This window comes from uncultured Psychroserpens sp., from assembly GCF_947492715.1.
GTDB lineage: Bacteria > Bacteroidota > Bacteroidia > Flavobacteriales > Flavobacteriaceae > Psychroserpens.
In genome coordinates, this window is sequence record NZ_CANLNS010000002.1 from 57,672 (window position 1) to 115,069 (window position 57,398).

Genomic DNA, 57,398 nt, shown 5'->3' on the forward strand with positions numbered 1-57,398 from the left:
CAAGAGCCTTATATGCTGCGCTTAATGGTGTCTATCGAATGAGTGCAGATATACCAGATCTTGTAGAAACTTCAAATAACATTGCACGTGTAATCGTGAAAGAAGGCGCTATAAAAATTGGTTGTTTAACCCGCAGTTCTGTTGAAAGTTCTAAATGGGATTTGGCAAACATGCTACGTGCCACTTTTGAATTAACAGGTTGTGAGGTTGAGTTTTCTGGAGATTACCCTGGATGGAAACCTAATATGGATTCTGATATTTTAAAAGTCATGGTACCACTTTATAAAGAACTTAATAATGGAGAAGAACCTCATGTTGCAGCTTGCCATGCTGGTTTAGAATGCGGTATTTTAGGAACAAATTACCCTGAAATGGATATGATAAGTTTTGGTCCGAATATTAAAGGAGCCCATTCGCCTGATGAGCGAGCTCAGATTTCTTCTACGCAAAAGTATTGGACTTATGTTCTTGAGATTTTAAAGAATATCCCAAAGCGTTAACAATATAAATTTTAATAGTAATAATCAAAAAAGCCTTTCAATATTGAAAGGCTTTTTTTTAGTTTTAGTTGGCAATAGTTAGCCTTATTTGGCTATTTCGGTCATTTCTAAAATAAAGGTCAAATCTGTATTTGGTTTAATACTTCCTCTACCGCGCTCACCATAGGCTAGGTGAGAAGGCAAGTAGAAAAATGCACGTTCGCCTACTTTCATAGATGCTATTGCTTCTTTAAAGCCTGCGATCATTTGCGCATCTGGACGAATTTGCATTCTTGAAGGACCATACATTCCTGCATCTTCACGTCTTTGATCATACATTCCAGATTTTTCTGCAATTGCTTTTTGATTGGAATCAAACAAACGACCATCTGTAAAGTAACCTTCATAATTAATCATTGCAAAATCACCTTCCTTAGGTTTTTCGCCAGTACCTTCGGTAATTACAAACTTCTTTAAGCCAGAAGCCAAAGTAGTAGATTTAGCATTGTAATCATCAATTAAAGGTTTTGTTTCTTTAGCTGCTTCGGCAATTTTTGCTTCGCGCTCTTTTCTCATTTCTTCGGCCTTTACTTTTGCTGCTTCTTTAAGAGCTTCCCATTTTTTAGGGGCGTTTTCAAGTTCGTCTTCAAATATTTTTGGTGCGTTAAACGCTTTTGCATCAGATCCTTTTCTAATGATATTTACTTTTGTCATGTACACCGTCTCCAGTGGTTTACTACTACCAGGTTCAACAGCAACATTAGAAATGGAATCCTGTACATCAATTCCTTTTACTAATTCACCAAAAACACTGTGACAACTTACTCTTGGGCGGTCGCACGGCTTTAAAAGTCCGTTTGCATCAAATGCATCTAAGCTAGGATAAGGTACTTCTGTTATAAAAAACTGACTACCATTGGTTCCAATACCTCCAGAATTAGCCATCGATAAAATACCACCTTTATCATGCTTTAAACTTTCGTCAAATTCTGAAGTGAATTTATAACCAGGACTTCCTGCACCAGTTGCCGTGTGATCACCACCTTGAATCATAAATTGATCCATAACGCGATGGAATGTTAAGCTATCATAATATTTTTTGCCTTTAAATTCTTCACTTACCATAGGGTGATTTCCTTCCGCTAAGGCTACAAAGTTAGCAACGGTTAAAGGTACCTTGTCGTAGAATAATTTTGCGATCATGGTGTCTTTAGACGTCACGATTTCGGCATATAATCCATCTTCTAATTCTGGATATTCTTCTTTACATGAAGTTAATGTTACACATAGACATAACATTAAAATTTGGAGTGTTTTGCTCATCAATTGCATTTGTATCTAAATTAAATTTATTGGTTTTGTTTTATGTTGTTCACGGTTACTTTGCACATCAACGGAATATTGGTGCCAATTTTGTCATTATCGCCATAATAGCCATACGCTTTTTGCGAAGGAAAAAGGAAGGTGGCAGACTCTGTAGGTTTTAATAGTTTTAAGCCTTCTCGCAGTCCTTTAAAGATTTCTTCTTGATCCATAGCATAGTTTTGTGTACCAAGTTCTTGTTGTGAGTAAATCACATTTCCGTTTAAATCTTTTATATCATAATCGAAGTTAATAATATCTCCAAAGCCAGGTGTTATAGTATCAATTTCAACTTTAGTGTGATAGTAATACCAAAATCCTGTTTTAGAAGCGATATAATCATACTCTGGATTTTGAGCCATTATCGCCTCAATACGTTTTTGTTCACGCTGATTTAGTTTTTTATTGCGCTCAGCAGATTCTTCTATAAAGGAACCCGACTGCACGCCTTTGGGTTCTCGGGCTTCAGGAGCTTTACAACTCAAGGCCAAGAGAATTAAAAATAATAAGGAATATATTGTTTTCATTATGCTTTGAGGTCTTGTTTATATTGAGGCAAGATACTAATAAATTTGTCAATGGTCTCGTTTAAATTTAAATCACTTTTGCCTCCTGCTGCATTGGTATGACCTCCACCACTAAAATGCGCTCTAGACAGTTTGTTTACTGAGAAATCACCTTTACTTCTCAATGATATTTTAATGATATTTTCTTGTTGATTTTCGATAAAAATCGCAGCGAAAATGATACCCTTAAGTGACAAGCCATAATTTACAAAACCTTCAGTGTCACCTTTTTTGAAATTGAAAGTATTAAGTTCATCTTGCGATAAGGTAATATAGGCTGTACGATATTCTGGAATGACTTTAAGGTTGCTTAGTGCGCGCCCTAGCAATTGAAGGCGTTCATAGCTATTGGTGTCATATATATTATTATGAATATCAGAGTTTCGAGCACCTTTTTCAATGAGATTACCTATAATATGATGTGTTGCGCTAGTTGTAGATGGAAATCGAAATGATCCAGTATCAGTCATAATTCCGGCGTATAAACACGTCGCAATATCACTGTTTATTTTATCTGAATCGCCAAGCATATCTATGAAATTGAAGACCATTTCACATGTTGAAGACATCGAAACATCGGAGTACATGTATTTGGCATATTGATCTGGTTGTTGATGATGATCAATCATAATTTTCATGCCTTGTGCGGCTGTTACAGCGGCCTCCATATCACCAATTCTACTTAGCGAATTAAAGTCTAATGTAAATAGAATGTCGGCGTTTTTTATATAGTCGTCACTTTCTTCTTGCTGCGACTCATACTTCAGAATGGTAGATTCATCAGGCATCCATTTTAGAAAATCTGGATAATCATTTGGAGCAATGACAATGACGTTGTGATTGTACATTTTTAGATAACGATATAAGCCTAATGTAGAGCCTATGGCATCTCCATCTGGATTTTTATGCGGAATGATAACAATGGCTTTAGGTGAACTTAGAAGCGCTTTGATGCTATTAATGTCGTCTTTATTCATAGAGGACGAATATACAATTTTTTAATAATGGATTCTATTGTTTTTATTAAGAAATGCATTACTTTTGCAGTCAAATTTAAAATAAAATAATGGCAACAAATAGAACATTTACAATGCTTAAACCAGATTCTGTTGAAAAAGGGAATATTGGTGCAATTTTAGAAAAAATAACAGCTTCAGGTTTTAGAATCGTAGCGATGAAATTAACGCAAATGACAACTGCGGATGCTCAAGCATTCTATGCTATTCATAAAGAGAGACCTTTCTTTGGTGAATTAGTAGAATACATGACAAGAGGGCCAATTGTTGCGGCAATCCTTGAAAAGGACAATGCTGTTGAAGATTTTAGAACATTAATTGGTGCTACTAATCCAGCAGAAGCTGCAGAAGGAACAATTAGAAAATTGTATGCGGCATCTATTGGAGAAAACGCAGTTCACGGAAGTGATAGTGATGAGAATGCTGCTATTGAAGGTGCATTTCATTTCTCAGGTAGAGAGATGTTTTAATTCAACACGCTGGAAATATATAGAAAGCGCAACCGTAGGTTGCGCTTTTTTATTGCTTTATATCAAACGATTAAACGTTTAACTTCGATAATTAATAGTTATACACGTTGCTGTAGCGCTTTTTTATGATGTACTTCTAAATAGACAATTGAAATGATTGCCAAACCCAATAACACTGAATAAATGATCAACCCTAGATCAAAATTAAGATTGCTCATCAATTCATTTCTTTGGACACTATCTAAATCCTCTTGATTTAAAATTAAGTCTTTATTGGAGTTATAAATATCAATTTGATTTAGGATATACCCAAACAATGCAAATGCTAGTCCAGTTAAAATGACTATCATTTTTCTTAATCTGGTCTTCGATTTTAAGAACCAAAATATTAGTGCAACGCTTAAAATGATAATAAAAATAATTGTTATTGGCATCTCTAATGTCATGACTTTTTGTGTTTTTATCAATTAAAACCTATCTATAGATCTTTCATTATGTTATTTGGTTTAAAGTTAACAAAAGAAAAAAAATTGGAGCTACTTTGGCAAAAAGTATAGTTGCTGATAGTAGAGTTATAGTTTTTCCCAGTCTTGGTTAAACCTTAAGTCGGATAATTTTCTGTATAAATAATACAAACCGTTGGTTCCTGATTTCCCATAGTCTTCTATGGTCTTTACTGTGCCATCTGTAAAATAAACTTTGAGTGTACATGAGGGCTGGCAAGTACCTCCGGCAAAATAAGAATCACTAAGATTTTTAATTTGTAAATAATTAATTATTTCACATAGTTCTGAGAACTTGTCTTTTGCAATTGTTGTTTCAAAATAGCCTTCTTCTTTATTAGGATCAATTTTCAATGTTTTACTGAAATTATGATATCTTGCAATAAATGAGGATTTAGCATTTTCGTTTAGAACTAATTCAAACACAGGACAAGTTCCAAAACAGCCTTCAGCACGATATTCAATTTGAGAGATTTGATAATCTTCACCTTCCTCATTAAAATCTATAAATCTTCCGTATTTATATACAAGTGTTGTTTTTGAAATACCATTTTCAAAATTTTCAGCATAGTTAGAAATGGAATACAATTCTACGGCAGGAATTTCATCTTTATAGACCAACTTTGGGTAAATAGGAAAATCATTAATTAATGATAGCGTTAAAGGAATAGGAGCATAGTGGTCATTTCCATAATTCATTATCGCCATGACTTTAAATGAATGCTGATAGAACGCTCCAGTTATAATTAAATCTGTAAATCCATTAGCATCGAAATCCTCTTTTATGAACGTAATATTGGGAAACATTGAATCTAATCTCCGTTTTATTTTCGCTACATGAAACCCTTCTTGGTTATAAGATTTGGGTGTTGCATATAAAAATTGGTTTAGCGTGGAATCTGTGGTTTTTATAAAGGTGCGTAACTCGTTTAGATTTGATATACTATCAACCTTAGTTCGTTTGATGGTTTCTTTTAAAGTACTTTTTTCTTTCGCACAAGAATGGAGTAGAATAATAGTTAGAATGATGGTTAGGCATCTCATAATATTGTCAACGTTTAAGTTGTAATATCATTGTGCTAACTAAGATTTTCGTTGTTTTTTGACTTTAAATGCTTAATATAATTGTTTAAAAGACCTTTAATTTGTTCGGTAGCTACTGGATTTGCAGAGTGCACTTTAAACTCTAAATGTCTTAAATCAAGTCCAGATTCGTAGACTAACCATTTTGCAGCAGCCAATCCATCTGGTGCCACCTTACCGTCTGATCCAAGACCAAGATCGTTATCAAAACTTATATAATTTGGAAGTCCGTTTGTTTTAATATAATCGACAAATGCAGTATAGGTACGAACGATATCAAACTCGGGTGTCATAGATTTGTCATAAATCATTTCAATAGTTCTGACATCGTCTAAAAATAGTTTTTTCATTTTCGTTTTAGTTCAATTTTTTTTTATCCATTTCTATATAAGGTCTTTCCGAGTCCTCGCATAAGAACCCACTATACGCTATTCTTTTTTCATTAAACATAACATACGATTCATCAATATGTGCATAGCTTGCGCTATATCCCATATGTTTTCCCCTAACAATAATACCGCCTTCTCCACCACAATCTACCGATAAAATTAATATAACCTTAATATTACTACTGTCAGAATTAAGACTCTCATAGGCTTTTTGAATTAAAGGAAAATTGAAGCTATTGCTTCTGTAATCGTAATCATTTACAGCAAAAAGAATTTCCTCAATAATAAACTCTTCAGTGTCCTCTGCAATAGGTTTATCGTCTATACTTCTATAGAGAGTGTTGTTCTTCAAATAAATTTTAGTGTGTATGCCATTAAAAGGATGATTCTTGATACTTTCAAATAGAATTTCCATTCTATTGGTATCAGGAATGGCATAAATTAACTTTAAAATCTCTAGTGCAAAGTTCTCAGATATTAATAGTGATATATAAGGATATTCACCTTTTTTGCTAGAACCATACAGGTCTCTAAATAAACGAATGAATTCAAAATCTATGTTTTTGTCTTCATGCAATTCATAAAAATCAACGATTTCTTTTGGAATGTCAATACCTGTTGTACTAGCAAATATACTTGCCATATCTCGTATTCTAATCTTTAATTTTCTATTTATCATTTGAAGTATAACGTGTCAATTGAAATGGCTTTTTCAGCGCTTTGTTCATACGAAGTTAGTAAAAGGAAACGAACTAAATAAAAAGAAAACGGTTCTAAAACTTATGTAAGAATAACAAATTGCTAGCTCCTGTGATTAGTCATTAGGTTTTTAATTCGTTACTTTAGAAAAGAAAATTAAGTCATATAAAATGGATGTTAAAAAATTCGGAACGCTTTACATGAAATGGATACGATTAATTTTAATTAAAAGCCTGTCATTATTAATATTAGTTTTATGCTTAACATGCTGCCGACATGTAGATAATTCTAAACAAAACGCATCATCAGATACTTTGAGCTGCCAATTAGATACATTATCTACTTCTATAGTTGCTCAAGACGATGGTCATTTTAAAGCCTATATGACGCCATCTCCTTTGATTATGGATGGTTGCAGTAAAGACGATATATGGTCTCGCGTAGATTGGTATGATATGAATTATGTATGGATGGGTGAACCAGTAGACTCTGCAGATTACCATGGGAAGTTTAAACTCGCTTGGGATAAGCACTATCTATATGTTTTGGTTGAAGTTTTTGATGATCATTTAAATCCGACGTTAGATAATGGTATAGATAACTATTGGAAAGGTGATTATGTAGAGGTGTTCATTGATGAAGATAGATCTGGAGGTGACCATAAATTTAATCATCAAGCCTTTGCTTATCATGTGTCTTCAGAAGGTCATGCAATAGATAAAAGTACATCTGAACAAACTATTTTTTTGGATGATCATGTTACTGTTGCGCGTTCGCAAGAAGGTAACAAATACCTTTGGGAAATGGCAATTCAACTTTATAACAAGGATTTTGATGAAAAAGCTACGGATAATGTTCCCGTTGAAATTTTAAAAAACAAACACATCGGTTTTTCAATTGCCTATGGTGATAATGATGGTAACAACAGCCGCGAAAACTTCATGGGCTCAAAACAATCACACGGACAAAATAATGACGAAGGTTATACAAACTCGAGTGTTTTTGGAAGCATCCTATTTTTAGAGTAGGAGGTCCAAATAGAACAGTTTGTCTTGAGACGGTATTTTTGCAAATTATTCTTCTTATTTAGTTTATGCTTCACGTTTAGTTTATGCTTCACGTGGCCATTTCCAAGCATAGTAAACAATCAAAATAGTAATGATACTTTCTGCAAATGCGAGAAAGACGTAAAAGCTATACCATTCGGTTAAAGAATTGACACCAATTAATAACATCATCAATGTAAATAGTAATCCAAAAATGATATTTAGGATTCGGTTGGGTTTCGGTTTCAGAATTACTGATAAGGCTACCATAACAGAAGGAATCACTAGAATTATTGATGCTATCAACAGTTTGGTTGGGCTGTCTAAAACGTTGTCTCCTGTAATTAGACTGTCTATTTTACCAGGCGTGTAGAGTTCGAAATAATCGCCATATAAATAGCAAAATGTTACCGATGCCCATAATGCTGCAAGTTTAATTTTGATGTTTACTTTTTGATTTTCTAACATAATGGTTGGTCTTTAGTGTTTAAATAAAAGTATTTCTATTTATATAGACGCAAAATTCACCCAAATGGTTGCCTCAGTTTCAATGTGTCATACTATTAGTTTTTCGTCAGAGCATCTAAGATCGCAATCTCGTTGGCCTTTAAACATTTTATAGGCAAGTAAATACCTTGATTCGATTTGGTTTTTAGCGCAAAATAGTTTTTCCTTTTTAGGATCGCTTTTAAGTTGGAGTAATCTAATTCCGATTTACTTTTGTCTGACCTAATAATTATTTTTTCTGGTTCAATATCATAGTCGAGGTCAAAGTTTTTGAACCAAGATTTTCGAGTTAAAATAAGTATTAAGGGTTTGAGTGTGTAGTAAACTCCGAAAATGATCATAAACCCAGCATAGCCAATACCCGTTTTGGTGTTCCCATTAAAATATTGAAAAAGTCCCATGATTAAAATAAGTGGTCCACCAATTAGCCTTAAAATGGAAAAGAAAATACCATAGCCAAAGAAGTATTCATTCAAAAATATTTTTATTTTTTCAAATTGAGATAAATTTTGATGCATGGTTATGGTCGTTTTATACTGCTTTATTATTTAGGACTAAGATTATAATGGTTTTAGTTTTTCCAAACGTATATCTACGTATTTTTTAACGCCCTGCCAATAAACTTAACTGTTTCCCCAGTAAAGCAGATATACCAGCCGCCAAACCTCCAATAATACCAGTTACTAGTATGAGAAGGTAGGGATTGCCACCAAGAGAAAGCAATACAGATATCTTTTTGGCAAGCGTAAAATCATTACCGCTACTTGCTATAAACGCATAGACAGACCAAAATAGGAGAATGGCCAAAAAAGGTACAACAAACACGGCTAGTTTCTTTAGACTAAAAAAGAGCGCAGAAACAAAACCTGCTACCATAATGGACCACCAAGGTAAAAACTGAGAAAGAATAAACGCTAATAGGATGGTCACAATGAAATTAATAATATGTTCTTTACGCATTAGTTTGATGGTGTTAGGGTTTGTGTTGAAATGATATCACTAGTAGCTGTATCATTCTGCATAAAATTTAAATCGTAATAGGTCCCGGCGGCCCAGTCATCAATCATATTATCATAATAGAGACTTCCAGGGTTTCCTGATTGGCCTCCTGGATAGATACCTAGAGCCTTTGGAGGAGAACTCATTTCTACAATCATACGCCACGACGGCCCATGATTTTCAGATGTTGCATTAACAATATTAGCATCGCCACCAATAGGAATATCAAAGCGTGAAAAGGCAGGTAAGGCTTGTAATAAATGCCCAGCATAGGTTGCTTTATAATCTTTCCAATTGTAATCACCATGTTTGGCTTTCCAATCATTTAAGTCTTTTACCGCATCTTTAAACGCTTTTAAGAATAAATCGTGAGCGGTTTCTATCTCGGGAGTTTCTAAAATATCCATGAACTTATCTTTTGGGCGATTGATAAGGAGGTAGATTGTTTGGTATGTAAAAGGTGTTGTTAACGCTTCATCTTCTGTATCAAATTCATCCCAAACCATTGGGTATAATTTATACCACCAGGCTCTCCAAATACTTGGTCCAACTTGATCAATATCATTGTTAAAATCCCATGACTTAATTTGCTTATAAATAGCACGCTCTTCTTCGGTTAATGCCGAAACATCTATGGATTTAAACATTTCCGTTAGAAGTTCAGCGGCCTTAAGATTGTAGTTGTTATTATGCAAGGCTTTAAAATCATCTACACTAAATTTATCCTTTGATCTAAAGAAATCATTAATAACACGATTCCTGTACGTTTCATAACCATCGTTAAAGACATAGAAGGGATAGCTTTCGTCTACAGGATGTTGATTAGCCGAACTTACAAATCCGCGTTCTGGATTTTTCACATGAGCATTAAAGGCCTGTGGAATATAACCTTGCCAGTCGTGATCTGGATTAGAGCCATCCATTAAGAATTTGCCCTGACCTTCCCATTTATTAGGAAACAAACCTTGAATCCATAAGGCAATGTCACCACTAGTTGAAGCAAAGACAAAATTTTGGGCTGGTGCCGTATAGCCTTTTAAGGCATTTACATAGTCGTCGTAATTTTTAGCTTTATTAAGATCTAAAAACGGACGTTGGTTATTACCACCTGTATGACCAACCCATTTCATAGCATAGCCAGCACGTTTGTTATCACTTTTAAAATTATGATCGTAAGTGACAGGACCATGATGTGTGTATAGCACCGAGTCTATTACTGGTAATGCGCCTCTAACATTAATCGTTTCAACACGAATGCTGGTATCTTTCCACGAGTCGCCATATTTGTACTGGGATCTTGAATCGTCTTTAAATTCAATTTTATACCAATCGAGTACATCACGTGTTGCATTGGTTTCTCCCCAAGCGATATGATTATTAAATCCAGAAATAATACCTAAAGCACCTGGTAATGTTGCTCCCATAGCACTGTGTTGTGGTGTGCTTAATTGCATGACAAACCAAATAGAAGGAAGGTTTAAACCCAAATGAGGATCGTTAGCAAGAATGGCATTTCCCGTAACTGATTTTTCACTAGATACAGCCCAATTATTACTTCCATTATCTGGATGAGGCTTTGCAATCGTTTCTCTAATAGTATCTAGAGGGATATCACCTTGCGGTGCCTTTGTCATTTCAGTATCTATAAAACTCCAATCGGTGTCTTTCGGAATTACAGGGTCGTTCACATCGAAAAAATCAGGAAAGAGCAAATCAAATCGTTCTTGGCCAAACTTGCGTAAACTGTTTGTGTACTCTAAATCGTCATCGCCGCCTGCTAGCATTTTTGTCATATACATCAGCAGTAGTGCTGTCTTTTTTATAGTCCAAGGTTCTGGTTTATAATCGAGAAGTTTAAACTCCACAGGAATATTTTTATCATCGAGTGATTCAATATAACTATTTACTCCATCACGATAGGCTTTTAAAAGTGCAATTGCTTCAGGGTCATCTTTCATTTTTTCTAAGGCCATTTCTGCACCATAAGCCATACCACGTCTGCGTTCACGACGATCATAATCTAGTGCATTTTTTCCTATAATTTCAGAAAGACGTCCAGCGGCTGCATGAGTTTGAAATTCCATTTGCCACAAACGATGTTTGGCGGTAACATAGCCCTGAGCTTTATATAAATCGGCATCATTCTGTGCAAAGATGTGCGGAATTAAATGCGCATCATAATGAATCGTTACAGGAGCCGATAAGCCAGCAATGGTTACATTTCCTTCGATAATCTCGTTGGTTTCATTTTGCCATACACCATTTACGGGGTCAAGAAACTTTCCGACGGGAGGAATTGCGCCCAGCTTCGTATTTAAACAATAAAAAACAACTAAGGTGAGTACCAAAGTTGCAATGAGTTTCATGTATTTCATGTGGTTGGAACTTTTAAAGTTTGAATTTACTGAAATATTTTGAGAGTTTAAAGTTATAATTCAAATGCTTTGAATAGCGGTTTTGGAACAATCCAGAACCGTTTGTATGGCGATAGTTCAGTCTTGTTTTTTAGTTCTGTAAGTTCCAATTGTTTTGATGTTTTATGGATGGTATAAATTATTTCGGCGGCTTTTGTATCATTCGCTTTTTTTATAAGAATGGTATCAGAATTTAGTCGTTTCCATTCAATAGGAACGGTTACCTCGCCGTTATCACCATTGGTCCAACACCATGTTTGATAATATCCTTTTCCATGTTCTGAAAAAGATAAGTAATAGACGATGTCTATTTTAAAAAAAAGGTCATCTTCTGTTTTCCAAGTACCAATAAGCTCATCTAAAGGTATCTTCTTTTTGAACATATCCCAAGGCCATTTCATGAACAATACTCTACAACTTGCGATATCATCTAAGCACTAATTTTTTAATAACTTCTTTTCCCACAGACTCATTGAGCATATCTATTATTTTTTGTTTTCCATAGCTTAGCTCTTCACGAAGTACACTCGAACTTAATGAAACGTATAAGGTGTCCCTATCGAGTTTGATATCTGTGGTATAGTTGTTAACACCATTTCCCATCATTTTGGCCCAAGCTTCTCGCACATCTACCTTATCTAAACCTGCCTGAAGTTTATTGGTATCCACAAATTCTTTAAGGATATCGCTTATTGGTAAGTGATCATTTTGTCGTTTTGCCATTAGTCTAAATCTAGAGGTTGATAGCGTTTATAAAGATACACATCTTTATTGGTATTATTTATAATTAACAACTGACTCTCATTAGCATTTAAAACCGTTTCTTTCCAATTAGAATATGGTGTTTTGTAATAAATATTCAAACTATCATTTTCAATAATCATTTTAAAAAATTCAGCACTTTTTGACGTTTCGTACTTTCCAGCGAGATTTGGTAACATCTTTTTTCTAAATCCTGTTAAACTATCAGAAACTTCAATATAGTCTATAGTATTATTAAACGTGTATGTTCTTTTAGAACCATCTTTTAAGGTAACTTCATCAATTTCCCAATAACCCCCAATATGTTCTACAAAAGATGCTGGGTCTTTAGAGCAGCTAAATAGACCAACTAAAAAGAGTAGGAGTGCTATCTTTTTCATAGTTTGAAAATTTTATATGATTGGTGAATTTGTTTCACAATATGTTCGGTGCGTTCGGCGTGCGTATCACTTATGAATAATTGCCCAAAATCATCATTGTCGACCAAACTGATAATTTGAGCAACGCGATTTTCATCCAACTTATCAAAAATATCATCGAGTAGCAACAATGGTGTAACACCACTTTGTTCCTTTACAAAATCAAACTGCGCCAATTTAAGAGCAATTAAAAATGATTTTTGCTGACCTTGACTTCCAAATTTTTTAATAGGGTAGGTATCGATCTGAAAATTAAGATCATCCTTATGAATCCCTACACTTGTGTATTGTAAAGCTTTGTCTTTATTGATGTTTTGAGTTAGAAGAGTTTGTAGGTCATTATCAAACAAATCACTTTTATAATGAATATTAATGGCCTCGTTATTATTACTAATGACTTGATAACGCGCTTTAAATATTGGTATAAAGGTTTTTAGAAACGCATCGCGTGTTTCAAAAATGGCACTTCCATAAGTGTGTAACTGTTCGTTATATACCTCTAAAGTTTGTGCGTTAAATGTATTGTTGAGTGCAAAGTATTTGAGTAAAGCATTACGCTGTGATAGTACTTTGTTATAGTTAATTAACGTATTGAGGTATGGCTTGTCGCTTTGAGATATGACGCTATCAATAAATTTGCGGCGTGTATCACTGCCTTCAATAATTAAATCGTGATCGGCAGGTGAAATGATTACAGATGGAATAAACCCAATATGATCACTAAATCGTTCATAGGCTTTACCATTACGTTTTATCATTTTTTTTTGTCCGCGTTTTAAGGACACTACGATTTTTTCAGTTTTGTCGTTTTTGTTAAAAATGCCATCCACAACAAAAAAGTCTGCCTTATGCTTAATGTTTTGCGTAGCCACTGGGTTGAAATAGCTCTTTCCGAAGGACAAATGGTAGATAGCGTCTAAGGCATTGGTTTTCCCGACACCATTAGAACCAACAAAACAGTTAATTTTAGAATCAAATTCAAAATCTTGGCTTTCAAAATTTTTATAATTAACTAAACTTAACGTGTTTAAAATCATAAAACTAATAGGAATATTCTTATTAAGGTTGTGTTTATTGTAAGAGGATGTAAAAATAACAAATAATTTACCTTTTAAATCCCAATAAAAATTTTATTTTTGCGGGCACAAATACAGAATTATGGCAACATATAAGAAAAGAGGATATAAACCGAAACCTATTAAGGAAAAAGGTGAGAAGATAGAAGTTTTAGAACAAGAGTCTACAACAGCTGAAGTATTTAATACTTTAGATGAAGGAGCTAATAAAGCGGAAGACTTTGTTGCTAGAAACCAAAAAGGTATTTTCATTATTATTGGTTTGGCTGCGGCTATCATGTTAGGTTACTTAGGATACAAGAAGTTTATTGCAGAGCCAAAGGCAGAAGAAGCTATGAATGAAATGTATACAGCTAAAAAGCATTTTGATGATGCCTTTGTTGCTGGAGCTAATAAAGATTCTCTATTAACTATAGCGCTTGATGGTGCCGAAGGAAAATTAGGTTTAACCGATATCGCAGATCAATACAGTGGTACTCCTGCTGGAAATATAGCTAGTTATGATGCTGGTATGGCGTATTTAAACTTAAAAGATTACTCAAATGCTGTGAAGTATTTAGGTGAGTTTAAAACCGATGATGCTGTTTTAGGACCTCTTGCAAAAGGAGGAATGGGAGATGCTTTTGTTCAGTTAAATCAATTACCTGATGCTTTAGAATATTATGAAAAAGCAATTGCGGCGTCAACAAATGACTATACAACACCAATGTATTTATTAAAGGCGGCTAATGTAGCTCAAACCTTAAGTGAGTATAATAAGGCATTACAATACTATAAGAGAATTAAATCTGATTTTTCAGATTCTGATCAAGCTAAAAATATTGAAACATTTATAGGTAGAGCAGAAGCAAACAACTAATATGGCAACTGCAAATCATAATTTATCAAACTACGATAAAAACACAATCCCAAACGCGAAGAACTTTCGGTTTGGGATTGTTGTTTCAGAATGGAATGACACCATAACTAATGGCTTATATGAAGGCGCTTATGATGCCTTGATAGATTGTGGTGCATTGGCTGATAACATTATCAAATGGGATGTACCTGGTAGTTTTGAGTTGATCTATGGCAGCAAAAAAATGATTGAACAAGATGTAGATGTCGTTATTGCTATAGGTTGCGTAATTCAAGGCGAAACAAAGCATTTCGATTTTGTTTGTGAAGGTGTTACTCATGGTATCAAAGAACTGAACTTATCTTCTGATACTCCAGTTATTTTCTGTGTACTTACAGACAATACTATGCAACAATCTATAGACCGCTCTGGTGGAAAGCATGGTAATAAAGGTACAGAAGCTGCTATTGCTGCTATTAAAATGGCAGATCTGCGACGTCAATAGATGTTTTATCCCTTATACTAACTTAAGAGAGTTGTTTTATCAAGTAGTCTTGAAACGATAACAACTAAGAGTTTCATATTTCTGAAGAAAGCACTGTTTGTTAACAATTTTTAGGACTTCAACAGCAAGTTTTCCTTGTAAATTCTTTACTTTTGAAACAATAGACTAGATTAATTAGTGAGTTTGTTCCAACAGCGAAAAAATAAACGTTTTAATTATATTCCGAGACATCTTCGCGATGAGAAGGAAGAGGACGATTTAAAGTCGCAATGGGATACTGTAAGAAGCCAAGGTAAGCATAGTGGCAAACGACGTATATCTATTATTAGACTTATAGTGATTTTAGGTATGATAATTGCACTATGGTTTATTTTAACTCACTACGAAAAATCATAGCATTATGGGAATTTTAAGTACAAGAAAAAATAAGAAATACAGCTATCAACCTCGTTACTACAAAGGTGATGGGAATCCTTATGAATTAAAGCATAAATTTGACGAATATCGTGTTACTGCTGGTGATAATAAGGGGTTGAAAACAAAGTTTAATAATGCCATTGATGACTATCGACATAATGGTGATAGAAGTGGAGCTAACCGTCGCGTACTTATTATTATTGGTGTTTTGATTTTAGTCTTTCTTTATATCATAGATTTCGATTTATCCATTTTCTCTCTTAAACGCTAATGGCAGACATTATTCAATTGTTACCAGATCATGTTGCGAATCAAATTGCGGCAGGTGAAGTTGTACAACGACCAGCTTCGGTTGTTAAAGAATTATTAGAAAACGCTATAGATGCTGGATCCAGCACAATCAAACTTATCATAAAAGATGCGGGTAAAACCTTAATTCAAGTTATTGACGATGGAAAAGGTATGAGTGCTACCGATGCTAGACTTAGCTTTGAGCGTCATGCTACATCTAAAATACGTTCTGCAGAAGATCTTTTTAGCTTAAATACAAAAGGCTTTAGAGGGGAAGCACTTGCCAGTATTGCTGCCATTGCACATGTAGAGCTAAAAACGAAACTAGAGCAAGACGAACTGGGAACATTAATTGAGATTGAAGGTAGCACGATTAAAAATCAAGATATGGTGGTGACACCAAAAGGAACGTCACTATCGGTGAAGAATTTGTTTTTTAATATTCCAGCTAGACGTAATTTTTTGAAATCTAATAATGTTGAACTCCGACATATAATTGACGAGTTTCATCGTGTAGCATTGGCACATCCTGACATAACATTTTCAATGTATCATAACGGGAGTGAGAGTTTTAATCTTCCAGAAAGTAATTATCGACAACGCGTTGTAAATATTTTTGGAGGAAAAACAAACGAAAAACTGGTGCCTGTTGAAGAAGAAACTGAAGTCTTGAAAATTTCAGGATTTGTTGGGAAACCTGAATTTGCAAAACGAACAAAAAGTGAGCAATTCTTTTTCGTTAACAATAGATTTATCAAAAGTGCTTATCTCAATCACGCTATAAATTCGGCATTTGAGGGCTTAGTAAAAGAAGGAAGTCATCCTAGTTATTTTCTCAACTTAACGGTTGATCCAAAGAGCATTGATATTAATATTCATCCAACAAAAACTGAAATTAAGTTTGATGATGAACATACGCTTTATGCTATTTTGCGCTCTTCTGTAAAACACAGTTTAGGACAATTTAATATTGCACCTGTGTTAGATTTTGAACGAGATAACAACTTAGACACACCTTACAGTTATAGAGATAAAAATGCAACTACACCAAAGGTTGAAGTTGATCGTTCTTTTAATCCATTTCAAGAAGAAAAAAGTCAGGTATCGTCTCGTGGATTGACCCAAACTTATAGGAAAGAACCTGCAGCACAGTGGGAAAGTTTGTATGTCGGTCTGGAATCTAAAGGCACAAAAACGGATAGTGATTTTAGTGAAGTGGAGTTTGAAAGTGATCCTGAAAAAACATCGTTGTTTTCTGATGATGTAACTACTGAAACTGTTCAAACTACTTACCAACTTCATAATAAATATATTATAAGTACTATAAAATCAGGAATGATGATACTCGATCAGCATCGCGCACATCAGCGTATTTTATATGAAGGATTTTTAAAACACCTCACTGTCAAGGAAGCTGTGAGTCAGCAATTATTATTCCCACTTACTTTAGAATTTTCTTCTACGGAAATGACAGTGTTACAACAACTAAAAGAAGACCTGGAACATACAGGCTTTGTGTTTTCTTCATTTAAAGACAGCACTATAGAAATTACTGGTGTACCTGTAAATGTTCCTGAAAGTGAAGTTTCTATTATTTTGGAACAACTTATAAGTGATATAGAGCAAGAAGTCCCTGATAGTAATTTTAGTGCAACAGATTTATTGGCAAAATCAATGTCTAAAAGTCTTGCGATAAAAACGGGGCAATCTTTAACAACGATAGAACAAGAGCATTTGGTAAATAGCTTATTTGCTTGTAAAGAACCATCGGTTTCACCAACTAATAGAGTCACGTTTATTACCATGAGCGTCGACGATTTTGATAAAAAATTTATGTAATTAATATATGATAAGAGGTATAACAGATACAGTTAAACATTTACTCATTATAAACGTTATCATGTTTATTGGAACAGTGAGTTTAGGTGATGGTAAATTATTTTATCAATGGTTCGCCTTATATTTTCCTGAAAATGAATTGTTTCAACCATGGCAAATTTTCACCCACATGTTTATGCATGGAGGACCAGGCCATCTCTTTTTTAACATGTTTGCCCTTTGGATGTTTGGAACTGCGGTAGAAACACAATTGGGATCTAAGAAGTTTTTGTTTTTATATATCTCCGCTGGCTTAGGTGCAATGCTATTTCAATTAGGGTATTACTATTTTAACTATTTACCAGCTTATTCAGAGTTAATTGCTTCTGGTTTAACTGAGACTCAATTACTAGAGATGTTTACAACAAATGAACAAGTTGTTGGTATGTCTAGCTCTCAATTGAGTTTGGCCAAGACTGCCTTTAGTGCTTATAATGCATCTATGGTAGGAGCATCTGGCTGTATTATGGGGGTTTTGGCTGCTTTTGGAATGATGAACCCTGAAGCAAAATTAATGTTGATCTTTTTACCAGTACCTATTAAAGCGAAATATTTTATTCCTGGAATTATTATTCTAGATATCATTTCTGCATTTACAGGAGCATCATTTTTTAGTCCGAGCAATACAGCATATATGGCGCACGTTGGTGGCGCATTTACAGGTTTTATTATTATGTGGTATTGGAAAAAAACGCAGTTTAACAAAAATCGTTGGGATCGATGACATCGCTAGCGCATGACTTCAAAGAGAAACTTAAAAATTTAAACGTTTTTGAGAAAATTATAGCAGTAAATGTTACTGTTTTTTTCCTTAGTTGGATACTTAAGGTGGTTAGAGCTGTTCCTAGAGAGATGACCTTAACTTGGCTTGAATTGCCAAGAGATGTTTCCGATTTCATAGTGAAACCTTGGTCTATTGTTACCTACGGATTTACACATTATGATCTATTTCATCTGTTGTTTAACATGGTCGTACTGTACTTTATATCACGAACCATGGTGAATCTTTTTCCAAGAAAACAGTCATTAAATATTTACTTTTTAGGGATTATTATTGGAGGATTGGCCTATTTAGCAGCTTATAATATATTACCTAATAACATGTTATTAGCCAATGCTGGCCCTTTGGTTGGTGCATCGGCAGGTGTGAGGGCTTTACTCATATTTATTTGTGCTTATATGCCATATCGTGAAGCCCAATTTTTTGCAGTAAAAATTAAACTATGGTATATTGGAGTGGCATTAGTAGCATTTGATGTTATTGGCTTATTTGGAAACAATCAGGGAGGAAATATTGCCCATTTAGGGGGAAATTTATTGGGCTATATTTATGCGACCCAATTACTAAAAGGTAAGGATATAGGTAAGGGCTTTGGGAAATTGATGGACAAAATTGCTAACTTGTTTAAGCCCAAACCAACACTTAGAACAGTTCATAGAAATAAAAAGAAACCCTTTGCTGGCCATAATAAAGCCGAGTTTAGTGAGTTTAATAATCAGAAAAAAGTTGATCTTATTTTGGATAAGATTAATAAAAGTGGTTATGAAAGTTTAACCAAGGAAGAAAAGGCATTTTTATTTAAAGCAGGTAAGGATTGAAACCCCATGCGTAAACTAAGACGTTTAGAGAAACTCATATTTATTATCAATTCATTGATGGCATTTGTGTTGCTTTTATCTTATGTTTTACCCTATATAGAACCAAAGAAATTTGCGTTCTTATCAGTGCTTAGTTTGGCCGTTCCTTTTCTCATTATAATTAATATACTCTTTGTAATATACTGGCTACTAAAAGTTAAAAAACAGCTTTTAGTTTCTCTGGTCGTTCTTGTTTTAGGCTATAGCTATGTATTTTCATTGTATAAGTTCTCATCGTCAAAAAACGTTGATGACAGAGATAACCTTTCTGTAATGAACTATAATGTAAGATTGTTTAATCTCTTTGATTGGATTGACGATCCTGATTTAAAGCAGAATCTTTCAGGATTTATTTCTGAAAAGCAGCCAGATGTACTATGTATGCAAGAATACAGACCTGATGCTGCTGTTGAATTAAATGGTTATTTTAAGTATGAAAAACTCTCTGGACAAAAAGTAAAAAGCGGACAAGCGATATTCACGAAATACCCTATTATCAATTCTGGTTCTATAGAATTTCCGAATACATCGAACAATGCCATTTTTGCTGATATCGTTAGATTTGGTGACACTATAAGAATATATAATGTGCATTTGCAATCGTCTGGTATTGATCCAAACGTTGAAGAATTAACAAAAGAAAAATCTGAAAACTTAGTTAAACGAGTAAGTTCTACGTTTAAAATGCAGCAATCTCAAACGGAGTTGTTTTTAAGGCATAAAGCAAAATGTCATTATCAAATGATTATTTGTGGCGATTTTAACAATACGGCATATTCTTATGTGTATAAAGAGATTAAAGGTGATTTAAAAGATGCTTTTGAACAAGCAGGTAACGGATTTGGAAGAACGTTTGATTTTAAGTTTTTCCCAGTTCGAATAGATTTTGTTTTAGTTGACAAAGATTTTGAGATTAATGCCTTCAAAACTTATGAAGTCAATTATTCTGACCACTTTCCTATTATGGCCAAGGTAAAACTTAAATAGCGACTACATCATCCAGCAATCTACCTGATCTGCTATAATATGAATAATTAACCCAATACCAATTAGTCTTGTGATTTTAAACAAGGACAATAGCACATATATACCAATAGCATAATAGGAGTGTAGAGGATGAAAATTGATACTACATCTATTAGGGTCAAATATTGGATTTGCGAGCAGATGATCGAGATCAATTACAAAGGCACATAACATGATAAAGTATGCAAATTTCCATTGCGCTCTAAAATATACTAGGGCAACAACTAAAGGCAACAAAAAATGAATACCGTAATGAACAACAGATTGTAATGTCACAGTTGCAAGGTTTGTGCGTTCAGATACAATTCGGTATTTGGGCCTTCATTAAACAACAAATCTAAAATGCTTAAGTTATTTAAAAAACCATGTTTTGTATCAAAAACTTGCGCATAAGGTTTAAAATTTTGTAGAATTTCTTTACGACTATTAACTAATCCTCTAGCATCGATATTAGGCTTAAGGTCCATCTCATACTGCTCGGTTTTCCCATAAGAAAGGGGTAGTTGTAAACAATTAAAAATGGCTTCGATACATTTGAAGTTAAAGTCCGTTATAGTTGTTACCTCCATTTGAAAAAGAGGAAGTAAGTCGTCAATATAGAATTCGTAAAAGGGAGAGGTTCTATAAGCTGATTCCAGAGATTTTAAATGCTGAGTTTGCCAATCTTCTGAATTAAAAACAGCAACATTTTTAGACAATTGACGATTCTTTTGAGAGTAAACCACAGGAACATTTAGGTCGAGTTTACCATTAGCACCATAAATAGACGTTCGATTTCTATAGGTTTGCTTTTGGTAATTATCACAGACTTCAAAAATAATATGATTGGCCTGTGCCATGGCTACAAAATGTGCTATGCTCGGAAAATATGTTGGATGTAATACAACCTCCATCGTAATGTCATTAAGTCTTATTTAGCTTTTTTCTTTTGTCTCCATTTATTGAAGCCAAACCAGCCTGCCAGTAAAATTAAAAACGGAATTAAATAAGAGACTGGTTTTCCAGAACCGCCAACCGTTGTAAACCAGCGCTCCCAACGTGGGTTTTTAATGCCGTCCCAACTCATCCAAATAAATACGGGTTTACCAACCACATGATTAAAAGGAACATAACCCCATGCACGAGCGTCTACCGAGTTGTTTCTATTATCTCCCATCATCCAGTAATAATCATTATCAAAGGTGTAAGAGTTTACGGGTTCACCTTCAATGAGCACTTGATTTCCTCGCGTCGTCACTTTTTTGCCTTCATATTCTGAAATCAATCGTTTATAGAGCGGTAAGACTTCTAAATTTAATTCAACCGTTGCTCCTTTTTCAGGAATGTAAATTGGTCCAAAATTGTCATAATTCCAGTTATATTGTGGGTTATGAGGAAATACAGTTGGATCTTCATGCTGGTAGGAAAACTGTTGTAAAGATTTGGTCATAGGCAAACTCTTGATGAGTGCCGCATTTTCCGCAGTTAGATTTAAGTTGTATTTTAAAGGGAGCGGTTCCATTTTCAGTTTTCTCATTTCATCGCTACTAATTGCACCAACAACTTCAACCATTAGAGAGTCTCTTGACGATTCCTTTAAATAGGCTTTTCTTTGCTTTTTTAAGTCTTCAAAGTAGGCTTTAATTCTAGGGTTGTCCCATAGTTTCTTGTCAATTTTATAAAATGACGAAACCGTTTCAATTTCATATTGATTAATGAGATTATCCATATAACTTTGAGTTAAATTATCTTTTGCTTCCCAAGTATAATGGTGTTGAAGTTTAGCTCTGTCTGGTAGTTCATTTTTCTTACCGTTAATGTAAACATAGCCATCAATAATTTGCAAGGAATCTCCAGGGATACCAACACAACGTTTTACAAGGTTTGTTTTCTTATCGATAGGCTTATAATAATTTCGATCTGGAGTGAAATCATTCATGTCTAACAAGGTATCGGCTGGTTGATTGAAAACAACAATATCGTTACGTTCGATAGTTTCAAATCCAGGAATCCTCATATAAGGTAACTGTAATTTGTTTTTTAATGATGTTTTATTTTCTTCAATCTTATCATTGTATAAATATGATTTTACGTTGACAACTGGAATGGTATCATGAACCATTGGAGTTGCTACTGTAGACATAGGTACGCGTGCACCATAGTGTATTTTACTAACAAATAAGAAATCACCAACCAATAGTGACTTTTCGAGCGAAGAACTCGGAATTGTAAAAGGCTGGATGAAATATGTATGAACAATTGTAGCTGCAACGATTGCAAATAAAATAGAACTCACCCAATCACCAGAGCTCGATTTTGGGTTGATGTTTCTGTTTTCTACATAAGATACATCAGCTGCATAATTGAGGTAGTAGTTATAGAATCCTAAAGTTATTACCGCCAAAAAGGTATCTATGTATTGGTTTTTACCAAAACTCCTAGCAGTTTCCACCCAAACAACAGGTAACATAATAAGGTTCACAATAGGTACAAATAATAAAAAGGTCCACCATCTTGGACGATTAATAATTTTCATTAGAACCACAGCATTATACACAGGAACGAAAGCCTCCCAGGCTTTTCTCCCAGCTTTAACGTATAGTTTCCATGTACCAAGACCATGAATGAATTGTATGATGAGAATAAAAATTAACCACTGCGTACTTGTCATGTCTATATTTTAATTTCTTTGTGAGTTGTTAAGTATTAATAAACGTTACATTAGATATTAAGATTAACTAATATTTAAGACGTCTTTCATTGTAAATAGTCCTTGTTTATCGTGAACGTATTCTGCAGCAATAACGGCTCCTAAGGCAAAGCCTTGTCTACTATGAGCGGTATGCTTTATTTGAATACTATCCACCTCAGAATCATAATTAACTTCATGAGTTCCAGGTACATTTTCAATTCGTTTTGCTAAAATACCAATCTCATTTTGTTTTGATGCATCTAAATTCCAGTTTTTATAGTTAGAATGTTCGATAATAGCTTCGGCTAAGGTGATTGCAGTACCACTTGGTGCATCTAACTTTTGTGTATGATGAATTTCTTCGATGCTTGTTTTATATTGTGGTAACCCAGTCATTAACTTGGCTAGGGTTTTATTAATTTCAAAAAAGATATTGACACCTAAACTAAAATTTGAAGCATATAGAAATGTACCACGTTTTAAACGGCATAGTTGAACCATATCGTCGTAGGCATCTAGCCAACCTGTTGTTCCCGAAATTACGGGAACACCAGCATTTAAACATGCAGAAATGTTAGTAACAGCGGTAGAGGGTAAACTAAAATCTATAGCAACGTCAATATTGTTTAGCACGAAATTTTGAGTAGAACTAGAGACTTTTAATTGAATGTGATGCCCACGATCTAATGCAATTTTCTCTATTGCCTTGCCCATTTTTCCGTAGCCTAATAATGCTATATTCATGCCTTAGAATTTAAAATTTAGTGTCAACCCTAAATCTGTATTGTTTTCTCTTTGGTTGTACTTAAAATGAGGCCTTACAGTTAAATCTTCATCAACATTAAATTGCAGTAAATGTGCATCAACATTTGCATCGACGATGTTCAATGCATACATCCCAATTGTAATTAATAATGCCAATTCCTTATTACGTCTTAATTGCTGTTGAGCTCTAATTAATCCATCGTCTGAAACATTAGGAAACGGATCTCCTGGAGATCCTTGCCCAAAACCAGCCAAACGTCGTTTATAAGCATCACGATAAATATTATAATCCTTATCGTTTTTAATATAAAAATATAAAGGTGTTCCTATTAAGGCATAAACAACGGGTATTTTCCAATATTTTTTATTGTATGCTTGTCCTAAACCCGGAAGTATAGCAGAATAAAAAGCGGCTTTAGAAGGCGCTAAAACATTAATAGGTTCTCTTTTAGTTTTTGTAGAATCTCTAACAACAATGAGATCAGTGTCTACTTCTTCAGTTTTATTATTTTCTTGAGCGAAAATACTAGCACTGAAAACGAGTGTAAAGAGTAAACTGTAGACTAATTTATTTAGCACGTTGCACTAGTTTTTTTATACGATTGAAATCTTCTTCGGAATGAAATGGAATTGTAATTTGTCCCTTTCCATTCTTAGATACTTTAACGCCAATTTTATGACCAAAGTATTCTGAAAATTCTTTTATGCCTTTTTTAACAAATTTAGGTATTTCCTGAGATTCGACGGCTTTTTTGACTTTAGGATTATGATAATTTTTTACTAAAGCCTCTGTAGCTCTAACAGATAATTTATCTGTTATAATCTTTTCATAAATATCTAACTGATCATTTTGATCTTCTATGTTAATAATAGCTCGTCCATGACCCATAGAAATAAATCCATCACGCATTCCGGTTTGAATAATAGGATCTAATTTTAGTAAGCGCAAATAATTAGCAATTGTAGATCGTTTCTTGCCAACGCGCTCACTCATTTGTTCTTGAGTTAATGCAATTTCATCAATAAGACGTTGATAGGAGAGTGCAATTTCAATGGGATCTAAATCTTGACGTTGGATATTTTCGACCAAAGCCATTTCTAGCGATTCTTGATCGTTAGCGATTCTTATATAAGCTGGAATCGTTTTTAAACCAATAAGTTTTGATGCTCTAAAACGACGTTCACCCGATACCAGTTGAAATTTATTAAACTCTAATTTTCTAACTGTTATGGGTTGTATAACACCTAATTCTTTAATTGAAGATGCGAGCTCCCTAAGTGTTTCTTCGTTGAAATTGGTACGAGGTTGAAACGGATTAATTTCAATTGTTTCTATGTCTAATTCTACGATATTTCCAATAATCGTATCTGCATTTTTATCATTTGCAGATTTTATATCGTTTGATGGGTCTTTCAACAATGCCGATAAACCTCTACCCAGTGCTTGCTTTTTTGTTGCCTTCGCCATTATGAGTTTTTGTTTATAATTTCTTTTGCTAAACTTAAATAGTTGGAAGCGCCTTTACTACTCACATCATATTTTATAATGCTTTCTCCATAGCTAGGTGCTTCACCTAATCTTACATTTCGTTGAATAATTGTTTCAAAAACCATATCACTAAAATGTTTTTGTACTTCTTCAACGACTTGATTTGATAAGCGTAAACGTTGATCAAACATAGTGAGTAACATACCTTCAATATCTAAATCGGTATTGTGAATTTTCTGTACGCTCTTAACCGTATTCAATAACTTTCCTAGACCTTCTAGTGCAAAGTATTCACATTGTATAGGAATAATAACGGCATCAGAAGCAGTTAAGGCATTTAACGTGAGTAGACCTAAAGAAGGCGCACAATCTATTAAAATATAGTCATAAGACGATTTTAAATGTGCTATGGCCTTTTTAAGCATATATTCACGTTGGTCTTTGTCTACGAGTTCAATTTCAATAGCCACAAGATCTATATGTGCAGGAATAATATCTACATTAGGAGAGTCTGTTTCAACAATACATTCTTCGGCAGATGCCGTATGTTCCAATAATTGGTAGGTCCCAACTTCCACTTGTTCTACAACGATGCCAAGTCCTGACGTCGCATTTGCTTGTGGATCAGCGTCAATAAGCAGTACTTTCTTCTCAAGAACTCCTAGCGATGCTGCTAAATTTACAGAAGTTGTTGTTTTTCCAACACCTCCCTTTTGATTGGCGATTGCAATGATTTTACCCATTAAATGATTTGGTTTTATTTATAGAAGTTTTACTGACTTCTTCAACTGTAAAAATACGATTATTTACGAGTTTTGGAAACGTAAGTTGTTAACAGTATTTAAACGTATTTTATCACTTATGTTAAGATATTGATAGTGATAGGGTAATATAAAAAAAGCAGCCTATAACGGCTGCTTTTTAATATATTTAAATAGGTTTATTCTTCTGGCAATAGTATTGCTTTTAAATAGCCATCTTGTAAATACTTTTTAGCAACATTATGCAAATCTTTCGTTGTAAGTGCATTCACGTTAGCTTCGTAGTTAACAACATTATCTAAATCTGATTTACTATAATCTGCATTTTTAATTGCTGATAACCAGAAACGATTTTGTTCTAATTGCTCTTTTCTTGTTAATAATAAGGCTTTCTTTACTTTGTCTAAATCTGAGCCTTCAGGACCATTGTCTATAATTTTCTGAAGTTCTGCAATAGATGCAGCTGCCAATTTTTCAGCATTTTCAGGAGCACAAGGAAAAGAAATACTAAAATTAAAACGTCCGTAAGGTAGCTTGCTTATAGAACCTCTTGCACCAGCACCATAAACACCACCTTCTTCTTCACGCAATTTTTCTATGAGTTTAATACTTAATAATTCACCTAAAGCACTCATTGCTCTAGCTTCCTTAACGTCGTACTTAGTTTCACCTCTGAAGACTAAATTTACTTGACTCTTAGGCTCAGTACCTTTTTTGTAAACAAATTCTTGTGCGCCAGATTTAGGTCTAAAAGATGAAACTTTATAAGTTTCTCTGTTAGAGTTTCCTGGTAAAGAAGCAATATAGGTCTCAGCTAGTTCCTTAATTTTATTTTCGTCAATATTTCCAACAAAATAGAAATTAAAATCTCCAGCGTTAGCAAAACGTTCTTTATACTTTTCGTATGCTAAATCATAGTTTGCTTTGTCTAATCTTTCAGGAGTAGGGAAGCCAGTGTATCTTGGGTTTCCTTCATTTAAAAACTCTCCTAAAGCAATTGAAAACGACACATTAGGGTTTGATATGATATTTCCTAGAAATGCTTTTTGCTTACTAATAAAAGATGCAAAGGCCTCTGGGTCTTTATCTAACTTTGTGAAATACAAATGAATAAGTTGAAACATCGACTCTAAATCTTTAGGCGTCGTCGATCCTCGCATACCTTCGTCTAATCCTCCAATGTATGGTCTAACATTTGCAATTTTACCAGACATCACTTTCGTCATATCATTTTTAGATAAACCATCAATACCAGCTTCAGTTAATCCACCATTAGCACTTGCCGTTTGCTTTAATTCTTCTGTAGTGTATAAAGAAGTACCTCCATAGCTAAATGCTTCAAAAAGAATTTCATCATTTTTAAAATCGGTTTTCTTATAAGTAACCTTTGCGCCATTACTTAATGTAATTGTTGTTGTCTCATTAATCTGTCCTTTATGGTTCACATCTACGCTAGCAGTGCTACCTTTAGCTGGTTTGTTTGTCATTAACTCTGAGCGTACAGCTTCATCCTCATAACCTTTGATATCACTGTTTTTAACACTATCCAATAAGTCGATAACTTCTTTTTCGGTCACTTTAGTTAATCCGTCCTTTTTAGGGCCAGTAAGCACGACTAAGCGATTGTCATCATGTAAAAAGTCTTTTATTAGGCCATTAACTTCATCTAGTTTAATTGTTGGGAGTTGTGATTTTACATAATCATAAGTCCATTCGGTACTAGGCATTGGGCTTTCTTGTAGGAAGTTTTGAATATAACGACCAACGATACGACCAGATTCTTGCTTATCTCTATCTTTATATGAACGCTCTGTTCTAGCGAAGTAATCTTTTTTAGCACGCTCTAATTCCGAAGCGTTAAATCCGAAACGTTTTACACGTTCGTTTTCTTCTAAAAGTGTCTTCAATGCCTCTAACTGTCCAGTTTCGTTAGTTTGAGCTATAGATTGGTAAGCCTCCTTGTTTCCTATAATTCCACCATGAAACGAAAATCCAAAAATAAATGGTGGATTTGGTTTGTTGCTATACTCTCTAAGTCTATTGTTAATCATTTGAGTAAATAGACCTTCAACCATATTGTCTCTATAGTCTTTTACAGTTCTGGTCTTTTTTACATCACCTTTATCCTTGTAATAAATTTGAACTTGACTACCTGTTGCTTCTTCATCCCATTCAATAGCTACAAATGTACCTTCATGGTTTTCTGATCCAAATTCTTGTCTTGGCTTAGGGTTTTCTGGGTTTTTTAAACCACTAAAGTTGTCTTTTATTTTCTTCTCAAGTGTCTCAACATCTAAATCTCCAACAGCAATAACTGCCATTAAATTAGGACGATACCAATCTTTTTGAAAGTTTCTTAAACTTTCATATTTGAAATTCTCTAGATTTTCTTTAGTTCCAATAGGTAAACGATCTGCGTATTGCGACTTATATGCGATTTTATCTAAGTATTTAGATTGCATTCTTGTTGCAGCACCTAGACGTGTTCTGTATTCTTCAATTACAACACCACGCTCTTCGTCAATATCTTTAGCAGTAAGTAAAGCTCCACCAGCCCAATCTTGTAGGATTTGAAACCCTTTGTCTAGTTTTGCTGGATCATCACTAGGAATAGGAAGAATGTATACTGTTTGATCAAAACCTGTATAAGCATTAAGATCTGCTCCAAATTCTACACCAATACTTTGTAAGTAATCAACAAGTTCGTTTTTCTTAAAATTTGTGGTTCCGTTAAAGTTCATATGCTCCATAAAATGAGCCAAACCTCTTTGATCTTCAGTTTCTAATATAGAACCTGCTTTGATTGCTAAACGCAATTCAACTTTGTCTTCAGGTTTTCCATTATTCTGAATGTAATAAGTGAGACCATTACTAAGAACACCTGTTTTTACATTGGGATTAGATGGAATTGGTTCTGAAGGTGAAATTTCTTTTTTCTCCATAGTGGTTTCCTGTGCAAAGGATCCCATTGAAATAAAGAATACCATGAGCATGCAAAGCATGACTCTTGTTGATGGATTTTGATTCATGTGTTTGAGTTTAATTGATTTTAAGTTTGAATGTATAAATATAAAACTAAGTTTTTAGTTGAAAAAGTTAATTTGTACTAAAATTCCTAATTTTTTTCCGAAGATAGGAAAGAAGGTATTGATTTAAAGAAGTTTAACAGGTTTTAACGCAGACTAAATACTAGAGGAAGTGAAAATAATAATCTCACATGGCTTTTAAATACCGTTTTACAGATTTTCTAAAGTAGCGTCTTAATTTGCGTTTCATTCTAGCATTGGAAATGGTATCGCGGTAATCAAAGCCATTAAAATACACCTTAGTTTTGCCTTTTTTAGTTTTTATCATTGATAGCTGCACATTATCTAAGGTGTCATTTTCAATGATAAACTTTTCAATTTTGTAATAATTGAGACTATCACCTTTAGAGGCGTAGTAACTTGCCATTGGCGTTAATGTTGTGTCTTTTTTGATGTCAAATTCATGAAGTTTTTCTAAGATCCGCTTTTGTGACATGTTTAAGGTAACATCACAATTATGACATATAAAACGACTATTATTAGCTGTTAAATAAAAGTATCTAGGAGGCGTTTCTGCCATGAGTATAAACACTGTTGGCAGAAGTATAAAGGTAGCATTTAATTTGATGGGAATAACAAATGCAGATTCATTGCGTATTTTTTTAATTAGAATATAGGCTAATGGTAGCATGGCAATAGCTATATAATCGGTGTAGTCTACAACTCTTGAGGTTTTTATGAATGCGTATTGATTATAGAAATCAATTGCGCTCGTAGATAATGACGATTTCCAAAACATAAACAATACAGCCGAAAGAAAAAGGTTAAATTTTACGTGTTTAGGATTAAAAAATGTAATTAAAATCGGAAGAATAATCATCCCAACGATATCAGATAATTTTCCAGTAAACCAGTTAGAGAATTCCCATTTAAATACATGATCGTTAAGTACTAAAATAACAAGGCATATGATGAAAATATAGTTTAAAAGTAAATGTCGTCTTTCAAATTTCATATAGGTGTAACGCAAAATTAGTTGAATTATTGGCTATAAATAATGTGCTATTATTTGTTTCATATTTGGCCTCAAGTCTTCAAAGACAATAGCCTTTTCGGGCTGATTTACTTTGTAGATGATAACATTTGATTGTAGGTGCTTGTTTTTGCTTTTGAAACCAATTTCATAGGTTTTACCTAGAACCTGATATTCTAAAAGATGCACGTTAAATGACGATGTCTTATTAGGTTTTATGACATCACTATACTTGAGCTGTCCTTCAATGATGATTCCATTTGAGAGTACATCTATAACCTTTTTTTTCTTTAAATGCCATTGTATTAAACTGAAAAGTAACACGACAAGACTGGCAAGAGCAATACCTTTCCAAAAGAATCCTGTTGTGATTAAAAAGCGTGGCTGCGAACTAAAGAGGTCTATATTAATAAAAACACATAAGAGAATAATCACATATAAGATGTAATCCCGTTTACCAAATGCTTTATAGAGTTTTGACGTATTGTTTATTTTAATCACTCCTGTTCTCAAAATGTTTCATTTAAATTTTTAATAAGTGTTTCAATTTCAGAAATTGGCATTTTAACAACACTTTCAATGGACGATTCATCGGCTTCAATAACTAAACACGCTTGTTGATCTTCGACGTAGCCAACAGGATTCCATAAAAATGTTGGCTTCACAGCAGTTGCAGATTTTAATGCGCCTTTAAACCAACGATAATCGGCATAGTAAGTTATGACTTCACTATCTAGGCTTATAATCTCTTTTCCATAAGTATTCCAAAGTGATAGACGTAATAAATAGAATCCAAGAAGTCCAAATATGAACATACCAAAGAAGAGCCCAAACTTTAGTCCACTACCAAAAGAAACAGAAGCAACTATACCTGCAAGCGGTAAAATAAAACATAAGATAGAAAAAGCAAACATGGTAATACGAACAAAAAGAGGTGCTTTTTTGACATGTAGTGTAAGTGTGTTATGCTCTATTTGGTAGAATTTCATTTCTTTTTCTTGAGTACTGTATTTGAAAATAAGTCGTGCATGCCAATGTCATTTCCAAACATGTAAGACAACCAGTCTACAGGGATAAGTCTGCTGATAGATCGGATTAAAATTTTAATGAAACTAGCTTTTGAACCATCTTTACGAACAACTTCGGTTTTAGTAATTATTTTACCAATAGTTTGACTGGTTGTGACTTCGAACAAAAAGTAATAAGAAAACATGATACCATTGAACACAAAATAATAGAGACCGTAGTCATTTTCAAACAATGTAAATATGATAAACAACATATAAACAATTAGCATATCGATGATGTAGTTTGCAAATCGGGTAGCTTTGTCTATGTGTTTCATAAATAGTATTTGACTTAGGTCATATTACTCAATAAGGATGTCTAAAATTTTAATTGCCGCAGCGCTAATTTTCGTTCCTGGCCCGAATACAGCAACAGCTCCAGCGTCAAATAAATACTGATAATCTTGTTTTGGAATCACACCTCCAACGATGACCATTATATCTTCGCGACCATAATTTTTTAATTCGTCTATAACTTGAGGTACAAGCGTCTTATGTCCTGCAGCTAAGGAAGATACACCTAAAATATGAACATCATTTTCTACAGCTTGTTTAGCCGCTTCTTTTGGTGTTTGAAACAACGGACCAATGTCTACGTCGAAGCCAACATCTGCATAACCTGTAGCAACAACTTTTGCTCCACGATCATGTCCGTCTTGTCCCATTTTTGCAATCATTATACGCGGTCTTCGACCATCTTGTTCTGCAAATTTATCAGCCAATTCTCTAGCTTTTTTAAAGCTCTCGTCATCTTTAATTTCTTTACTATACACGCCTGAAAATGATTTTATTTGTGCTTTATATCGTCCAAATTCTGCTTCTAATGCATCGCTAATTTCACCTAGAGTAGCACGTTCTCTTGCTGCATTTACTGCTAAAGCTAATAAATTCTCCTTTCCTGAGCGTGCAGCTTCCGTTAATTTTGATAAGGCTTTGTGAACGGCTTCTGTATGTCTTGTCGTTTTTATTTGCTCCAATCGTTTTATTTGTCCGTTTCTAACCGTTTGGTTATCAACTTCTAAAGTAGCGATAGGGTCTTCTTCTTCTAGGCGATATTTATTCACGCCAACAATAATGTCTTGCCCAGAATCTATACGAGCTTGCTTACGCGCAGCAGCAGCTTCAATTCTAAGTTTTGGAATCCCAGCTTCAATAGCTTTGGTCATTCCTCCTAAATCTTCAACTTCTTGTATTAATGTCCAGGCTTTTTGGGCAATATCGTCGGTGAGTTTTTCAACATAGTAGCTTCCAGCCCATGGATCGACAGTTTTTGTGATTCCTGTTTCCTCTTGCAAAAAGATTTGTGTATTTCGAGCAATACGTGCCGAAAAGTCTGTTGGTAATGCAATGGCTTCATCCAAGGCATTGGTATGCAAACTTTGTGTGCCTCCAAATGCCGCAGCTGCAGCTTCTATTGTGGTTCGTGCTACATTGTTAAAAGGGTCTTGTTCGGTTAAACTCCATCCCGAAGTTTGACAATGTGTTCGAAGTGCTAAAGACTTTGGGTTCTTAGGGTTAAATTGGCTTACTAATTTTGCCCATAGCATACGCGCTGCACGCATTTTAGCAATCTCCATAAAGTGGTTCATGCCAATCGCCCAAAAGAAAGAAAGGCGAGGTGCAAAAGTGTCAATATCCATACCAGCCTCAAGTCCTTTCTTTATGTACTCTAAACCATCGGCCAAAGTATAAGCCAATTCGATATCACAAGTAGCACCAGCTTCCTGCATATGATATCCTGAAATACTAATGCTATTAAATTTAGGCATGTTTTTACTCGTGTACTCAAAAATATCTGAAATGATTTTCATGGATGGCGTAGGAGGGTAGATGTAGGTGTTACGCACCATAAACTCCTTTAGAATATCATTTTGTATAGTTCCAGCTAAACGTTCAGGAGCAACACCTTGCTCTTCGGCGGCAACAATATAAAACGCCATAATTGGAAGAACAGCGCCGTTCATAGTCATTGATACCGACATTTTATCAAGTGGAATTTGATCAAATAAGATTTTCATGTCTTCCACCGAATCAATGGCTACACCAGCTTTTCCAACATCGCCTACAACACGTTCATGATCAGAATCATACCCTCTATGTGTTGCTAAATCGAATGCTACTGAGAGCCCTTTTTGACCAGCAGCAAGATTCCTACGATAGAATGCATTACTATCTTCAGCGGTAGAAAATCCAGCATATTGACGAATAGTCCAAGGTCTTCGAACATACATGGTTGAATAAGGACCACGTAAGTTTGGTGCAATACCAGCTACAAAATTTAAATGCTCAAGATTAGAAATGTCTTCTTTTGAGTATGATGCTTTGACATTAATATCCTCAGCGGTTTTGAAACTATCAACTTTATTGACTTTACTTGAAGTTGTAGTTGTTTCTAATTGTATATGCTGGAGGTTTTTTCTCATAATATAATATTAATGGTTGTGACCATCATGAGATGAATGTTCTTTATTAACTTCGATTGTTTTTTCTGGAGCCTTACTAAAATCGATATCAAATATTTTTCCGTAGAAATACTCAAGAGCTATGTAAGTTGCCAAATACTTGTCGTCTTTCATACCAAAAGTTTTACGTTTAAGTTCTTCTCCAACCATACGTAAACTGAGGCTGTTAGTTTGTACTAGAGCATTAAATGTTTTTTGCAGTGGCTCATCTTTAATGTTTTCTGCCACACATTTTATAAAAGGATGGTTATAATTTAAGCGACTACCAAAGGCGTCAACAGCAGGACGCCATAATGTCTCATCTTGTTTTAACGCCTCTAACACTTTTTTAGAATGTTCAGAGACCATTTTATGATAATCAACTCTATTATTTGATGCTTGGCTTACAAATAAACTATACGCGCGAGAATATACTGGGTTGCCTGGTGTATAGAACTTTATTAAATCATCTTCAAAAGCGTAAAAGGCCTCTCTTAATAAATCGGTATCCATCCCTTCGCAATCCAATATATTTTCTACACTTGGATATTTATACTCAAAATCTATTTTTTTTGGTGTATCATCTTTACAGTTTAATAGGCATATACATAATGCTAAAAGTGTTAATCGTAACTTCATATTTTTAGAGTTTATTCGGTTTTAAGTCGTTCTTGTTCAATAGTTTCTGCAAGTCGCTTTTCAATTATTGGTTCAATTAAGGTTTTTATTGGATTTGTTTTCACAAATGGATATAACTCCAAGTCTTCCTTCATTTTGTCTTGCGGATTAGGGTGTTTGTTCGTTCCTAATAATACAAAATCACCAGTATCAAATTGTGACTGCTCCTTTATAGCGCTTTCTTTTATTTTCTTTTGAATTGTTCCTTCTTTGAGTTGAGATAGAAATCCGCCATTCGCTTCTATATCCTTAAATAGCGTCAAGGATTTGCTCGCCATTTGAGATGTAAGACTTTCTATATAATAAGCCCCATCTGAGGGATTGCCAACCTTATCAAAATAGCTTTCATGCTTTAGTATTAGCAATTGATTACGAGAAATACGATCTGCAAATTCGTTGCTTTTGTGATAGATAGCATCATATGGTAAATTGATAATAGTATTTGCGCCACCTAAAACAGCACTCATGCACTCAGTTGTTGTACGAAGCATATTGGTGTTGTAGTCATAAATGGTCTTATTGCGTTTTGTAGGAGACACATTTATGATGCAATCAGTGTTTATCTGGTATGCATTAGCAATCGTTTTAAATAATAATCTTAATGCCCTAAGTTTGGCAATTTCAAAAAAATAGTTGGTTCCAACAGCAACATTGAAAATGACCTTTAACGATTGTTTTTGAATTGTGTTTGGTTGATCGTCAAAATGATTTAGGTACTCGTTGATATGCGCCAAAGCATAAGCAAGTTGTTGTATCATGTTGGCACCTGCATTTTGATATAAACCGACATCGACAGACAGTGTATTGGTATGTTTAACAGTGGCTTCAAAAAGCGAATGATCATCTGTAAGATTGTGATACCAATTACCTGTTCTTGCAAGGTGACCAATAATGTCAACCTCCAGGTTAACATGATCATATGAAGCGACCTGTTTGACAAACTTAGGAGATAAAAATTCCGGTTTAATGATAATTGGAGTAGAGGCAGTGTCTATGTTCTTTAACAGGTTTTCTATTGAAATATCTTCTGAAGGAATAACAAAGATTATAGTTTCGGCGCCTCTAGATATAGCATCTATAGCATTAGCATTAGACTTTTCAGTGTTAGCAACAAAGATGGTTTGACCAATATTAAACGTACTTGCAGTAGAATGTAATTCAGATTCTAGTTGTTCGAAGTCATCGGCATGATAAAAAGGTTTTACATCAATTCCTTCATTGGTATGCCAAATAAGCGTATCATTATAATCAGCTCCTTTTAAGTCGGCCTGAATCTTTTGCTTCCATTGTTTAGAGGAGATTTCGGGAAAATCGCTAAATAAAGTTTTACTCATCCTTTTTCTCTAGTTTTAGACTGTCTTCATATTCAATGATGTAGATGTCTTCATTCTCTTTTTTCATATAGTACTTTTCACGTGCTAGCTTTTCTATACCATCGTCGGTACTTAATTCTTTAATAGCCTTGTTATCTTTTTCTATTTCATCATTATAATATTGCTTCTCGTTTTCTAAATCATCTATATCTTGGTTGAGTTCTCTATGAATGAGAAGTGAGTTAGAATCAATAAAAAGCATCCATATCGCAAAAACGATAAAGACAATGACAAATATGTTTTTTAGATAATTCAATATTAATGTAATTTTTCGTTGATAATAGTTTTCACTATATCAACTGCAACAGTGTTATATTTGTTGTTTGGTATAATAATATCTGCATATTCTTTCATAGGTTCTATGAACTGCTGATGCATAGGTTTTAATGTCGTTTGGTATCTGCTTAATACTTCATCTATATCTCGGCCACGTTCTGAAATATCACGTTTCAAACGTCGTATTAAACGTTCGTCACTATCGGCATGCACGAAGATTTTAATATCAAACATCTCTCTTAATTCAGGGTTTGTTAAGATTAAAATACCTTCCACTATCATCACTTTTCGCGGATTGGTTTTGATGGTATCTCCTGTGCGATTGTGCTTTACAAAGGAATACACAGGTTGATTAACAGGTGCTCCACTTTTTAATTCCTTTAAATGTTCTTCTAATAACTCAAAATCTATAGAGCGCGGATGATCAAAATTAATTTTCACGCGTTCTTCATAGCTTAAATGCGAGGTGTCTTTATAATAGGAGTCTTGTGAAATAACACCGACTTCACCTTCTGGTAATTCGTTAAGTATTTGATTTACAACGGTTGTTTTTCCACAACCTGTTCCTCCTGCTATTCCTATAATGAGCATAAATAAAAACTGATTTTTAGTTGGACAAATTTAACAATAATGATAGAAAATCATTGCTCTATTTCTGAAACTTCTTTTTCAGTTATTAACTTATTATTTGTGTTTCCCCAACTGTTTGTAATATAATTCATGACATCGGCAACTTCCTTGTCTTCTAGGCCTAATGGTGTCATGACTCCATTGTATTTTACCCCGTTCACAGTAATTTCACCAGATTGACCATATTTAATAGATTTTATACTCTCCTCACGATTGGTCATTAAATAATCTGATTTTGCCAAAGGAGGAAAGGCTTTTAATACTCCTTTTCCGTTTGGTAAATGACAAGAGATACAAAAGTCAGAATATATTTCTTTTCCGCGTTTCATACTTTGTATAAGCTCAGGGCTCTGTTCTTCTTTAATAACCTTTGAGACTTTGGCTTCAGATATTGCTTTATCCTTGTTTTCCTTTTTCTCTGAAGAGTTACATGCTAATATTAAACATCCCAGCACTAGTGCCATTAGTAAGTTTTTATTCATTTGTTTTTTATAAGTTTTACGATTCCTAAATTTTCTATTCCAACATATATATATCCATCTGGACCTTGATTAATTGAGCGAACTCGTCCCAAACCATCTAATAGTCGCTCTTGTTTTACCACTTTACCATTTTCAATGTAGCAATTGTCTAAGTACTGAAATTTTAATGAACCCACCAATAAATTACCTTTCCAATCTTCGTACTTATCACTTGAAATAAATGCCATTCCACTTGGGGCTATTGATGGTGTCCAATAATGTAAAGGTTGTTCCATACCTTTATGGGATGTTTCTTTGGTGATTTTTGTTCCAGAATAATTAACCCCATATGTAATTACAGGCCAGCCATAATTTTTTCCAGATTTAATAATATTAATTTCATCACCACCTTTAGGTCCATGTTCATGTGTCCATATTTCTCTTGTTTCAGGATGAATTACCATGCCTTGCGGATTACGATGTCCATAAGAATATATAGCCGTCTTCGCATCTTTAGTTGAGTTAAAGGGATTATCCTTTGGTATCGATCCATCATCATGTAAGCGATATACCTTACCGCCATCTCTTGTGAGATCTTGCGGATTTACATCTCGATCTCCGCGTTCTCCAATTGTAAAAAAGAGATAACCATCATCGTCGAAAATTATGCGAGAACCAAAATGCTGACCTCTTGTAGTATTTGGAGTCGCTTTATATAAAACTTCTTTATTTACAAGTGTATTATTTTTTAATTGTGCACGCATGAGTGCTGTATTGCCGCCACGCTGTGGACCTTCAGATGAGGCATACGTGAGATAAATCCAACCGTTACTTTTATACTTAGGATGCAACTTAATGTCTAACAAACCTCCTTGACCTCGATTGTATACGTCGGGCACACCTTTAATAAATGTTTTTTGTCCGTCTTTAAAGTGGATAACTTGCCCAGCTTTTTCATTAATAAGCATTGAGCCATCAGGCAAAAACACGAAGCCCCAAGGGTTATTTAGTTCTGGTACAGCAAGTTCATAAGAATGCTCGGTATTGATTGGGTTTTTGTCTTGAGCACAAGTATTGAGGCTTAGAAAACCAATTATAAATAGAGATTGCCTTATAAATTTCATAAAATTAAATTTTATGTTTAAATTTAATAATAAAAGTTGTCAATTTTTAAAGAAAAGATATATATTTGCACCTCGAAATTTTAGAGAAATTATTAATTTAATAACTCAAAAACTAGATAACCGTTTTCGGGGTGTAGCGTAGCCCGGTTATCGCGCCGCGTTTGGGACGCGGAGGTCGCAGGTTCGAATCCTGCCACCCCGACTTTTATTAGGGCTCTTAGCTCAGCTGGATAGAGCACCTCCCTTCTAAGGAGGCGGTCGAAGGTTCGAATCCTTCAGGGCTCACTTAAAGCCGCATCAGTAATGATGCGGCTTTTTTGTTTGATTTTATTTAAATCTATGACGTGTCTCAACTATTTTCTAAAAAAAATAAGCTCCCAAACAATATGAGAGCTTATAGTATATACTAATAATTAACCGCTTAAAAACTAGTAGTATACATGGTCTTAAGACACGATTTTTAAAATTAGTCACATGATCCTAGAATAGATAATTAATCTTGATGAAAAAGGGAGGTGTAGATGATCGTTTCTAACAATTTATTATATAGATTATATCGAGTTTAGTTTTATTGAAAAGTTCGTTTTTGATATAAAATTGTCATGCATGGAAATACCGTTTTAAGTTAAATTAAGCGTGTCGTTCGTCGATATTTCATCTTAAAAAACACACTTAATCGAGTATTTTGAACATTTAAACGATAAAATAGTTTGTTTTATTCGATTTTAAAATTACCTTTGTCTTATATTTCATTAAACCCCAAATCGATGAAAAACCTACTAAAAAATGCAATTGCATGTGCAATTGTTATGACTACATGTTTTAATTGTTCAGTTGAATCTATTGAGAATGAGCAATTTGAAAACGTTATTCCAGAGAATCAAAACACCCAAGATGTTTGCGAAAATCAGGATCCTCAAGCTAGGATCACTAACAATGGAACAATTTCTATAACATTGGAAATTGCTACTACAGATGGTGTTGTTTTACAAACAGCACAAGATTTAGCTCCAGGAACATCATCAAGCTACTTAACTTTTGAAGCTAATGACATTATTTTTAATGTTGTAAAAAATGCTACAGGATTTAATGATGAGAAAGTAGTGCATACAATGAATCAATGTATGAGCTTTGATATGGAAGTTGGTATAGACAACTATTTAATATCGAGTTCTCCAGAAGATCTTTAATTAATTTTAGAACTTACGACTACAATTTTTTCGTTTAAGTTATTAGTTGTAAAAAAGATATAGGTGTTACCTCCATCTTTTATGCGGTGTTTTTTGCGAAGTTGTTGTACTGTTTCTGGAAAGTTCCTAGTAGTGATATTGCCTTTAGATATTCCTAAGGATTTCAATGCCTTTTTATTGTAATTGATTACAGTTTCGATTTTAAAAGAACGCCCTGGGAATTCAATTAACATGTCACTTGTATATAAATGGGAGTGCTGATGTAGTTTTGAGAGTTTTAAACTTTCAGCAAGACTATTGAAGCCACCAGATTTTAAAATTGACGAATTAGGCTCGAAAAGATATCTTAAAGGTTTACTATAGACGACATTTCGTTGTGACTCGTCACTTAATCTAAATGAAAAGATATCTTTTTTTCCTTTAATTATATTAACGGTTTTGATGGTTGTAGGACCTTCAAAACCGTTTTCTAATATCCATAATAATTCTTTCACCTCGTTCTTAATTGCCAAAACATGTATGTGTTTAACATGTTTTAATTCATTTAAACCTACAGAGAGATCTAAAAGAGGAGATGTTTTTATTGCAATGTTTGGAGCGTGTTTAAATAATGTTTCTAAATGTTCGGGTACATTAGGTAAACAATCATTTAGAAAAAACACTTTTCCTTTGCTATCATGTCGTCTGGACGGATCTACATATATCCAATCAAATTGTTGATCGCCAGATTTTAAAAATTCTATACCGTCTTCAGCAATCGTTGCAATATTTGCAATTTCAAATTGCTCATTGTTGTGTGATACGATTTGAGACAATGTCTCATTTATTTCACAGTGAATAACGCTTTTAAAGACCTTAGAAAAATAATAGCTATCTACGCCTAAACCTCCAGTAATATCAACTATAGTAGTGCCTGTAAATAATTCGGATTTATACTTAGCGGCTATTTCAGATGATGTTTGCTCTATATTAAGTTTATTAGGAAAATAAATATTTGGTGTAGAAAACCACGAAGGTAGTTTGTGCTCGCTCTTTAGTTTAGATTCAATTTGTTCAACAACTGTTCTTGTGCTAACGTTTTTAAAAGGAGTACCTCTTAATAGAATTTTTGAAACATCAGCCCTTAGATTTTTGTTAATAAAATCTTGAATGTCTTTATTTAAAATTTCAGTATTCAAACGATTTCTACAATCCTTGAGTTAATTTTTTTACTGTTTTATTATCTGATAAAAACTCTTTTAATATAACCTTTATAGCAGTATAAGAAGGTACAGCCACAATCATTCCAACAACGCCAAATAACAAGCCAGCGATTATAATAATCAAGAATATTTCTAACGGATGTGATTTTACACTTTTAGAGAATATATAAGGCTGGCTAAAGAAATTGTCAACGAGTTGAGCAATTGTAATAACAATTAGCGTGTAAATAATCTTTGGCAGCACAATGTCGTTAAAACTATCACCCAAATTATTTGTCATTACTAAAAACAGCATTAAAAAGGCGCCAATTAATGGTCCTAAGTATGGGATTAGATTGATTAAAGCACATAAGAAAGCGATAACAACGGCATTTTTAACACCAATAATTAGAAGTCCGATTGTATAAATAACGAACAATATTAATATTTGAAAAAAGAGGCCAACAAAATAACGCGAAAGTAAATCTGAAATTTTAGTAAATGATCGTTTTGTCTTAGATTCCTTTTCATTAGGAATAAAAGTTAAGATGCCTTTTTCAAATAAATTACTGTCTTTTAAAAAGAAAAATGCAATAAAAAGCACAGACATTAAACCTATACTAAAACTTCCCAAGCCAGATACTAGGCTATTCAAGAAGTTTGGAATTACACTATAATCTAAATTGGATAAAATTTTAGATTCTTTTATTGCCTTTTCTGCATCAATATGGTTTAGTTCTAAATAGGCGATGCCAGATCTATAAAGCTCTTCAATGTTCTCTTGCAGTGCTGTTATATCTAGTAAAGATAGATTGTGTCCTTGTTCAACTAATAATGGAATCAGGAGCCCTATAATGCCAACAAAAACACCAACGAGTAGAAGCATGGTTGCAACAACAGCTATAGTGTTTCTAAATTTTAGACGTCGTCTTAAAAAGATAACAATAGGTCTGCCTATTAAAGAAATGACGGCAGCTATGAGAATATATACAATTACCGATTGAATTTTATAAAAGAAATATAGGATAAGTGCGATGGCTACTATAATCCCCACGGCACGTAGTATGCCATTTGCAATGGTTCTAGAATTCATTAGATTGATTTTACTCTATAAATATAAAAAGACTTTAGCTAAGTTGCTTTGTAATTTCGTATAAACTAATACTTGTTGCTTGAACAACGTTCATACTGCTATTTTGACCATACATATCAATGTGAATGATTGCATCACAAACTTTTAAAATATGTTCTGAAACTCCAAAATTTTCATCCCCAATAATCAGAGCAATAGGTTTATTTCTAGGAAAATTGAATTCCGTTAAAGATTTGCTTTCAGAAGTAATTTCTAGAGCAACGATAAAATAACCTTCATGTTTCACTTCTGAAATAACCTTTTGTATATCTAATTGAGTCCTGTGTTTGACAGATTTTTCTGTGGCCCTTGATGTTTTCATCATTTTTCTACCTAACGTAATCTGAGATCCGCAAAAAACTAATTCTTCAACACCAAAAGCATCTGCTGTTCTGAATAGGCTGCCAATATTTGGAGCATTAGTTACATTTTCGGCAATGACTTTAATTGAAAAGGTACGTTTATTAAACTGATTAGAGTAGTGATCAAGTTGCATGGTGTTTGTGTTTCAAGAATGTAAATATGTAAAAAAGCAGTATCAATGAAAAACTATTTTTAAAAAATCACCTAATGCATATCTCAATTTCACAAATAATTATATCTTACTTTCGTTTTAAACTTATCAAGTATGTTTTCGATTTTTTCTAAAAAGAAAACAGTGCCAAAGAAAGCATCTGTTTTTTTTCATATCCCAAAATCTGGCGGCTCTACATTTGTTGGTTTATTACAAGCGTCATTAAATCAAAATGCGCAAACAGCAACACCTACGCATAAAACTGATAGCGTTGGAAACACAACAATTTTTCATATTGATTTTTTAGACAAACATCGGAGGTTTAAAGGCGCAAAGTTTTTAAAAGATATTGAAATTAACAATAGAGACGACAAGGAAATGTTTCTAATATTAAGAAATCCCTTAGACCGATTAATCTCTGAATTTAATTTTCAGTTTCATATTCTAGATGGTAAAAATGGAAATACTAATGCAGCAATTATAACAAAGCTGAAACAGAAACCAAAAACCTTTGAGGCTTATATTGCTTGTAAAGAAACTCAGAATTATCAATCTAAATTTTTATTAGGAAGACCTATCAATGACCCTAAAAAGATTACGGATAAAGAGTTCGAGCGCTTAATTGATAGCATTGAGTCGCTTCCTATACATTGTGGTATAACAGATGAGTATGCAAGTTTTTTAAACCTGTTTGAAGAAAAAACAGGAATAGTTTTACCAAAAAAAGTGACGGTTAGAAAAAAAACACCTTTTATGTATCAAACCATTGTTGATGAAACCATAAAAAGTCGTGTTATGGAACTTAACGCTTTTGATTATAAGTTATATGAATATGCCAAAAACAAAGTTGTTATCAATAATAAAAAGTTTAAATTTATTCAGTCAGATCAATTTATAGTTTAATATGGGACTATTCAATATTTTCAAAAGCGGTAATAGTAACAAGATGATTGCGCTTGATGAACTTCAAAGTGGTGACAGCGATTTGTTTGTTTCAAATTACAAAAAACCGCGTATACCAGTATTACTTAAAGGCGCAGCAGCCAACTGGCCTTTGATGTCTAACTGGACAAAAGAGTATATTGTTGAGCATATGGGGAGCTATGTGTGTAAAGTTATCAAAGATTCTAGACCAGCATACTCTAAAGAACAAACAACATTGAAATTTTACTTCGAAAAACTATCTGGCGTAAGTACTCTAACATTAGATCCTTTTAATGCCCGAAAGCCACCGCTTTTCTATAAAGATGTGAAATCGTCTAATCCTTATTTTAAAACAAATGATATTCAACGTTTTTTCTTTTTTCACTCAGTGAAAAACGCGGGAACGTTACCTCATATCCATGGCAATGCGTTTAATATCCTTCAAAGTGGTACTAAAGAATGGGTGTTTTATGATGCCAGTGAAAAACACAATCCAGAAGGTTATGAATTGCTGCATACGTTTAATAGGAAATATGGACTAGGAACACATGCCAAAGATTGGTTTAAAAATGAAGTTCCAAAATTACCAAACAAACAAGAGAACGTCTATCGTTGTACCCAAGAAGCTGGTGACATAGTCTTTATACCAAATGGCTATTGCCATGCGGTATTAAATAAATCTGAGGTTATGGGAATCGTATTTGAAACCAAGTAAACTTTTACTAATTTTCGAAGGCGTATTTCACAATATTAGCTCCCATTTTAAGTGCCTTTTCTCTAACATCTTCAGGGTCATTGTGTACTTCAGGGTCTTCCCAGCCATCGCCTAAATCACTTTCAAACGTAAAGAGTAAAACCAATCGACTCTCGTGAAAAAGCCCAAGAGCCTGCGGTCGTTTACCATCATGTTCATGAATTTTTGGCAAACCTTCTGGGAACTTATAGGCCGTATTAAAAATCTCATGGTCTTTGGGTAACTCGATTAGCTCCTGATTTGGAAATACTTTTTTAAGTTCTTTTTTAATATAGGGTTCCATACCGTAATTGTCATCAATATGTAGAAAACCACCAGAAGTAAGGTATTTTTTGAGGTTTTCGGCATCTTCGTCCGTAAGGAAAATGTTGCCATGCCCTGTCATGTGAAGCAACGGAAACTGAAAAATATCTATACTGCCAACCTCTACAACCTGAGGTTTTTCATTCATTCTAGTTTTTATATTGTCATTACAAAATTTAATCAAATTTGGTAGAGCGGTAGGGTTACTGTACCAGTCACCACCGCCTTTATACTTTACAATAGCTAAATCTTGCGCATGGCCATTTAAACTTGTTAAACTTATCACAAGTGCTAATAGCGCTGTAAGATTTCTTAAATGTTTCGAACTAAACCTCATACTCCAAAAATAAAAAATTAAGCAGATGAAACATATCCTTTTAACGTTATTTATGATACCCTTATGTTTTACTTCGGAAAAAGTAGAGACATATCCACCTGTTATTGTATTAGAACTTTTTACATCACAAGGTTGCTCTAGCTGTCCACCTGCCGATAAACTTTTAACTGAGGTTGATACATTTGATAATGAAAATCAAATTATAACACTGTCTTATCACGTTGATTATTGGAATTATATTGGTTGGAAAGACCCATTTAGTAAGGCTTCCTTTAGTGATAAGCAACGTCAATACAGCAGGAAATTTAATAGCAGTTCAATTTATACGCCTCAGGTAGTCGTAAATGGGAAAACACATTTCGTTGGGTCTAACACTAGAGAAATGAATGCTAAATTAAAATCATATGCTAAAATTTCCGCAGAAAATAAAATCGAATTATCCGTAGTTAAAAGGTCCGGAAACAGTGTGAGTTTTAATTATAATATTGCTGGTGCTATTAAAAACAAAACGATGAGAATCGTTTTGGCTATTAAAGAGCGTACCACAGAAATACCAAGAGGAGAGAACCGAAATAGAACATTAAAAAATTCGAATATTGTGGTTTTAGATGAATCTTTAGGTTTGAAAAAATCGAATGGAAGCTATAGTTTTTCTATTCCGAAAATCGTAAATAAAGAAGATAAATTGAAACTAATCGTAATGTCTCAAAATTCTGATTTAGATATAATTGGAGCTTCCCAAGTGAACTTATAGTTCATTTGAATATATTACAGAATGACAAGCTATAACAGCAGCCGTTTCTGTTCGTAATCTGGTTTTTCCCAATACCACTGGATCAAAATTATTTTGAAAAGCGAGCTCAATTTCTTTGGTACTAAAATCACCTTCTGGACCAATTAAAATGGTGACATCGGTATTGGTTTTAAGAGCTTGTTTTAATGAAGTTCTATGAGTGTCTTCGCAATGGGCAATAAATTGCTGTCCTTTGAAGTCTTGAGATATGAAATCTTTAAATGGTACGGCATCATTAAGTTTTGGTAAATAAAAGTGCAAAGATTGTTTCATTGCAGATTGGACAATTTTCTTGAAGCGTTCTGGTTTTATAACACGACGTTCGCTATTATCACAAAAGATAGGAGTGATGCTGTCTACACCAATTTCTGTTGCTTTTTCTAAAAACCACTCATAACGGTCATTCATTTTAGTAGGTGCAACAGCCAGGTGAATTTGGTAATCTCTTTTTGATTGCAGCGTTGAGGATTCTATTATTGCAATACAGTTTTTGACATCGGCTAAGCTAATTTTAGCCACAAATAACCAACCTTTACCATTAGTTATTTGCAATAGGTCTCCAACAGACTTACGCAGCACCTTAACAATATGTCGACTTTCTTCTTTTGAGAATCGTATTTCAGTATCGTTTGCAGTTAGGCTTTTATTATAGAAAAGTTGCATTAGTTCTTAGGTTCTGTAATTTTTAAGACCTTAACTTCTTCAATTAGTTTTCGTTCATGCGTTACTAATACAACATAATACGCTTTTATCTCTGGAATATCTACCGTAAAAACATCACCTTCGGCATGATTACTAGTTACAATCGCTTTTTCAAATTCTGGATGCAGATCACCTTCTTTAAACCAACCCGAATCTCCACCACGTTTTGCGGTATCGTCCATGGAGTTTTTTACCGCTAAATCAGAGAAAGTGGCTCCTTGATTATACTGTGATATCACACGCTTTCTAGCGGCATTTATGTCTTCTAAAGGTGTTTCACTTCCATCCAAATAAACGTAACTTACTCTGTAGTAAGGGATCTTGTATTTCTCAATAACTTTATAATAGGTTTTTTGAGGCGCATCTTTAAACGATCTTTTAGAACCAACACCCATTTTAAAAATCACATCTGCCATACGCGTAGCGTGCTTCTCTCTATTAAAAACAATCACTTTGCCTTTGACTTTTTTGTTTTTCTTTAAAAAAATGGTGACATCGTCTAGGGTTTGGATGGAATCTAATGATTTTTCAAAATTATCTTGGCCGAAGACCATTGAAAATGATAGGCAAAGAAGTGTAGATAGTAAAATTTTTCGCATAATATAAGGCGTGTTGTTTTATGGCTTCAAATTTAAAAGTATGAAGACATGATAAAACAAGAGTTAAATGAAGTTTTTAAGAAATGATTGTTTATAACTCTCAAATACGTCTATTTTACGGCAATCATGCTAATTTCAACATTAACAAATTTGGGTAAATTGGCAACTTCAACAGTTTCTCTTGCTGGTGCTGTATTTGAATCAAAATACTTGGCATAAATCGTGTTAATCTGTGCGAAATTATTCATATCACTAATAAATATAGAGGTCTTAATAACATCCTCAAAAGTCATATTTGCCGCTTCCAAAACAGCTTTTAGATTTTGCATAACTTGTTCTGTTTCCGAAGAAATAGAGTCTAGAACAAGTTCTCCTGTACTAACATTAATAGCTATTTGACCAGATGTATATAAGGTGTTGCCACTTAAAACCGCTTGATTGTATGGTCCTATAGGAGCAGGAGCATTAGGTGTATTTATTATTGTTTTCATAGTTGAACAATGTTAAAATGTTAGAGTTGCTGATCGCGTTGTCTTCGTTTATCGTATTTAATATCCTTAAGAAGATTAGAACGTATTCCAATAAAGAAATTCCATGAATTATACGTTCCAAATGGTACCCAAGTGAAATTCATGCGCCAGCTCAATAAATCACGCTCAAAACGCAATTGTGTTTGTGTAAACCCTTTATTTACAAAGTCATAACCTGAGGATGCGCCTACAGCCCAGCGCGGAGATAATTCAATATCACCAGAGAACATGAGTGAGTTATTGGAAATTCTATTTTGTCTTGCTGAATTTGTATAATTCACGGCATATGCCAATCTTAGACTCCAAGGGATTTTGAAATTGTAAAATTCTGAGGGTTCTTTCTTTTTATCAGAGCGATCATTGTCTGTTAAACGTTGATCGGCAAAATCTTGAGGTTTTCCAAATAGGTCATCGGCTCGACCACCACTTCTTAGTGATTCTTGACGAGCTCTATCGTCTTCACCGCTATCGTCACCTTCAAATTGTTTGCTAGATAATGAATAGCTAATATTAAGATTTGCCGAGGTTAATCGAAATAAACTTCCGCCATTATCAATATTAAACTTATCAATTTTTCTGTTGTTATTATCTAAAGCATAAGGATCTAACACCATTCCGAAGTTGATATTCATCTTATCCTTTAATATTGAAGTTCCTCCAGAAACACGTAACGGGCTCCAATTTAGCGAATCTCCAGCAAAATTATAAGAGGTCGAAAAGTTAAGATTGTTCAATAATTTTATCTTTTTCGGCTCGGTTGCAGTGCTGTCTCTATCTCTTACCTTGGCTTCAAAATTGTTACCTAAGGATATTCCCATTGAACTAGAAAAGGTTCTGTTTGGTACTCCAAATAAAGAGCCTTCAAATCTTGTAAATTGTTCTCTTTGTACTTCGCCAGCTGTGGTCCCATCTGCATCAACAATTTCAAAAGTGTCATAATAATTGTCGAAGGCTGGATTAATGTTATAACTAATAGATGGACGCATTACATGTCTTACTTGTTGTATCAATGATTCGCTGCCTTCTTTTCCAAACATACCATAGAGTGTTGTTCCTATACTTGCGCTAAAATTGTAGGTAAAGAAACGATCAAAATTATTGAGGTCTTGAGTGACAATTTCATCATTCACATCATCATAAAATCTATTTATGGTATTAAGCGTCCAATTTTCTTCAAAATTAGCACTAGCACTCATACTGAAATATTTAAATACTTTGAAATTCGTAGCGACAGGAATCGAGTGCAAGGCACCTACACGTGCATCATCGAACATTTCAGATCTAAAAAATAATGAGTCTGTTGTTTGTATTCTATTTTCTGCTCGAACATTATACTGAACGTTGATATTTTGAAAAAAGCCTTTTTTTGTTCCTGTTTTTGGCGCAAAAGGAAATACACGACTAACGCTACCCTGAAAGGTTGGTAAAGTCATGTTAATTTGTTCTGTGTTCGTGTTTTGAGAGTGTGTGGCTGTTATATTCATGTTAACCTGTGGCTCGCCCTGAAATGTTTTAGAATACGATACAGAAGAAGCTAAGGTATTATTTTGAGTATTAGATAAGTTTAGTTGATTAATAGATTGTCTGTAATATTGACTACTACCTAAATTTACAGATGCTGAAAAACGAGAGTTCGGGTTAGCTTTCTGATCTTGACTGTGAGACCATCTAATATTATAAATAGTCGATTTCGAAAAGTCTGGAAAACCACGTTCACTATTTATTAAGTTCTCATATCTAAAACTAAGATTACCTCTAAATTTATATCTCAAAGCATAATTACTTTCTAAGCGCAATCCGTAGCTTCCGTTGGTGTAATAATCTCCCAGTACTGCTAGGTCTAAATAATCACTAATAGCAAAGTAATAACCACCATTTTGTAAAAAATAACCTCTATCATTTCCAAGATCTTGACCAGGTGTAGGCATAATAATACCAGAGGTCTGTTTTTTTGTCATTGGAAAATAAGCAAATGGCAAACCAATAGGAGTAGGAACATCATAAATAAAGAGATTGGTTACTCCAGTCACTACTTTTACTCCAGGAACTACTTTGGCGATTCGCATTAAGAAATAGTATTCGGGATCGTCTAGATTTTCTGAAGTAGTGAACTTTCCATCCTTTATAAATAATGTAGAATCATTTTCTCGCTTTGTAACAGCAGCGATAATTGTGCCTTCCCCATATTCAGTCTTAGAGTTGAATATAATCGCTTTTTTTGTGACTGTATGAAATATAATGGAGTCGGGTTCCACAACACTTTCACCCTGAGTAAACACAGGTGCTTGAGTATAAACACCAGCTGAATCTTTTAAGCGCCCAGCATAGACTAAATTTTTGCTATGATCAATGACAATAATACCAGCCTTTATATTCATGTCTGTATAATTGACTTCGGCCTGATTATAAAGTGTGGTTTGGTTTTTCCTTTGATCTAATCTAACGTAATCTTTAGCCTTGTAATTTACGATGTCTGTAAGAAGTTCTTTCTTTTTAGGTACAGAATCATTTTTTACACTATCCTGCGCCTTTAGGTTTAGAGGTTTTGCTACTAAACTGTTCACCGAAACCGTAACCGAATCATTTTCAGTTTTAGCTTTTATAGGTTCCTTCGTTTTTGGCAACTCTTGTGCAAAGCAAAACATGTTAATAAACATGGTAAAACTTAGGGTAAAAAGTATGTGTAAGCTTTTTGTACGCAATGCTTTTAAATGTATTTTTGCTAAAGTATGGCTCGGTTTTTGAATTGCCAAAATTACATATATTTTTTATGATTAATTTATAATTCAATTAATTTATCAAAAGTATTCGAAGCTCACAAAAGTGAGATGTTTGATGGCTTAAAATAAATCGAGTTGATAAAACGTTAAACACGTATGAAAACGACACCTTATTATAGATTCGTACTAGTGATTTTGTTAATTACCAGTTTTTTAACATCTGCCCATGCTTTTCAAGGAGACAAAGATAAGTTTGTAGTAGTACTAGATGCAGGACACGGAGGGGATGATTCTGGTAACACAGGAAACGGGTATAAGGAAAGTAATATTGCACTAAAGATTGTACTTCAAATAGGGAAAGCTCTAGAAAAAAACAAAGACATAAAAGTTATATATACGAGAAAGAAAGATGTGTTTGTTACATTGAGAGGACGTGCAAAAATCGCAAATGATGCTGATGCCGATTTGTTTGTTTCTGTGCATTGCAATGCGCACAATTCTTCTGCAAATGGTACAGAAACTTTTGTACTCGGACTCCATGCTAACCAACGTAATTTTGAAATTGCAAAAAAAGAAAATGAGGTTATTTTCTTAGAAGCAGATTACGAACAACATTATGAAGGGTTTAATCCAAACTCTCCAGAGTCCCTAATAGGATTAACAATTATTCAAGAAGTGTATTTAGATGAAAGTATACGACTTGCTCGTCAAATAGAAGATAATTTTAAGTCGCAACAAAAGCGTAAAAGCCGAGGCGTAAAGCAGGCTGGTTTTTGGGTATTGCACAACACGTATATGCCGAGTGTGTTAGTTGAGACAGGTTTTTTAACATATAAAAAAGAAGGCTCGTATTTAAATTCTAAAAACGGGCAATCAAAAATGTCAAAATCTATTACAGATGCTATTTTAGCCTATAAAAAGCAACTAGATCAGAATGTTGGAGAGAATATTTATCAAGATACAAGTACCAAAACTGCAGAAGTCGAACCATATATAGTAGACAATGTGGTGTTTAAAGTTCAGATTGCTTCAAGCTCTAAGGAGCTGGCGCCTAAATCATATAACTTTAAAGGCTTGTCAGATATTTCAAGAATAAAAATTGGAAACACTTATAAGTATTTCTATGGATATACTTCTGATTATAATAAGATAAAACAATTTCAAATAGAGGCTAGGGCTAAAGGTTATAAAGACTGTTTTGTAGTGGCTTATAAGGATGGAATTAAAGTAGACGTTTCCGAAGCATTAAAATCTGGCTCTAATTAGAAAGGTTCTTTATATAATTATTGCTAATTTTGTTTTAACCCAAAATTGTAAAATTTGAAAATTTCTAGAGAAGTAAAAACTGCCATACTCGTTCTTTCGGGTATTATATTATTGATATTTTTATTCAATTATCTCAAAGGTGAAAATCTCTTTGAATCTCCTAATACGTATTATACAGAATTTGATTATAACGCTTTAAGTACGGCGTCACCAGTGACTGTAAAAGGAAATGCTGTAGGTAAAATAAAAGAGATTACTTATGACTTTGAAAGTGGTAAGACAAAAGTCGCTTTTACCGTAAATGACAAACTGTCTTTCTCAAAACAGAGTAAAATAAGGTTATACGAAACTGGTCTAATGGGAGGTAACGCATTAGCTATAATTATTAGTAAGGAAGGAGAAGAAGCTAAGCCTGGAGACTACCTTGAATCTGAGGTTCAACCTGGTCTAGTAAGAAGTCTTACAGAAAATTTCACTGGGGTTGGTGATGAGTTAGGCTCAACTTTGAAAGCGGCAGACACCCTTTTAGTTAATTTAAATACACTCGTTGCAGATGATTCTGAAGATGGTATTAAAAACGCCATTAAAGAACTTAATGCCACCATGAAGTCATTTAAATCTGTGGCTTTTTCTATTAACAACTTGGTTGATAAAAATGACGACAAACTTGCCGCAGTATTGACAAATTTTGATTCTATAACGAAAAATTTGGCGGTGATTACCAAAGACCTATCGAAAACCAACTTGTCTCAGTCTATTACAAAATTAGATGAAACATTAACTTCTGTTAATGGCTTAATGACCAGTATTAAGAATGGAGATGGAACCATTGGTAAATTGCTAAAAGACGAAGGGTTATATGATAACCTTCTGGCAGCATCCAAAGAAATGGAAGAACTCCTTAGAGATATAAAGTTGCATCCTGCTCGTTACAGACGGATACTATCTAAAAAGGAAATACCATATACACCACCAAAAGAAGAAGACCAAAAAAACTAACCATATATGGAATATCTACCACAACTATTATTTGCTGTAGCGCTTGTTATTGGCATAGGTTATTTTGCAAGAAATGTTAAAAAATTAATGCGAAATATTAAACTGGGTCGCGCTATGGATGTTAGTGATAATAAATCACAACGCTGGAAAAATATGACCATGATTGCACTAGGGCAAAGCAAAATGGTAAAACGACCAATTGCTGGATTTCTTCATGTTGTTGTTTATGTAGGGTTTGTTGTTATTAATATAGAAGTTCTTGAAATAATAATTGATGGATTAACAGGAAAGCATCGTGTGTTTTCTTCTGCGGGATCTATTTACGGATTTCTTATTGGTACTTTTGAAATTTTAGCCGTACTGGTATTTGTGTCGGTTGTTATTTTCTGGTTACGCCGAAATGTTATTAAATTAAAACGTTTTCTAAGCTCTGAAATGAAAGGCTGGCCAAAGAGTGATGGTAATATGATTTTGTATTTCGAAATGGTACTTATGACCTTATTTTTGGTTATGAATGCTACAGATTTGAAATTCCAAGCTATGGATTCTGGAAATATTATCAGTCAGTATATAACACCTTGGTTTAGTAATTTTTCTGAGCATAGTATTCACCTTATTGAAAGAAGCGCTTGGTGGTTCCATATACTTGGTATACTCGTCTTTTTAAACTATCTATATTTTTCTAAACATTTGCACATTCTTTTAGCATTTCCAAATACGTATTATGGGAAGCTAACGCCTAAAGGACAATTTGAAAATAATGAAGCGGTTACTAAAGAAGTAAAAATGATGATGGATCCAAATGTTGATCCTTTTGCTGCCCCACCAGAAGGAGCTGAGGCGGCAGTCCCTGCGAAATTTGGTGCCAGTGATGTTCAGGATTTAAGTTGGGTTAATTTGCTTAATGCATATACGTGCACAGAGTGTGGTCGATGTACAAGTGAGTGTCCAGCGAATCAAACAGGTAAGGCCTTGTCACCACGTAAGATTATGATGGACACGCGTGATCGTTTGGAGGAAGTTGGCAAAAATATAGATTCGAATAAAGGTAGCTTTAAAGATGATGGCAAACAATTGTTAGGTGATTATATTACAAATGAAGAGTTATGGGCATGTACAAGTTGTAATGCTTGTGTTGAAGCCTGTCCAGTGAGTATCGACCCCTTAAATATTATCATGCAAATGCGCCAATATTTAGTGATGGAGCAGAGCGCAGCACCTATGGAACTTAATAATATGATGACCAATATAGAAAATAATGGAGCGCCTTGGCCATATAATCAAATGGATCGTTTAAACTGGAAAAATGAATAGCGATGTATACGTTTCTTCGGAAATATCGTATCATAATTACTGCTGTTCTTTGTTTAAATAGTGGACTGTTATTTGGGCAATCATATGCAAAGGATTCGTTGCAAATTAAGTCGTATACACTTATAGAATATCGTAACGATGAAGTTAAGGATATTAAACTCTTAAAAGTACTGTGTGACTATTGTACTGATTTTCAAAAGAAAATCATTGGAGAAGAAGCCAAGCGTCGAGCTTATCTCGAACGTTTGGATCCTAAAAACAAAATGAAGGAAGGCCAAAAAAAACTGGCCATCTATATAAGAATAGCAAAAAAAGACTTTGCAAACATTAAAGAAAAATAAAATTGTTGATTTTTAATCCGCAATTTTCAAAAATAACAACAATATGAGCGAATTACTCAAAGTGCCAACAATGGCAGAATTTATGGCAGCAGGGAAACAACCAGAAGTTTTATTTTGGGTTGGTTGTGCAGGAAGCTTTGACGATAGAGCAAAAAAGATTACGAAGGCCTTTGTGAAACTTTTAAATAAAGCAAATGTAGAATTTGCGGTTTTAGGAACAGAAGAAAGTTGTACTGGTGATCCGGCTAAACGATCTGGAAATGAGTTCTTATTTCAAATGCAAGCTGTTACGAACATTGAGGTGATGAATGCCTATGAAATCAAGAAAATTGTAACGGCATGCCCACATTGTTTTAATACTATTAAAAATGAATATCCAGAACTTGGAGGAAATTATGAGGTGATGCATCATACGCAGTTTCTAAAGACCTTGTTATCCGAAGGACGATTAACAATAGAAGGAGGTCAGTACAAAGGGAAACGCATTACATTTCATGACCCATGTTATTTAGGACGAGCTAATCAAGTATATGAAGCTCCAAGAGATCTGATTAGAAAATTAGATGCAGAGCTTGTAGAAATGAAAAGCTGTAAGTCGAGAGGTTTGTGTTGTGGAGCGGGAGGTGCACAAATGTTTAAAGAGCCAGAAAAAGGAAATAAAGACATTAATGTAGAACGAACAGAGCAGGCTTTAGAAACCAAGCCACAAATTATTGCAGCTGGTTGTCCGTTTTGTAATACAATGATGACAGATGGAGTTAAGAATAAAGAAAAAGAAAATGATGTTGCTGTAATGGATATTGCCGAGCTAATAGCCAATGCGCAAGATTTGTAAAGGAAGTATTATTTGTAACGATTAAACTAAAGTTTGATGTTATTATTCCTTCGTCTTTACCAAGTTGATAGCTGCATTTAATCACTGTTAAAAATTCCCTTTCTTGTATTACCGACTTAATCTATACTTTGTCTTGTTAGGGTTTCCTATCTCAATATAAATTCATTAAAAAAATAACTATGGCCGAAATAAATAAAAAACGCGTAATTACAGCAGCCATAATCGGCGGAATCGTGTTTTGCACTTTTGTGACTTTATTTGAATACTTTCTGCTCAACCGTGGATTTTCATGGATAAGATTAGCTTTTTATTTCCCTTTTGCTGTGCTTATGTATGGCTTTCTAACGTATAGAGCTTTTAAGAAGCAGCAGAAAAGATAATAACTATAATTTATGGGGTTTTCTAATTCGCAGATACACAACGACGCATTACCCAATGTAGAAGACGTGGAGTTACTATCAATTTCAAAACAATATCTTAAGATTATTGTTTTAAATAAGGTTGTCATGTGTCTTGCGTTTGTTAGTGTATTAGTATTAGGTAAATTCTTTGTTACAAAGGCTGGTTTTCAAGAAGGTTTTTGGTACATTTTTAGCATTATTGTTGGATTTTGTCTTCTCAATTTTGGCTTGGCTATTTTGGCATTTAAAAAGAGAAAATATGCCATTCGAGAACATGATGTTATTTATGCAAAGGGTCTTTTGATAAATTCAATTACAACTGTTCCAATTTCAAGAATACAGCATATAGAAGAATCTAGAAGTTGGTTATCTCGTCAATTTAATCTTGCAACACTTAATCTTTATACAGCTGGAGAATCTGGAAGTGATTTAAGTATTAAAGGATTGCCATATCAAGAGGCAAAGCAAATAAATGATTTTATAAGCTCTAGAATTAATGGAAACGGCTGATTTTTCGCATCCTTCTCGTCAATCAGCAAAAGGTATCATAATTATTTTTGCATTTAACGCTTTTAAATTCTTTAAGAAGTTTTTCGTGTTATTCATTGCTTTTGGCCTATCACTTGCTAAAAAGAAATCATTTGCTCATATAAATAAAACCGTTATAGTTATCAGCTTAGTGGCTATTGTGATAGGATTATTGGTGTTTGCTATTTTAAAATACCTGCATTTTAGATTTCATATTAATCAGGATGACTTCCATTTATCAACTGGCATTTTTAATAAGGATAATACGATTATTTCTAAATCCAAAATTCAAAATGTATATATAAAACAAAATTTCTTGCAGCAGCTCATAAATGTTGTTTCATTAAATATAGAAACTGCAGGTGACAATAAATCTGAAATTGAAATTCATGCATTAGATAAACCAACTGCACTTTTACTTAAAAGAGAGCTTTTTGATCAACAAGAATCTAACATACTTAGTGGGAACATTACAGGTTCGAGTGAGCAAGAGCAACAAAAGCAAGTGTTTTTTAAGGTGTCGCCTAAACGTTTACTTTTAGAAGGGGTATCTCAAAACCATCTAAAGAGCTTTGCAATTATTGCGTCTTTTGTATTTGGGTTGTACTATGAATTTAAAGACTATGTAAAAGACCTAAAAATTAGGGAGCGAATAGAGGCTATTGCAGAGTTTGATGAAACCACATTATTAGGCATATTTCTAACTAATGTAATCATTGTTCTATTTGCGGTTTTGTTTTCATTGCTGTTTTCAGTCATAAAAACATTTGTAACGAATTTTGATCTTGAAGTTGTTGAAAATCAAAAGACCATTGAGATTAATAAAGGGCTTTTAAACAAGGTATCCCTAAGTTTAACGCCTAGTAGAATACAAAATATCGTAATTAAGACTAATCGTATTAAACAGTATTTTGGGTTACATACAATGTCTGTCAATCAAGCCATGGTAAGTGCTAAACAGAAAAAGAACTTTGTTATTATTGCTTTGGAGAAATCTCAGGTTGATCATTTAATTGATAAGATTTTAAAGCATTATACCTTAGATTCAGACGTTGATAAACCAACTCAATATTACAAGCGCATTTTAGCTCTGAAGATCCTAGTAACGGCCTTATTAGTAAATATGGTTGCTTTTTTTATCTTCGGAAATGGAGCGCTCTGGGTTAATGCGTTTCTTTTGCCATTAGCTATTCTGTATGTATATTTTGGTTATAAAAAGGCCTATTATCACATTAATGATAGATTTGTCACAGTTGGTGGAGGTGTTATTGATACAACCACAAATATTCTTGAAATTCACAAAATACAGGCCGTTAAATTAAGACAGAGTATTTTTCAAAAGCGTAGACAAATAGCATCCGTTATTATTACTACGGCATCTAAGTCGGTTAAAATACCTTACGTTAAAGAAAATGATGCCAAATCGATCTATAATTTCTTATTGTTTAAAGTAGAGTCTGAAGATAAAGATTGGATGTAAAGTCGTATTTTTGTCCTCAGAAAAAGTGAAATATATGCTAGTAGATTTTAATATACTTCCTGAAGAATCACGTGTTTGGATTTATCAAGCCAACCGATCTTTTACAGAGGAAGAGCTTTCAGGAATTAAAGAAAAACTCAATATTTTTATTGAGAATTGGACTGCACACGGAAGTGATTTGCAATCTGGTTATACAATTGAATATAAACGATTTATAGTTATTGGATTAAACCAAAACTTAAATAATGCTACAGGGTGTAGTATAGATGCTTCTGTACATTTTATTCAACAGCTAGAAAGAGACTATAACGTTGATTTAATGGATAAAATGAATGTGTCATATAAACAAGGAGAATACGTAGCTCATAAGTCACTAC

Annotated in this window: 65 protein-coding genes and 2 tRNA genes (2 of these 67 cut by a window edge); 25 read left to right on the forward strand and 42 right to left on the reverse strand. The window is 33.9% G+C overall.

Annotation, left to right across the window (positions count from 1 at the left end):
- Nucleotides 1-500, forward strand: partial view of an aminoacyl-histidine dipeptidase gene (locus Q0787_RS07065; protein ID WP_298901594.1) — the 3' end only. 964 nt of this gene lie to the left of the window's left edge; only the last 500 of its 1,464 coding nucleotides appear in the window; the start codon falls outside the window, past its left edge; its stop codon occupies nt 498-500.
- Between the two features lie 84 nt (nt 501-584).
- Here Q0787_RS07065 and Q0787_RS07070 read toward each other — a convergent pair whose 3' ends face one another.
- The 3 genes from Q0787_RS07070 to Q0787_RS07080 are packed head-to-tail and all read right to left on the reverse strand — an operon-like array spanning nt 585 to nt 3,384.
- Nucleotides 585-1,802 (reverse strand): peptidylprolyl isomerase, encoded by a 1,218-nt coding sequence (locus tag Q0787_RS07070; RefSeq protein WP_298901597.1) that lies wholly within the window; start codon nt 1,800-1,802, stop codon nt 585-587.
- A 26-nt stretch (nt 1,803-1,828) separates the two neighbouring features.
- Nucleotides 1,829-2,368, reverse strand: coding sequence for a gliding motility-associated peptidyl-prolyl isomerase GldI (gldI, locus tag Q0787_RS07075; protein ID WP_298901598.1), 540 nt, complete (start codon nt 2,366-2,368; stop codon nt 1,829-1,831).
- Nucleotides 2,368-3,384: a bifunctional oligoribonuclease/PAP phosphatase NrnA gene (locus Q0787_RS07080; protein ID WP_298901599.1), complete on the reverse strand. Its 1,017-nt coding sequence runs from the start codon at nt 3,382-3,384 to the stop codon at nt 2,368-2,370. Before Q0787_RS07080 ends, gldI begins: the two co-directional genes overlap by 1 nt.
- Before the next feature lie 89 nt (nt 3,385-3,473).
- Between Q0787_RS07080 and Q0787_RS07085 the strand changes: the two genes are divergently transcribed.
- The gene (locus tag Q0787_RS07085; RefSeq protein ID WP_298901600.1) at nt 3,474-3,893 is read left to right on the forward strand and encodes a nucleoside-diphosphate kinase; all 420 of its coding nucleotides are present in this window, start codon (nt 3,474-3,476) and stop codon (nt 3,891-3,893) included.
- A 98-nt stretch (nt 3,894-3,991) separates the two neighbouring features.
- Here Q0787_RS07085 and Q0787_RS07090 read toward each other — a convergent pair whose 3' ends face one another.
- From Q0787_RS07090 to Q0787_RS07105, 4 genes are all read right to left on the reverse strand, one after another.
- The gene (locus Q0787_RS07090) at nt 3,992-4,339 is read right to left on the reverse strand and encodes a hypothetical protein (RefSeq protein WP_298901601.1); all 348 of its coding nucleotides are present in this window, start codon (nt 4,337-4,339) and stop codon (nt 3,992-3,994) included.
- 126 nt (nt 4,340-4,465) lie between these two features.
- Nucleotides 4,466-5,440, reverse strand: a complete 975-nt coding sequence (locus Q0787_RS07095; protein ID WP_298901603.1) for a DUF6438 domain-containing protein — start codon at nt 5,438-5,440, stop codon at nt 4,466-4,468.
- 35 nt (nt 5,441-5,475) lie between these two features.
- A complete protein-coding gene (locus tag Q0787_RS07100; protein WP_298901604.1) occupies nt 5,476-5,829 on the reverse strand; it encodes a cyclic-phosphate processing receiver domain-containing protein in 354 nt (117 codons plus the stop codon).
- 7 nt (nt 5,830-5,836) lie between these two features.
- Complete coding sequence (locus Q0787_RS07105; RefSeq protein WP_298901606.1) at nt 5,837-6,511, reverse strand: hypothetical protein; 675 nt, start codon at nt 6,509-6,511, stop codon at nt 5,837-5,839.
- Between the two features lie 226 nt (nt 6,512-6,737).
- On the opposite strand from Q0787_RS07105, the gene Q0787_RS07110 reads away from it, so the two are divergent.
- Nucleotides 6,738-7,595 carry a sugar-binding protein gene (locus Q0787_RS07110; RefSeq protein ID WP_298901608.1) on the forward strand — a complete coding sequence of 286 codons (858 nt, stop codon included), beginning with the start codon at nt 6,738-6,740 and terminating at the stop codon, nt 7,593-7,595.
- A gap of 81 nt (nt 7,596-7,676) precedes the next feature.
- Here Q0787_RS07110 and Q0787_RS07115 read toward each other — a convergent pair whose 3' ends face one another.
- The 8 genes from Q0787_RS07115 to recF form a co-directional block, all read right to left on the reverse strand.
- Nucleotides 7,677-8,081 carry a DUF6326 family protein gene (locus Q0787_RS07115; protein ID WP_298901610.1) on the reverse strand — a complete coding sequence of 135 codons (405 nt, stop codon included), beginning with the start codon at nt 8,079-8,081 and terminating at the stop codon, nt 7,677-7,679.
- A 95-nt stretch (nt 8,082-8,176) separates the two neighbouring features.
- Nucleotides 8,177-8,638: a YcxB family protein gene (locus Q0787_RS07120; RefSeq protein WP_298901612.1), complete on the reverse strand. Its 462-nt coding sequence runs from the start codon at nt 8,636-8,638 to the stop codon at nt 8,177-8,179.
- Between the two features lie 85 nt (nt 8,639-8,723).
- Nucleotides 8,724-9,080 (reverse strand): hypothetical protein, encoded by a 357-nt coding sequence (locus tag Q0787_RS07125; RefSeq protein ID WP_298901613.1) that lies wholly within the window; start codon nt 9,078-9,080, stop codon nt 8,724-8,726.
- Nucleotides 9,080-11,494, reverse strand: coding sequence for a penicillin acylase family protein (locus tag Q0787_RS07130; protein WP_298901614.1), 2,415 nt, complete (start codon nt 11,492-11,494; stop codon nt 9,080-9,082). Before Q0787_RS07130 ends, Q0787_RS07125 begins: the two co-directional genes overlap by 1 nt.
- Nucleotides 11,495-11,547: 53 nt before the next feature.
- The gene (locus tag Q0787_RS07135) at nt 11,548-11,934 is read right to left on the reverse strand and encodes a hypothetical protein (RefSeq protein WP_298901615.1); all 387 of its coding nucleotides are present in this window, start codon (nt 11,932-11,934) and stop codon (nt 11,548-11,550) included.
- Between the two features lie 25 nt (nt 11,935-11,959).
- Complete coding sequence (locus Q0787_RS07140; protein WP_298901616.1) at nt 11,960-12,256, reverse strand: DUF721 domain-containing protein; 297 nt, start codon at nt 12,254-12,256, stop codon at nt 11,960-11,962.
- Entirely contained in the window at nt 12,256-12,675 is a 420-nt protein-coding gene (locus tag Q0787_RS07145) for a hypothetical protein (RefSeq protein ID WP_298901617.1), read from the reverse strand. Before Q0787_RS07145 ends, Q0787_RS07140 begins: the two co-directional genes overlap by 1 nt.
- Nucleotides 12,672-13,751 (reverse strand): DNA replication/repair protein RecF, encoded by a 1,080-nt coding sequence (gene recF, locus Q0787_RS07150; RefSeq protein WP_298901618.1) that lies wholly within the window; start codon nt 13,749-13,751, stop codon nt 12,672-12,674. The genes Q0787_RS07145 and recF overlap by 4 nt, the downstream gene beginning before the upstream one ends.
- Before the next feature lie 121 nt (nt 13,752-13,872).
- On the opposite strand from recF, the gene Q0787_RS07155 reads away from it, so the two are divergent.
- The 8 genes from Q0787_RS07155 (at nt 13,873) to Q0787_RS07190 (ending at nt 20,344) form a co-directional block, all read left to right on the forward strand.
- A complete protein-coding gene (locus Q0787_RS07155) occupies nt 13,873-14,649 on the forward strand; it encodes a tetratricopeptide repeat protein (RefSeq protein ID WP_298901620.1) in 777 nt (258 codons plus the stop codon).
- A 1-nt stretch (nt 14,650) separates the two neighbouring features.
- Complete coding sequence (gene ribH, locus Q0787_RS07160) at nt 14,651-15,133, forward strand: 6,7-dimethyl-8-ribityllumazine synthase (protein WP_298901621.1); 483 nt, start codon at nt 14,651-14,653, stop codon at nt 15,131-15,133.
- A 183-nt stretch (nt 15,134-15,316) separates the two neighbouring features.
- Nucleotides 15,317-15,529: a hypothetical protein gene (locus Q0787_RS07165; protein WP_298901622.1), complete on the forward strand. Its 213-nt coding sequence runs from the start codon at nt 15,317-15,319 to the stop codon at nt 15,527-15,529.
- A 4-nt stretch (nt 15,530-15,533) separates the two neighbouring features.
- Nucleotides 15,534-15,821: a riboflavin synthase subunit beta gene (locus Q0787_RS07170; protein WP_298901624.1), complete on the forward strand. Its 288-nt coding sequence runs from the start codon at nt 15,534-15,536 to the stop codon at nt 15,819-15,821.
- Nucleotides 15,821-17,680 (forward strand): DNA mismatch repair endonuclease MutL, encoded by a 1,860-nt coding sequence (mutL, locus tag Q0787_RS07175; RefSeq protein ID WP_298901625.1) that lies wholly within the window; start codon nt 15,821-15,823, stop codon nt 17,678-17,680. Before Q0787_RS07170 ends, mutL begins: the two co-directional genes overlap by 1 nt.
- 7 nt (nt 17,681-17,687) lie before the next feature.
- Nucleotides 17,688-18,443 (forward strand): rhomboid family intramembrane serine protease, encoded by a 756-nt coding sequence (locus tag Q0787_RS07180; protein WP_298901626.1) that lies wholly within the window; start codon nt 17,688-17,690, stop codon nt 18,441-18,443.
- A complete protein-coding gene (locus Q0787_RS07185) occupies nt 18,440-19,318 on the forward strand; it encodes a rhomboid family intramembrane serine protease (protein WP_298901627.1) in 879 nt (292 codons plus the stop codon). The genes Q0787_RS07180 and Q0787_RS07185 overlap by 4 nt, the downstream gene beginning before the upstream one ends.
- Nucleotides 19,319-19,324: 6 nt before the next feature.
- Nucleotides 19,325-20,344: an endonuclease/exonuclease/phosphatase family protein gene (locus Q0787_RS07190; protein ID WP_298901628.1), complete on the forward strand. Its 1,020-nt coding sequence runs from the start codon at nt 19,325-19,327 to the stop codon at nt 20,342-20,344.
- A 3-nt stretch (nt 20,345-20,347) separates the two neighbouring features.
- Here the strand turns inward: Q0787_RS07190 and Q0787_RS07195 are convergent, their stop codons facing one another.
- From Q0787_RS07195 to Q0787_RS07285, 19 genes are all read right to left on the reverse strand, one after another.
- Nucleotides 20,348-20,659 carry a DUF6122 family protein gene (locus tag Q0787_RS07195; protein WP_298901629.1) on the reverse strand — a complete coding sequence of 104 codons (312 nt, stop codon included), beginning with the start codon at nt 20,657-20,659 and terminating at the stop codon, nt 20,348-20,350.
- Nucleotides 20,656-21,276 (reverse strand): WbqC family protein, encoded by a 621-nt coding sequence (locus Q0787_RS07200; RefSeq protein WP_298901631.1) that lies wholly within the window; start codon nt 21,274-21,276, stop codon nt 20,656-20,658. Before Q0787_RS07200 ends, Q0787_RS07195 begins: the two co-directional genes overlap by 4 nt.
- A gap of 17 nt (nt 21,277-21,293) precedes the next feature.
- The gene (gene lepB / locus Q0787_RS07205; RefSeq protein ID WP_298901632.1) at nt 21,294-23,033 is read right to left on the reverse strand and encodes a signal peptidase I; all 1,740 of its coding nucleotides are present in this window, start codon (nt 23,031-23,033) and stop codon (nt 21,294-21,296) included.
- Nucleotides 23,034-23,096: 63 nt separating this feature from the next.
- Entirely contained in the window at nt 23,097-23,798 is a 702-nt protein-coding gene (gene dapB, locus Q0787_RS07210; RefSeq protein WP_298901633.1) for a 4-hydroxy-tetrahydrodipicolinate reductase, read from the reverse strand.
- 3 nt (nt 23,799-23,801) lie between these two features.
- Nucleotides 23,802-24,398 (reverse strand): DUF5683 domain-containing protein, encoded by a 597-nt coding sequence (locus Q0787_RS07215; protein ID WP_298901634.1) that lies wholly within the window; start codon nt 24,396-24,398, stop codon nt 23,802-23,804.
- Nucleotides 24,388-25,287: a ParB/RepB/Spo0J family partition protein gene (locus Q0787_RS07220; RefSeq protein ID WP_298901635.1), complete on the reverse strand. Its 900-nt coding sequence runs from the start codon at nt 25,285-25,287 to the stop codon at nt 24,388-24,390. The genes Q0787_RS07215 and Q0787_RS07220 overlap by 11 nt, the downstream gene beginning before the upstream one ends.
- Nucleotides 25,287-26,051 (reverse strand): AAA family ATPase, encoded by a 765-nt coding sequence (locus tag Q0787_RS07225; protein WP_298901637.1) that lies wholly within the window; start codon nt 26,049-26,051, stop codon nt 25,287-25,289. Before Q0787_RS07225 ends, Q0787_RS07220 begins: the two co-directional genes overlap by 1 nt.
- Before the next feature lie 197 nt (nt 26,052-26,248).
- A complete protein-coding gene (locus Q0787_RS07230; RefSeq protein WP_298901638.1) occupies nt 26,249-29,098 on the reverse strand; it encodes a pitrilysin family protein in 2,850 nt (949 codons plus the stop codon).
- Between the two features lie 184 nt (nt 29,099-29,282).
- Nucleotides 29,283-30,110: a hypothetical protein gene (locus Q0787_RS07235; protein WP_298901639.1), complete on the reverse strand. Its 828-nt coding sequence runs from the start codon at nt 30,108-30,110 to the stop codon at nt 29,283-29,285.
- Nucleotides 30,111-30,143: 33 nt separating this feature from the next.
- A complete protein-coding gene (locus tag Q0787_RS07240; RefSeq protein WP_298901641.1) occupies nt 30,144-30,641 on the reverse strand; it encodes a hypothetical protein in 498 nt (165 codons plus the stop codon).
- A complete protein-coding gene (locus Q0787_RS07245; RefSeq protein ID WP_298901642.1) occupies nt 30,638-31,117 on the reverse strand; it encodes a hypothetical protein in 480 nt (159 codons plus the stop codon). Before Q0787_RS07245 ends, Q0787_RS07240 begins: the two co-directional genes overlap by 4 nt.
- Nucleotides 31,114-31,473 carry an RDD family protein gene (locus tag Q0787_RS07250; RefSeq protein WP_298901643.1) on the reverse strand — a complete coding sequence of 120 codons (360 nt, stop codon included), beginning with the start codon at nt 31,471-31,473 and terminating at the stop codon, nt 31,114-31,116. The genes Q0787_RS07245 and Q0787_RS07250 overlap by 4 nt, the downstream gene beginning before the upstream one ends.
- A 24-nt stretch (nt 31,474-31,497) precedes the next feature.
- Nucleotides 31,498-33,621, reverse strand: a complete 2,124-nt coding sequence (scpA, locus tag Q0787_RS07255) for a methylmalonyl-CoA mutase (RefSeq protein WP_298902227.1) — start codon at nt 33,619-33,621, stop codon at nt 31,498-31,500.
- Nucleotides 33,622-33,627: 6 nt separating this feature from the next.
- The gene (locus tag Q0787_RS07260; protein WP_298901644.1) at nt 33,628-34,275 is read right to left on the reverse strand and encodes a hypothetical protein; all 648 of its coding nucleotides are present in this window, start codon (nt 34,273-34,275) and stop codon (nt 33,628-33,630) included.
- Between the two features lie 11 nt (nt 34,276-34,286).
- Nucleotides 34,287-35,648 (reverse strand): methylmalonyl-CoA mutase subunit beta, encoded by a 1,362-nt coding sequence (locus Q0787_RS07265; protein ID WP_298901645.1) that lies wholly within the window; start codon nt 35,646-35,648, stop codon nt 34,287-34,289.
- On the reverse strand, nt 35,641-35,946 hold the full coding sequence (locus tag Q0787_RS07270) for a septum formation initiator family protein (protein ID WP_298902228.1): 306 nt from the start codon (nt 35,944-35,946) through the stop codon (nt 35,641-35,643). Before Q0787_RS07270 ends, Q0787_RS07265 begins: the two co-directional genes overlap by 8 nt.
- A complete protein-coding gene (gene udk / locus Q0787_RS07275) occupies nt 35,946-36,554 on the reverse strand; it encodes a uridine kinase (RefSeq protein ID WP_298901647.1) in 609 nt (202 codons plus the stop codon). Before udk ends, Q0787_RS07270 begins: the two co-directional genes overlap by 1 nt.
- A gap of 50 nt (nt 36,555-36,604) precedes the next feature.
- Nucleotides 36,605-37,075: a cytochrome c gene (locus Q0787_RS07280; protein WP_366915881.1), complete on the reverse strand. Its 471-nt coding sequence runs from the start codon at nt 37,073-37,075 to the stop codon at nt 36,605-36,607.
- Complete coding sequence (locus Q0787_RS07285) at nt 37,072-38,178, reverse strand: PQQ-dependent sugar dehydrogenase (RefSeq protein ID WP_298901648.1); 1,107 nt, start codon at nt 38,176-38,178, stop codon at nt 37,072-37,074. The genes Q0787_RS07280 and Q0787_RS07285 overlap by 4 nt, the downstream gene beginning before the upstream one ends.
- A 127-nt stretch (nt 38,179-38,305) precedes the next feature.
- Here Q0787_RS07285 and Q0787_RS07290 point away from each other — a divergent pair.
- The 3 genes from Q0787_RS07290 to Q0787_RS07300 all read left to right on the forward strand — a co-directional run bounded on the left by Q0787_RS07290 (nt 38,306) and on the right by Q0787_RS07300 (nt 39,368).
- Nucleotides 38,306-38,380, forward strand: a tRNA-Pro gene (locus Q0787_RS07290).
- Between the two features lie 9 nt (nt 38,381-38,389).
- A tRNA-Arg gene (locus tag Q0787_RS07295) sits at nt 38,390-38,463 on the forward strand.
- Nucleotides 38,464-38,945: 482 nt separating this feature from the next.
- Nucleotides 38,946-39,368, forward strand: coding sequence for a hypothetical protein (locus tag Q0787_RS07300; RefSeq protein WP_298901649.1), 423 nt, complete (start codon nt 38,946-38,948; stop codon nt 39,366-39,368).
- Here Q0787_RS07300 and Q0787_RS07305 read toward each other — a convergent pair.
- From Q0787_RS07305 to Q0787_RS07315, 3 genes are read right to left on the reverse strand one after another with little or no spacing between them, the layout of a single operon-like run.
- Entirely contained in the window at nt 39,365-40,546 is a 1,182-nt protein-coding gene (locus Q0787_RS07305) for a class I SAM-dependent methyltransferase (RefSeq protein ID WP_298901650.1), read from the reverse strand. The two genes, Q0787_RS07300 and Q0787_RS07305, sit on opposite strands and share 4 nt — an antisense overlap.
- Nucleotides 40,547-40,553: 7 nt before the next feature.
- Nucleotides 40,554-41,642: an AI-2E family transporter gene (locus tag Q0787_RS07310; protein WP_298901651.1), complete on the reverse strand. Its 1,089-nt coding sequence runs from the start codon at nt 41,640-41,642 to the stop codon at nt 40,554-40,556.
- Between the two features lie 34 nt (nt 41,643-41,676).
- Nucleotides 41,677-42,177 (reverse strand): TrmH family RNA methyltransferase, encoded by a 501-nt coding sequence (locus Q0787_RS07315; protein WP_298901652.1) that lies wholly within the window; start codon nt 42,175-42,177, stop codon nt 41,677-41,679.
- 132 nt (nt 42,178-42,309) lie between these two features.
- Here Q0787_RS07315 and Q0787_RS07320 point away from each other — a divergent pair, with 132 nt between their 5' ends.
- Complete coding sequence (locus Q0787_RS07320; protein ID WP_298901653.1) at nt 42,310-43,098, forward strand: sulfotransferase family 2 domain-containing protein; 789 nt, start codon at nt 42,310-42,312, stop codon at nt 43,096-43,098.
- A 1-nt stretch (nt 43,099) separates the two neighbouring features.
- On the forward strand, nt 43,100-43,834 hold the full coding sequence (locus tag Q0787_RS07325; RefSeq protein ID WP_298901654.1) for a hypothetical protein: 735 nt from the start codon (nt 43,100-43,102) through the stop codon (nt 43,832-43,834).
- A 7-nt stretch (nt 43,835-43,841) separates the two neighbouring features.
- Here Q0787_RS07325 and Q0787_RS07330 read toward each other — a convergent pair whose 3' ends face one another.
- The gene (locus tag Q0787_RS07330; RefSeq protein ID WP_298901655.1) at nt 43,842-44,513 is read right to left on the reverse strand and encodes a DUF4159 domain-containing protein; all 672 of its coding nucleotides are present in this window, start codon (nt 44,511-44,513) and stop codon (nt 43,842-43,844) included.
- Between the two features lie 25 nt (nt 44,514-44,538).
- On the opposite strand from Q0787_RS07330, the gene Q0787_RS07335 reads away from it, so the two are divergent.
- Nucleotides 44,539-45,267 (forward strand): thioredoxin family protein, encoded by a 729-nt coding sequence (locus Q0787_RS07335; protein ID WP_298901657.1) that lies wholly within the window; start codon nt 44,539-44,541, stop codon nt 45,265-45,267.
- Here Q0787_RS07335 and Q0787_RS07340 read toward each other — a convergent pair.
- From Q0787_RS07340 to Q0787_RS07355, 4 genes are all read right to left on the reverse strand, one after another.
- Nucleotides 45,262-45,969, reverse strand: a complete 708-nt coding sequence (locus Q0787_RS07340; RefSeq protein ID WP_298901659.1) for a 16S rRNA (uracil(1498)-N(3))-methyltransferase — start codon at nt 45,967-45,969, stop codon at nt 45,262-45,264. The genes Q0787_RS07335 and Q0787_RS07340 overlap by 6 nt on opposite strands.
- A complete protein-coding gene (locus Q0787_RS07345; protein ID WP_298901660.1) occupies nt 45,969-46,607 on the reverse strand; it encodes a peptidylprolyl isomerase in 639 nt (212 codons plus the stop codon). The genes Q0787_RS07340 and Q0787_RS07345 overlap by 1 nt, the downstream gene beginning before the upstream one ends.
- 110 nt (nt 46,608-46,717) lie before the next feature.
- Nucleotides 46,718-47,098, reverse strand: a complete 381-nt coding sequence (locus tag Q0787_RS07350) for a RidA family protein (RefSeq protein ID WP_298901661.1) — start codon at nt 47,096-47,098, stop codon at nt 46,718-46,720.
- A gap of 20 nt (nt 47,099-47,118) precedes the next feature.
- Nucleotides 47,119-49,890: a putative LPS assembly protein LptD gene (locus Q0787_RS07355; RefSeq protein WP_298901662.1), complete on the reverse strand. Its 2,772-nt coding sequence runs from the start codon at nt 49,888-49,890 to the stop codon at nt 47,119-47,121.
- A gap of 123 nt (nt 49,891-50,013) precedes the next feature.
- Between Q0787_RS07355 and Q0787_RS07360 the strand changes: the two genes are divergently transcribed.
- From Q0787_RS07360 to Q0787_RS07395, 8 genes are all read left to right on the forward strand, one after another.
- Complete coding sequence (locus Q0787_RS07360; RefSeq protein ID WP_298901663.1) at nt 50,014-51,123, forward strand: N-acetylmuramoyl-L-alanine amidase; 1,110 nt, start codon at nt 50,014-50,016, stop codon at nt 51,121-51,123.
- Between the two features lie 54 nt (nt 51,124-51,177).
- A complete protein-coding gene (locus tag Q0787_RS07365) occupies nt 51,178-52,122 on the forward strand; it encodes an MlaD family protein (RefSeq protein ID WP_298901664.1) in 945 nt (314 codons plus the stop codon).
- Nucleotides 52,123-52,128: 6 nt separating this feature from the next.
- A complete protein-coding gene (locus Q0787_RS07370; RefSeq protein WP_298901666.1) occupies nt 52,129-53,436 on the forward strand; it encodes a 4Fe-4S dicluster domain-containing protein in 1,308 nt (435 codons plus the stop codon).
- Nucleotides 53,437-53,438: 2 nt separating this feature from the next.
- Entirely contained in the window at nt 53,439-53,777 is a 339-nt protein-coding gene (locus tag Q0787_RS07375; RefSeq protein WP_298901667.1) for a hypothetical protein, read from the forward strand.
- A gap of 43 nt (nt 53,778-53,820) precedes the next feature.
- The gene (locus Q0787_RS07380; protein ID WP_298901668.1) at nt 53,821-54,612 is read left to right on the forward strand and encodes a (Fe-S)-binding protein; all 792 of its coding nucleotides are present in this window, start codon (nt 53,821-53,823) and stop codon (nt 54,610-54,612) included.
- A gap of 392 nt (nt 54,613-55,004) precedes the next feature.
- On the forward strand, nt 55,005-55,523 hold the full coding sequence (locus Q0787_RS07385) for a PH domain-containing protein (RefSeq protein WP_298901670.1): 519 nt from the start codon (nt 55,005-55,007) through the stop codon (nt 55,521-55,523).
- A complete protein-coding gene (locus tag Q0787_RS07390) occupies nt 55,510-57,021 on the forward strand; it encodes a PH domain-containing protein (RefSeq protein WP_298901671.1) in 1,512 nt (503 codons plus the stop codon). The genes Q0787_RS07385 and Q0787_RS07390 overlap by 14 nt, the downstream gene beginning before the upstream one ends.
- Nucleotides 57,022-57,055: 34 nt before the next feature.
- Nucleotides 57,056-57,398, forward strand: partial view of an ABC transporter ATPase gene (locus Q0787_RS07395; protein ID WP_298901672.1) — the 5' portion only. The gene runs 143 nt beyond the window's last position; the window shows 343 of its 486 coding nt (coding positions 1-343); it begins with the start codon at nt 57,056-57,058; its stop codon lies beyond the right edge, outside the window.

Bases quoted from the DNA above. Each gene is read 5' to 3' on its own strand.
- Q0787_RS07070 (WP_298901597.1), bottom strand. From the start codon at position 1,802: ATGAGCAAAACACTCCAAATTTTAATGTTATGTCTATGTGTAACATTA.
- gldI (WP_298901598.1), bottom strand. From the start codon at position 2,368: ATGAAAACAATATATTCCTTATTATTTTTAATTCTCTTGGCCTTGAGT.
- Q0787_RS07080 (WP_298901599.1), bottom strand. From the start codon at position 3,384: ATGAATAAAGACGACATTAATAGCATCAAAGCGCTTCTAAGTTCACCT.
- Q0787_RS07085 (WP_298901600.1), top strand. From the start codon at position 3,474: ATGGCAACAAATAGAACATTTACAATGCTTAAACCAGATTCTGTTGAA.
- Q0787_RS07090 (WP_298901601.1), bottom strand. From the start codon at position 4,339: ATGACATTAGAGATGCCAATAACAATTATTTTTATTATCATTTTAAGC.
- Q0787_RS07095 (WP_298901603.1), bottom strand. From the start codon at position 5,440: ATGAGATGCCTAACCATCATTCTAACTATTATTCTACTCCATTCTTGT.
- Q0787_RS07100 (WP_298901604.1), bottom strand. From the start codon at position 5,829: ATGAAAAAACTATTTTTAGACGATGTCAGAACTATTGAAATGATTTAT.
- Q0787_RS07105 (WP_298901606.1), bottom strand. From the start codon at position 6,511: ATGGCAAGTATATTTGCTAGTACAACAGGTATTGACATTCCAAAAGAA.
- Q0787_RS07110 (WP_298901608.1), top strand. From the start codon at position 6,738: ATGGATGTTAAAAAATTCGGAACGCTTTACATGAAATGGATACGATTA.
- Q0787_RS07115 (WP_298901610.1), bottom strand. From the start codon at position 8,081: ATGTTAGAAAATCAAAAAGTAAACATCAAAATTAAACTTGCAGCATTA.
- Q0787_RS07120 (WP_298901612.1), bottom strand. From the start codon at position 8,638: ATGCATCAAAATTTATCTCAATTTGAAAAAATAAAAATATTTTTGAAT.
- Q0787_RS07125 (WP_298901613.1), bottom strand. From the start codon at position 9,080: ATGCGTAAAGAACATATTATTAATTTCATTGTGACCATCCTATTAGCG.
- Q0787_RS07130 (WP_298901614.1), bottom strand. From the start codon at position 11,494: ATGAAATACATGAAACTCATTGCAACTTTGGTACTCACCTTAGTTGTT.
- Q0787_RS07135 (WP_298901615.1), bottom strand. From the start codon at position 11,934: ATGAAATGGCCTTGGGATATGTTCAAAAAGAAGATACCTTTAGATGAG.
- Q0787_RS07140 (WP_298901616.1), bottom strand. From the start codon at position 12,256: ATGGCAAAACGACAAAATGATCACTTACCAATAAGCGATATCCTTAAA.
- Q0787_RS07145 (WP_298901617.1), bottom strand. From the start codon at position 12,675: ATGAAAAAGATAGCACTCCTACTCTTTTTAGTTGGTCTATTTAGCTGC.
- recF (WP_298901618.1), bottom strand. From the start codon at position 13,751: ATGATTTTAAACACGTTAAGTTTAGTTAATTATAAAAATTTTGAAAGC.
- Q0787_RS07155 (WP_298901620.1), top strand. From the start codon at position 13,873: ATGGCAACATATAAGAAAAGAGGATATAAACCGAAACCTATTAAGGAA.
- ribH (WP_298901621.1), top strand. From the start codon at position 14,651: ATGGCAACTGCAAATCATAATTTATCAAACTACGATAAAAACACAATC.
- Q0787_RS07170 (WP_298901624.1), top strand. From the start codon at position 15,534: ATGGGAATTTTAAGTACAAGAAAAAATAAGAAATACAGCTATCAACCT.
- mutL (WP_298901625.1), top strand. From the start codon at position 15,821: ATGGCAGACATTATTCAATTGTTACCAGATCATGTTGCGAATCAAATT.
- Q0787_RS07180 (WP_298901626.1), top strand. From the start codon at position 17,688: ATGATAAGAGGTATAACAGATACAGTTAAACATTTACTCATTATAAAC.
- Q0787_RS07185 (WP_298901627.1), top strand. From the start codon at position 18,440: ATGACATCGCTAGCGCATGACTTCAAAGAGAAACTTAAAAATTTAAAC.
- Q0787_RS07190 (WP_298901628.1), top strand. From the start codon at position 19,325: ATGCGTAAACTAAGACGTTTAGAGAAACTCATATTTATTATCAATTCA.
- Q0787_RS07200 (WP_298901631.1), bottom strand. From the start codon at position 21,276: ATGGAGGTTGTATTACATCCAACATATTTTCCGAGCATAGCACATTTT.
- lepB (WP_298901632.1), bottom strand. From the start codon at position 23,033: ATGACAAGTACGCAGTGGTTAATTTTTATTCTCATCATACAATTCATT.
- dapB (WP_298901633.1), bottom strand. From the start codon at position 23,798: ATGAATATAGCATTATTAGGCTACGGAAAAATGGGCAAGGCAATAGAG.
- Q0787_RS07220 (WP_298901635.1), bottom strand. From the start codon at position 25,287: ATGGCGAAGGCAACAAAAAAGCAAGCACTGGGTAGAGGTTTATCGGCA.
- Q0787_RS07225 (WP_298901637.1), bottom strand. From the start codon at position 26,051: ATGGGTAAAATCATTGCAATCGCCAATCAAAAGGGAGGTGTTGGAAAA.
- Q0787_RS07230 (WP_298901638.1), bottom strand. From the start codon at position 29,098: ATGAATCAAAATCCATCAACAAGAGTCATGCTTTGCATGCTCATGGTA.
- Q0787_RS07235 (WP_298901639.1), bottom strand. From the start codon at position 30,110: ATGAAATTTGAAAGACGACATTTACTTTTAAACTATATTTTCATCATA.
- Q0787_RS07245 (WP_298901642.1), bottom strand. From the start codon at position 31,117: ATGAAATTCTACCAAATAGAGCATAACACACTTACACTACATGTCAAA.
- Q0787_RS07250 (WP_298901643.1), bottom strand. From the start codon at position 31,473: ATGAAACACATAGACAAAGCTACCCGATTTGCAAACTACATCATCGAT.
- Q0787_RS07260 (WP_298901644.1), bottom strand. From the start codon at position 34,275: ATGAAGTTACGATTAACACTTTTAGCATTATGTATATGCCTATTAAAC.
- Q0787_RS07265 (WP_298901645.1), bottom strand. From the start codon at position 35,648: ATGAGTAAAACTTTATTTAGCGATTTTCCCGAAATCTCCTCTAAACAA.
- udk (WP_298901647.1), bottom strand. From the start codon at position 36,554: ATGCTCATTATAGGAATAGCAGGAGGAACAGGTTGTGGAAAAACAACC.
- Q0787_RS07280 (WP_366915881.1), bottom strand. From the start codon at position 37,075: ATGAATAAAAACTTACTAATGGCACTAGTGCTGGGATGTTTAATATTA.
- Q0787_RS07285 (WP_298901648.1), bottom strand. From the start codon at position 38,178: ATGAAATTTATAAGGCAATCTCTATTTATAATTGGTTTTCTAAGCCTC.
- Q0787_RS07300 (WP_298901649.1), top strand. From the start codon at position 38,946: ATGAAAAACCTACTAAAAAATGCAATTGCATGTGCAATTGTTATGACT.
- Q0787_RS07310 (WP_298901651.1), bottom strand. From the start codon at position 41,642: ATGAATTCTAGAACCATTGCAAATGGCATACTACGTGCCGTGGGGATT.
- Q0787_RS07315 (WP_298901652.1), bottom strand. From the start codon at position 42,177: ATGCAACTTGATCACTACTCTAATCAGTTTAATAAACGTACCTTTTCA.
- Q0787_RS07320 (WP_298901653.1), top strand. From the start codon at position 42,310: ATGTTTTCGATTTTTTCTAAAAAGAAAACAGTGCCAAAGAAAGCATCT.
- Q0787_RS07325 (WP_298901654.1), top strand. From the start codon at position 43,100: ATGGGACTATTCAATATTTTCAAAAGCGGTAATAGTAACAAGATGATT.
- Q0787_RS07330 (WP_298901655.1), bottom strand. From the start codon at position 44,513: ATGAGGTTTAGTTCGAAACATTTAAGAAATCTTACAGCGCTATTAGCA.
- Q0787_RS07335 (WP_298901657.1), top strand. From the start codon at position 44,539: ATGAAACATATCCTTTTAACGTTATTTATGATACCCTTATGTTTTACT.
- Q0787_RS07340 (WP_298901659.1), bottom strand. From the start codon at position 45,969: ATGCAACTTTTCTATAATAAAAGCCTAACTGCAAACGATACTGAAATA.
- Q0787_RS07345 (WP_298901660.1), bottom strand. From the start codon at position 46,607: ATGCGAAAAATTTTACTATCTACACTTCTTTGCCTATCATTTTCAATG.
- Q0787_RS07350 (WP_298901661.1), bottom strand. From the start codon at position 47,098: ATGAAAACAATAATAAATACACCTAATGCTCCTGCTCCTATAGGACCA.
- Q0787_RS07360 (WP_298901663.1), top strand. From the start codon at position 50,014: ATGAAAACGACACCTTATTATAGATTCGTACTAGTGATTTTGTTAATT.
- Q0787_RS07370 (WP_298901666.1), top strand. From the start codon at position 52,129: ATGGAATATCTACCACAACTATTATTTGCTGTAGCGCTTGTTATTGGC.
- Q0787_RS07375 (WP_298901667.1), top strand. From the start codon at position 53,439: ATGTATACGTTTCTTCGGAAATATCGTATCATAATTACTGCTGTTCTT.
- Q0787_RS07380 (WP_298901668.1), top strand. From the start codon at position 53,821: ATGAGCGAATTACTCAAAGTGCCAACAATGGCAGAATTTATGGCAGCA.
- Q0787_RS07385 (WP_298901670.1), top strand. From the start codon at position 55,005: ATGGGGTTTTCTAATTCGCAGATACACAACGACGCATTACCCAATGTA.
- Q0787_RS07390 (WP_298901671.1), top strand. From the start codon at position 55,510: ATGGAAACGGCTGATTTTTCGCATCCTTCTCGTCAATCAGCAAAAGGT.